54 protein-coding genes and 2 tRNA genes (2 of these 56 only partly in view) are annotated in these 57163 nt (G+C 57.8%); 21 read left to right on the top strand and 35 right to left on the bottom strand.

What is annotated here, in order from left to right:
- Both RTN40_RS03980 and RTN40_RS03975 read left to right on the top strand, forming a co-directional pair.
- A protein-coding gene (locus RTN40_RS03980; RefSeq protein ID WP_312227319.1) for a LysR family transcriptional regulator crosses the window boundary here: on the top strand, positions 1-582 show its 3' portion. Its footprint begins 348 nt before the window's first position; only the last 582 of its 930 coding nucleotides appear in the window; the start codon falls outside the window, past its left edge; it ends in the stop codon at positions 580-582.
- A 116-nt stretch (positions 583-698) separates the two neighbouring features.
- The gene (locus tag RTN40_RS03975) at positions 699-1868 is read left to right on the top strand and encodes an MFS transporter (protein ID WP_312227318.1); all 1170 of its coding nucleotides are present in this window, start codon (positions 699-701) and stop codon (positions 1866-1868) included.
- Between the two features lie 3 nt (positions 1869-1871).
- Here the strand turns inward: RTN40_RS03975 and RTN40_RS03970 are convergent, their stop codons facing one another.
- Positions 1872-2960 carry an oxidoreductase gene (locus tag RTN40_RS03970; RefSeq protein WP_312227317.1) on the bottom strand — a complete coding sequence of 363 codons (1089 nt, stop codon included), beginning with the start codon at positions 2958-2960 and terminating at the stop codon, positions 1872-1874.
- Positions 2961-3121: 161 nt separating this feature from the next.
- Between RTN40_RS03970 and RTN40_RS03965 the strand changes: the two genes are divergently transcribed.
- From RTN40_RS03965 to RTN40_RS03950, 4 genes are read left to right on the top strand one after another with little or no spacing between them, the layout of a single operon-like run.
- Positions 3122-4624 carry a sugar ABC transporter ATP-binding protein gene (locus tag RTN40_RS03965; RefSeq protein WP_312227316.1) on the top strand — a complete coding sequence of 501 codons (1503 nt, stop codon included), beginning with the start codon at positions 3122-3124 and terminating at the stop codon, positions 4622-4624.
- A complete protein-coding gene (locus RTN40_RS03960; RefSeq protein ID WP_312227315.1) occupies positions 4621-5616 on the top strand; it encodes an ABC transporter permease in 996 nt (331 codons plus the stop codon). Before RTN40_RS03965 ends, RTN40_RS03960 begins: the two co-directional genes overlap by 4 nt.
- A 25-nt stretch (positions 5617-5641) precedes the next feature.
- Positions 5642-6706, top strand: coding sequence for a sugar ABC transporter substrate-binding protein (locus RTN40_RS03955; RefSeq protein ID WP_312227314.1), 1065 nt, complete (start codon positions 5642-5644; stop codon positions 6704-6706).
- Complete coding sequence (locus RTN40_RS03950) at positions 6703-7944, top strand: LVIVD repeat-containing protein (protein WP_312227313.1); 1242 nt, start codon at positions 6703-6705, stop codon at positions 7942-7944. Before RTN40_RS03955 ends, RTN40_RS03950 begins: the two co-directional genes overlap by 4 nt.
- Positions 7945-7985: 41 nt before the next feature.
- Here RTN40_RS03950 and mtnK read toward each other — a convergent pair whose 3' ends face one another.
- A complete protein-coding gene (gene mtnK / locus RTN40_RS03945; protein ID WP_312227312.1) occupies positions 7986-9185 on the bottom strand; it encodes an S-methyl-5-thioribose kinase in 1200 nt (399 codons plus the stop codon).
- 105 nt (positions 9186-9290) lie between these two features.
- Between mtnK and mtnA the strand changes: the two genes are divergently transcribed.
- Positions 9291-10310 carry an S-methyl-5-thioribose-1-phosphate isomerase gene (mtnA, locus tag RTN40_RS03940; RefSeq protein WP_312227311.1) on the top strand — a complete coding sequence of 340 codons (1020 nt, stop codon included), beginning with the start codon at positions 9291-9293 and terminating at the stop codon, positions 10308-10310.
- A gap of 12 nt (positions 10311-10322) precedes the next feature.
- On the opposite strand, the gene RTN40_RS03935 is transcribed toward mtnA, so the two are convergent.
- From RTN40_RS03935 to RTN40_RS03925, 3 genes are read right to left on the bottom strand one after another with little or no spacing between them, the layout of a single operon-like run.
- A complete protein-coding gene (locus RTN40_RS03935; protein ID WP_312227310.1) occupies positions 10323-10865 on the bottom strand; it encodes an acireductone dioxygenase in 543 nt (180 codons plus the stop codon).
- Positions 10862-11551, bottom strand: coding sequence for an acireductone synthase (gene mtnC / locus RTN40_RS03930; RefSeq protein WP_312227309.1), 690 nt, complete (start codon positions 11549-11551; stop codon positions 10862-10864). Before mtnC ends, RTN40_RS03935 begins: the two co-directional genes overlap by 4 nt.
- Positions 11551-12162 (bottom strand): methylthioribulose 1-phosphate dehydratase, encoded by a 612-nt coding sequence (locus RTN40_RS03925; RefSeq protein ID WP_312227308.1) that lies wholly within the window; start codon positions 12160-12162, stop codon positions 11551-11553. The genes mtnC and RTN40_RS03925 overlap by 1 nt, the downstream gene beginning before the upstream one ends.
- A gap of 126 nt (positions 12163-12288) precedes the next feature.
- Between RTN40_RS03925 and RTN40_RS03920 the strand changes: the two genes are divergently transcribed.
- Positions 12289-13449 carry a pyridoxal phosphate-dependent aminotransferase gene (locus RTN40_RS03920; protein WP_312227307.1) on the top strand — a complete coding sequence of 387 codons (1161 nt, stop codon included), beginning with the start codon at positions 12289-12291 and terminating at the stop codon, positions 13447-13449.
- Between the two features lie 14 nt (positions 13450-13463).
- Here RTN40_RS03920 and citR read toward each other — a convergent pair whose 3' ends face one another.
- Complete coding sequence (citR, locus tag RTN40_RS03915; RefSeq protein WP_312227306.1) at positions 13464-14369, bottom strand: DNA-binding transcriptional repressor CitR; 906 nt, start codon at positions 14367-14369, stop codon at positions 13464-13466.
- Positions 14370-14673: 304 nt separating this feature from the next.
- On the opposite strand from citR, the gene ahpC reads away from it, so the two are divergent.
- From ahpC to RTN40_RS03895, 4 genes are all read left to right on the top strand, one after another.
- A complete protein-coding gene (gene ahpC, locus RTN40_RS03910; protein ID WP_312211507.1) occupies positions 14674-15237 on the top strand; it encodes an alkyl hydroperoxide reductase subunit C in 564 nt (187 codons plus the stop codon).
- A gap of 155 nt (positions 15238-15392) precedes the next feature.
- Positions 15393-16955 (top strand): alkyl hydroperoxide reductase subunit F, encoded by a 1563-nt coding sequence (ahpF, locus tag RTN40_RS03905; protein WP_312227305.1) that lies wholly within the window; start codon positions 15393-15395, stop codon positions 16953-16955.
- A gap of 205 nt (positions 16956-17160) precedes the next feature.
- Complete coding sequence (locus RTN40_RS03900) at positions 17161-18402, top strand: zinc-dependent alcohol dehydrogenase (protein WP_312227304.1); 1242 nt, start codon at positions 17161-17163, stop codon at positions 18400-18402.
- A gap of 86 nt (positions 18403-18488) precedes the next feature.
- The gene (locus RTN40_RS03895) at positions 18489-19319 is read left to right on the top strand and encodes an alpha/beta hydrolase (protein ID WP_312227303.1); all 831 of its coding nucleotides are present in this window, start codon (positions 18489-18491) and stop codon (positions 19317-19319) included.
- A 52-nt stretch (positions 19320-19371) separates the two neighbouring features.
- On the opposite strand, the gene rna is transcribed toward RTN40_RS03895, so the two are convergent.
- Positions 19372-20181: a ribonuclease I gene (gene rna / locus RTN40_RS03890; protein ID WP_312227302.1), complete on the bottom strand. Its 810-nt coding sequence runs from the start codon at positions 20179-20181 to the stop codon at positions 19372-19374.
- 88 nt (positions 20182-20269) lie between these two features.
- Positions 20270-21643 (bottom strand): anaerobic C4-dicarboxylate transporter DcuC, encoded by a 1374-nt coding sequence (gene dcuC / locus RTN40_RS03885; protein ID WP_312227301.1) that lies wholly within the window; start codon positions 21641-21643, stop codon positions 20270-20272.
- A gap of 268 nt (positions 21644-21911) precedes the next feature.
- Between dcuC and RTN40_RS03880 the strand changes: the two genes are divergently transcribed.
- The 5 genes from RTN40_RS03880 to cspE all read left to right on the top strand — a co-directional run bounded on the left by RTN40_RS03880 (position 21912) and on the right by cspE (position 28328).
- On the top strand, positions 21912-22265 hold the full coding sequence (locus RTN40_RS03880) for a DUF2946 domain-containing protein (protein WP_312227300.1): 354 nt from the start codon (positions 21912-21914) through the stop codon (positions 22263-22265).
- A gap of 53 nt (positions 22266-22318) precedes the next feature.
- A complete protein-coding gene (locus tag RTN40_RS03875; protein ID WP_312227299.1) occupies positions 22319-23569 on the top strand; it encodes a TolC family protein in 1251 nt (416 codons plus the stop codon).
- Entirely contained in the window at positions 23569-24852 is a 1284-nt protein-coding gene (locus tag RTN40_RS03870; protein WP_312227634.1) for an efflux RND transporter periplasmic adaptor subunit, read from the top strand. Before RTN40_RS03875 ends, RTN40_RS03870 begins: the two co-directional genes overlap by 1 nt.
- Entirely contained in the window at positions 24849-28010 is a 3162-nt protein-coding gene (locus RTN40_RS03865; protein WP_312227298.1) for an efflux RND transporter permease subunit, read from the top strand. The genes RTN40_RS03870 and RTN40_RS03865 overlap by 4 nt, the downstream gene beginning before the upstream one ends.
- Before the next feature lie 108 nt (positions 28011-28118).
- Positions 28119-28328, top strand: a complete 210-nt coding sequence (cspE, locus tag RTN40_RS03860) for a transcription antiterminator/RNA stability regulator CspE (protein WP_004100146.1) — start codon at positions 28119-28121, stop codon at positions 28326-28328.
- A 63-nt stretch (positions 28329-28391) separates the two neighbouring features.
- On the opposite strand, the gene crcB is transcribed toward cspE, so the two are convergent.
- Entirely contained in the window at positions 28392-28775 is a 384-nt protein-coding gene (gene crcB, locus RTN40_RS03855) for a fluoride efflux transporter CrcB (RefSeq protein WP_312227297.1), read from the bottom strand.
- Between the two features lie 66 nt (positions 28776-28841).
- On the opposite strand from crcB, the gene RTN40_RS03850 reads away from it, so the two are divergent.
- Both RTN40_RS03850 and tatE read left to right on the top strand, forming a co-directional pair.
- A complete protein-coding gene (locus RTN40_RS03850) occupies positions 28842-29630 on the top strand; it encodes a deaminated glutathione amidase (RefSeq protein ID WP_312227296.1) in 789 nt (262 codons plus the stop codon).
- A gap of 129 nt (positions 29631-29759) precedes the next feature.
- On the top strand, positions 29760-29963 hold the full coding sequence (gene tatE / locus RTN40_RS03845; protein ID WP_103819877.1) for a twin-arginine translocase subunit TatE: 204 nt from the start codon (positions 29760-29762) through the stop codon (positions 29961-29963).
- An 85-nt stretch (positions 29964-30048) separates the two neighbouring features.
- On the opposite strand, the gene lipA is transcribed toward tatE, so the two are convergent.
- From lipA to leuS, 15 genes are all read right to left on the bottom strand, one after another.
- Positions 30049-31014, bottom strand: coding sequence for a lipoyl synthase (gene lipA / locus RTN40_RS03840; protein WP_312227295.1), 966 nt, complete (start codon positions 31012-31014; stop codon positions 30049-30051).
- Between the two features lie 201 nt (positions 31015-31215).
- Positions 31216-32178 carry a YbeF family transcriptional regulator gene (locus tag RTN40_RS03835; protein ID WP_312227294.1) on the bottom strand — a complete coding sequence of 321 codons (963 nt, stop codon included), beginning with the start codon at positions 32176-32178 and terminating at the stop codon, positions 31216-31218.
- A gap of 296 nt (positions 32179-32474) precedes the next feature.
- Complete coding sequence (gene lipB / locus RTN40_RS03830; RefSeq protein WP_312227293.1) at positions 32475-33116, bottom strand: lipoyl(octanoyl) transferase LipB; 642 nt, start codon at positions 33114-33116, stop codon at positions 32475-32477.
- A 103-nt stretch (positions 33117-33219) separates the two neighbouring features.
- On the bottom strand, positions 33220-33483 hold the full coding sequence (gene ybeD, locus RTN40_RS03825) for a DUF493 family protein YbeD (RefSeq protein ID WP_042392026.1): 264 nt from the start codon (positions 33481-33483) through the stop codon (positions 33220-33222).
- A 115-nt stretch (positions 33484-33598) separates the two neighbouring features.
- Positions 33599-34810, bottom strand: coding sequence for a D-alanyl-D-alanine carboxypeptidase DacA (gene dacA / locus RTN40_RS03820; protein WP_312227292.1), 1212 nt, complete (start codon positions 34808-34810; stop codon positions 33599-33601).
- Between the two features lie 142 nt (positions 34811-34952).
- Entirely contained in the window at positions 34953-36113 is a 1161-nt protein-coding gene (gene rlpA, locus RTN40_RS03815; protein WP_312227291.1) for an endolytic peptidoglycan transglycosylase RlpA, read from the bottom strand.
- A gap of 10 nt (positions 36114-36123) precedes the next feature.
- On the bottom strand, positions 36124-37236 hold the full coding sequence (gene mrdB, locus RTN40_RS03810) for a peptidoglycan glycosyltransferase MrdB (protein ID WP_312227290.1): 1113 nt from the start codon (positions 37234-37236) through the stop codon (positions 36124-36126).
- A gap of 2 nt (positions 37237-37238) precedes the next feature.
- Complete coding sequence (gene mrdA, locus RTN40_RS03805; protein ID WP_312227289.1) at positions 37239-39140, bottom strand: peptidoglycan DD-transpeptidase MrdA; 1902 nt, start codon at positions 39138-39140, stop codon at positions 37239-37241.
- Between the two features lie 29 nt (positions 39141-39169).
- Positions 39170-39637: a 23S rRNA (pseudouridine(1915)-N(3))-methyltransferase RlmH gene (gene rlmH, locus RTN40_RS03800; RefSeq protein ID WP_003858701.1), complete on the bottom strand. Its 468-nt coding sequence runs from the start codon at positions 39635-39637 to the stop codon at positions 39170-39172.
- Positions 39638-39640: 3 nt separating this feature from the next.
- Complete coding sequence (gene rsfS, locus RTN40_RS03795) at positions 39641-39958, bottom strand: ribosome silencing factor (protein ID WP_312227288.1); 318 nt, start codon at positions 39956-39958, stop codon at positions 39641-39643.
- A 229-nt stretch (positions 39959-40187) separates the two neighbouring features.
- Positions 40188-40802: an adenosylcobalamin/alpha-ribazole phosphatase gene (locus RTN40_RS03790; protein ID WP_312227287.1), complete on the bottom strand. Its 615-nt coding sequence runs from the start codon at positions 40800-40802 to the stop codon at positions 40188-40190.
- A gap of 26 nt (positions 40803-40828) precedes the next feature.
- Positions 40829-41470: a nicotinate-nucleotide adenylyltransferase gene (gene nadD / locus RTN40_RS03785; RefSeq protein WP_312227286.1), complete on the bottom strand. Its 642-nt coding sequence runs from the start codon at positions 41468-41470 to the stop codon at positions 40829-40831.
- A 1-nt stretch (position 41471) separates the two neighbouring features.
- Positions 41472-42503, bottom strand: a complete 1032-nt coding sequence (gene holA, locus RTN40_RS03780) for a DNA polymerase III subunit delta (RefSeq protein WP_312227285.1) — start codon at positions 42501-42503, stop codon at positions 41472-41474.
- A complete protein-coding gene (lptE, locus tag RTN40_RS03775) occupies positions 42503-43072 on the bottom strand; it encodes an LPS assembly lipoprotein LptE (protein WP_312227284.1) in 570 nt (189 codons plus the stop codon). Before lptE ends, holA begins: the two co-directional genes overlap by 1 nt.
- 14 nt (positions 43073-43086) lie before the next feature.
- On the bottom strand, positions 43087-45669 hold the full coding sequence (gene leuS / locus RTN40_RS03770; protein WP_312227283.1) for a leucine--tRNA ligase: 2583 nt from the start codon (positions 45667-45669) through the stop codon (positions 43087-43089).
- A gap of 236 nt (positions 45670-45905) precedes the next feature.
- On the opposite strand from leuS, the gene RTN40_RS03765 reads away from it, so the two are divergent.
- The gene (locus RTN40_RS03765; protein ID WP_103819865.1) at positions 45906-46388 is read left to right on the top strand and encodes a zinc ribbon-containing protein; all 483 of its coding nucleotides are present in this window, start codon (positions 45906-45908) and stop codon (positions 46386-46388) included.
- 51 nt (positions 46389-46439) lie between these two features.
- On the opposite strand, the gene RTN40_RS03760 is transcribed toward RTN40_RS03765, so the two are convergent.
- The 9 genes from RTN40_RS03760 to miaB all read right to left on the bottom strand — a co-directional run bounded on the left by RTN40_RS03760 (position 46440) and on the right by miaB (position 55594).
- Positions 46440-47165, bottom strand: coding sequence for an amino acid ABC transporter ATP-binding protein (locus tag RTN40_RS03760; protein ID WP_312227282.1), 726 nt, complete (start codon positions 47163-47165; stop codon positions 46440-46442).
- A complete protein-coding gene (gltK, locus tag RTN40_RS03755; RefSeq protein WP_312227281.1) occupies positions 47165-47839 on the bottom strand; it encodes a glutamate/aspartate ABC transporter permease GltK in 675 nt (224 codons plus the stop codon). The genes RTN40_RS03760 and gltK overlap by 1 nt, the downstream gene beginning before the upstream one ends.
- A 2-nt stretch (positions 47840-47841) precedes the next feature.
- Positions 47842-48582, bottom strand: coding sequence for a glutamate/aspartate ABC transporter permease GltJ (gene gltJ, locus RTN40_RS03750; protein WP_312227280.1), 741 nt, complete (start codon positions 48580-48582; stop codon positions 47842-47844).
- A 172-nt stretch (positions 48583-48754) separates the two neighbouring features.
- Positions 48755-49660 (bottom strand): amino acid ABC transporter substrate-binding protein, encoded by a 906-nt coding sequence (locus RTN40_RS03745; RefSeq protein WP_312227279.1) that lies wholly within the window; start codon positions 49658-49660, stop codon positions 48755-48757.
- A 371-nt stretch (positions 49661-50031) separates the two neighbouring features.
- Entirely contained in the window at positions 50032-51573 is a 1542-nt protein-coding gene (gene lnt / locus RTN40_RS03740; protein ID WP_312227278.1) for an apolipoprotein N-acyltransferase, read from the bottom strand.
- Between the two features lie 22 nt (positions 51574-51595).
- The gene (gene corC, locus RTN40_RS03735; RefSeq protein WP_312227277.1) at positions 51596-52477 is read right to left on the bottom strand and encodes a CNNM family magnesium/cobalt transport protein CorC; all 882 of its coding nucleotides are present in this window, start codon (positions 52475-52477) and stop codon (positions 51596-51598) included.
- A gap of 80 nt (positions 52478-52557) precedes the next feature.
- Positions 52558-53025 carry an rRNA maturation RNase YbeY gene (gene ybeY / locus RTN40_RS03730; protein WP_312227276.1) on the bottom strand — a complete coding sequence of 156 codons (468 nt, stop codon included), beginning with the start codon at positions 53023-53025 and terminating at the stop codon, positions 52558-52560.
- Entirely contained in the window at positions 53022-54074 is a 1053-nt protein-coding gene (locus RTN40_RS03725; RefSeq protein WP_312227275.1) for a PhoH family protein, read from the bottom strand. The genes ybeY and RTN40_RS03725 overlap by 4 nt, the downstream gene beginning before the upstream one ends.
- 95 nt (positions 54075-54169) lie before the next feature.
- Positions 54170-55594 carry a tRNA (N6-isopentenyl adenosine(37)-C2)-methylthiotransferase MiaB gene (miaB, locus tag RTN40_RS03720; RefSeq protein WP_312227274.1) on the bottom strand — a complete coding sequence of 475 codons (1425 nt, stop codon included), beginning with the start codon at positions 55592-55594 and terminating at the stop codon, positions 54170-54172.
- 140 nt (positions 55595-55734) lie between these two features.
- Between miaB and ubiF the strand changes: the two genes are divergently transcribed.
- The gene (gene ubiF, locus RTN40_RS03715; protein WP_312227273.1) at positions 55735-56910 is read left to right on the top strand and encodes a 3-demethoxyubiquinol 3-hydroxylase; all 1176 of its coding nucleotides are present in this window, start codon (positions 55735-55737) and stop codon (positions 56908-56910) included.
- Positions 56911-56996: 86 nt separating this feature from the next.
- Here ubiF and RTN40_RS03710 read toward each other — a convergent pair.
- Positions 56997-57071, bottom strand: a tRNA-Gln gene (locus RTN40_RS03710).
- Positions 57072-57108: 37 nt separating this feature from the next.
- Positions 57109-57163, bottom strand: a tRNA-Gln gene (locus RTN40_RS03705); it runs 120 nt beyond the window's last position.

Here is a 57163-nt window from a genome sequence, read left to right as displayed (position 1 = left end):
TTGCTCGATATTGTTAAACAGTATCCGGCCTTGAAACTCAAGCTGACATTTAATGACAGGCTCATTGACCCGGTGCAGGAGGGAATAGACCTGGTGCTCCGTCTGGGAGAGCTACAAAGCACCGATGAGCTGATTGCCCGTCGTCTGAGCAGACAGCGTTTCGTTTTATGCGCCACGCCAGCTTATCTTGAGCAACAGGGTATGCCGGTAGATATAGACAGTCTCAAGCAGCACCGCTGCATTATGGGTTACCGTCGCGGGGCACCTCTTGCCTGGCGTTTCAAGCCTGAAGGCGATAAAGAGATTCGCTTCATAGCTGATTCCGCTCATGAGATAAGTGATGGCGATGCCATGCTTCAGGCTTGCCTGGCAGGCCTGGGCATCGCACAGTTTCCAGAATCAATGGTGACTGAATACCTCGAAAAAGGCGACCTTGTTCCTGTGATGTCTGAATACGCTCCCGATCCCGCAGATCTCAATATCGTCTGGCCAAAAGCGAAGCATCTTTTTCCTAAAATCCGGCTTATCGTTGATCGCCTGCTCGCTAAGGCCGAAGAGGGACATTTTGGTTCTTTAAGGTAGACATAGTTTCTACGCTCAGACGATTTTCGGGCTGTTTATCGCTTACTATTAAGCTTTTATCCTGTCTGTCTTTATTCCGGTTATAACAGCCGTTTAACACAGACAGGATATCTATTATGCCATTAGCACTTTGGGCCTTAGCGATAGGTGCATTCGGTATCGGCACCACCGAATTTATTATTGCTGGTTTACTTCCCGTCATCGCCACGGAATTTAGCGTAACTATCCCCGTCGCGGGTAACCTGGCCACTGCCTACGCTATGGGCGTGTTTGTCTGCGCCCCAGCCCTGATTATTCTTGGCTCCAGAGTTCCGCGAAAAGCGATGCTGGTCTCTCTTATGCTCCTTTTCGTCGCTGGCAACCTTGTCACCGCCTTTGCTCCCTCATTAAGCGTGGCGATTGTGGGGCGAATTATCACCTCCATGACGCATGGCGCATTCTTTGGCATCGGCTCTATTATTGCAGCCGATATGGTGGATCCTGCTAAACGCGTGCGGGCTATCGCTTTCATGTTTATGGGGTTAACAGTTGCCAATTTAATCGGCGTGCCTGCTGGCACATGGATAGGACAGCATCTCTCCTGGCGCGACGCTTTTATGGCGATCGCGGCGATTGGAGCCATTACGGTTATCAGTATCGGATGGCTTATCCCGCATCAGCCCCGTTCGCAGGAGCAGAACATTGCTCAAGAGTTCAACGCATTTCGCAACGTAAATGTACTGCTGGCGATGGGGATCACTATTTTCGGGCCGGGGGCGTTCTTTACCTCAATAACCTATATCGCCCCTATGATGACGGAACTGGCTGGCTATCACGAAAGTAGCCTGGCATGGTTGATGCTGCTTTTCGGCCTGGGGCTTTTTGTCGGAAACCAGCTGGGAGGCCGCTATGCCGATCGGGCCTTGATGCCCATGCTCTACGTTACCCTGGCCGCGCAGGCCATCGTCCTGGTCATTTTTAATTTCACCGCAGACAGCCAGATCATGTCAGCCATCTGTATCTTTCTTATGGCTGCATTCGGCTTTGCTACCGTCTCGCCTATCCAGAAACTTGTTATGGATAAAGCACGGGCAGCAGGTGCGCCGACGCTGGCGTCTGCCGTCAATATCGGTCTCTTTAATCTCGGCAATGCGCTGGGTGCCTGGCTTGGCGGCGCAGTTATAGCAGCAGGATTTGGCCTACAGTCACCTAACTGGGCAGGCGCTGTGCTGTCTGCTATCGCCTTGATTCTGGCCGTTTTATCCGGGTTAACCGATAAAACAGGCCATATGGTGGAGCAGCATTAAGCCTTACTGCGCCCAGGTCTCTACCTTTTCAAACGCCGCGCGCAGGGACTCCGGCGTTAGCGTCACCGGCAGGTAGTGAATCGACTCCACCGGACGCAGGGTGTGGGCAATAACCCGATCCAACTCGTCACGGTTGTGAATGTCCACCTCCAGCGCCGCCAGGGTAGTCGGCAGGCTGAAGCGCTGGAAGGCATTGATCAGCTGGGCCAGCACCGCGTCCTGGCCGAGCAGGGCGCTCTGCACCAGAATGCCGTAGGCCACCTTCGTGCCGTGCAGGAACTTATCGGTCTGCGGCAGCACCGTCAGGCCGTTGTGCACCGCGTGAGCTGCGGCGACGCGGGTATAGCGTTCACCCAGTCCGCCAACCATTCCACCCCCGGCAATAATCGCATCCACTACGTCACGGAACGCCTGGGTCAGCTCCCCACGCTGCTGGTCCGCCAGCGCGGTTTCACTGCTCTCCAGCAGCACGTCGCGGATCGCCAGCGCGCCGTTGATCCCCAGCCGCACGGTCAGCGGCAGGCTGGCCGGATCCGGGGCCAGCACCACCGCTTCGTACCACTTCGCCAGCGTATCGCCGATGCCCGCCAGCAGGTACTCCACCGGGGCGTCGAGAATAATCTGCGGCTCCACCAGCACCAGGAAGTTGGCGTCGTCGAAAATTTCAAAGTGCAGCGCCTGACCCGCGTCGTTATACCACACCGAGAGCGGCGTCCAGGCCGCACAGGTGGCGGCAATAGTTGGGATCGCCACCACCGGCAACCCTAAGCGGCGTGCCACGGCCTTCGCGGTATCCAGCAGCGCGCCGCCGCCGATGCCGATCACCACGCTGCGGTCGCTACCGGCGTCGTTCACCAGCGCGGTAACGTCGTGCTCGCTGCAGTGGCCCTTAAACAGCAGGTGCTTCACCCCAGGCGCGTTGACGCTCTCCGGCAGGTAGGGACGGGCGGCAGCGATGGCGCGCTCGCCAAAGATCAGAACCGCACGAGAGAGCTGCTCAGGCGTATAAAAATCGTTCAGTCGCGCCAGGCTGCCGTTGTGGGAGTAGTAGTTGGCCGGGCCGGGTACAACGCGGATATCGGTGTTGCTCATGTCTGTGTCCTTGTGCGGAATCGCTAACCCGATGTTATGTCTGGACATCCGGATGGCTAATAATATTTCGCTTTATCTTATGCCTTTTCTGCTGTTGCCAGTCAAGCGCGGCTATGAAAAATTCGTTAAATCAACCTATTAATCCCAGGAAACCCGCTTCAATGAGCGTTAACCATCTTGAGATGCGCGCGATTAGCCTCGCCTTTGCCGGCGTTAATGCCCTGACGCAGGTGAACTTCAGCCTGCGCGGCGGATCGGTACATGCGCTAACCGGGGCCAACGGTGCGGGGAAGTCAACGCTGATGGCGGTGCTGTGCGGCACCTGGGCAGATTATGAGGGTGAGATCGCCATTGATAACCAGCCGGTCTCGATCCGCTCCCCGCTGGATGCCAAACGCCTTGGCATTCATCTGGTACAGCAGGAAGTTGACGTGGCGCTGGTCCCCGGTCTCAGCATTGCGGAAAACATTATGCTCGATAAGCTGGCCGAGCCGGGCTATGCCTGGCGCTGGTCCACCGTGCGTCAGCATGCGCGGGATGCGCTGGCCCAGCTCGACGTCACCCTCGACGTTAGACGCGCTATCGACACCTGTACTCTTGCAGAGAAGCAGCAGATCCTGCTGGCCCGCGCGCTCTCCCATCGCTGCCGCTTTCTGATCCTTGATGAGCCGACCGCCCCGCTGGATCAGCACGAGAGCGAGCGCCTGTTTACTGTAGTCAGACGTTTGCAGCAGCAGGGGATTGGCGTGGTCTTTATCTCCCACCGTATTCACGAGCTGAAGGCCATCTGCGATACCCTGACGGTGCTGCGCGACGGCAGGCTGGTGGAGTCCGGCCCGATGGCCGCCCTGAGCGGGGAGGAGGTTGTGGAGAAGATGCTCGGCCATGAGCTGAACGATATCTATCCCCCGCGCCGTCCGCCTCACGGGGAGGAGACCCTGCTGCGCGTGGAAGGGCTGCATGACGAGAAGCTGCTGAAGGATATCTCCCTGCACCTGCGCAAAGGCGAAATACTTGGCATTGCCGGATTAGCGGGGGCGGGGAAAACCGAGCTTTGTAAGGCGCTGTTTGGCGCAGAGAAAAGCCGCGTCGCCCGTGGGGAGCTGAACGGCCAGCCGTGGCGGCCCCGGGATCCGGCGGATTCGGTCATTCGCGGCATGGCGTTGATCCCCGAGGAGCGACGTAAAGAGGGCATCTTTATTGACGAGCCGATCGCCATGAACCTGGCGGTTAGCGCGGACAACAGTTTCTCCCGCTGGAGCCTGTTCGGCCATCGTAAAGCCTGGCGCTGGGCGCAGACGGTGATTGAGCGTGTTGGCGTGCGCACCACCGGCCCGGGGCAGATCCTGCGTCGTCTCTCTGGCGGCAACCAGCAGAAGGTGGCGATAGGCAAATGGCTGCGCGGCAACGCCAGCGTGGTGATCTTCGACGAGCCAACCAAGGGCGTCGATGTGAAAGCCAAAACCGATCTCTTCCGCCTGATTGACGGCCTCGCCCGGGAGGGCAAGGGGATCGTCTACGCCTCCGGCGAGTTTGCCGAGCTGGTGGGACTCTGCGATCGCATCTGCGTCCTGTGGGATGGCCGCATCGTGGCGGAGATCGCCGGAGCAGAGGCCCGGGAAGAGACACTACTTTACTATTCGACCGGAGGAGCGGCGGCGTGAGCAAAGCCCTGTCAGTAAAAGCGGCGGCGTCGGGCCGTCAGCAGTTTTTCGATTTTCTCTATAAGTGGGGCATGCTGCTAACCGTGGTGCTGCTGGTGGCTATCTTTGGCCTCGCCTCGGATAACTTCCTCGACCCCTTCAACATCATCAATATCCTGCGATCGATCGCCATCGTCACGGTAATTGCCGTCGGCGTCTCGATTTCGCTGACCATCGGCGGGTTCGATCTCTCCGTTGGATCGACGGCGTCGCTGGCAAATGCGCTGGTGATCTCGCTCTTCGTCTGGCACGGCTTCGGCACCACCGAAGCGATCCTCGTGACCCTGGCGCTCTGTACCCTGGTCGGCCTGTTTAACGCCTTCCTGATCGTCGTGCTGCGCATTCCCGACATGCTCGCTACCCTCGGCAGCCTGTTTGTGATCCAGGGCGTGGCGATGACCTACAGCTACGGCGGATCGATCACTGAAAACATGCTGCTGCCGAGCGGCGAGATGGCCGAAGGGCTGATCCCGGCGGGCTTTAGTCTGCTTGGCCAGGTGCCGATCATTGTGATTGTGATGCTGGTGGTCACGGTGGTGGCCCAGCTTGGGCTGTCGCTGACCACCCACGGGCGGCGGATGTACGCCATCGGCGGCAACCCGGAGGCGGCGCGCCTCTCCGGTATTCGCACTACCCGCTACAAGGTGGCAGCCTACGTCATCGCCTCTCTGCTGGCGGGACTCGGCGGCATTCTACTGGCCTCGCGCATCGGCTCCTCTCAGGTGAACGCCGGGGGCGGCTACCTGATGGATGCGGTTGCGGCGGCATGGATTGGCTTCTCGCTGGCCGGATCCGGCAAGCCCAACGCGCTCGGCACGCTGGTGGGGGCGGTGATCCTCGGGGTGCTGTCAAACGGGCTGGTGATGCTCTCCGTGCCTTACTACGCAATGGACATTATTAAGGGCCTGGTGCTGGCCGGTGCTCTGGCGTTGACCTATTTCCAGCGTCGCTAATTTACTTTTATCAGGGGAAACAGAAATGAAAAAATTTGCACTCTCACTGCTGGCGCTGGGCCTGCTGAGTTCTGTTCCGGGCTACGCGGCAACGCCTGCTCCGGTTCCGGCCGCGCTGGCTAACCACAGCGGACCGGTACGCATTGCGCTGATCCGTAACCTGGGTTCGGACGATAACACTACCCAGTTTGTCTCCGGTGCGCTGACGGAGGGCAAAAAGCTCGGCTTTAAAGTCAGCACCTTCCTCAGCAACGGCGACGACGCCAAATTCCAGGACTTTGTTAACCAGGCTATCAGCCAGAAGTATGACGGTATCATTCTCTCCCAGGGCCGCGATCCTTACTCAACCGAGCTGGTGAAAAAAGCGGTAGACGCAGGCATTGCCGTATCGGTATTTGATACCGCCATCAATGGTGAGATCCCCGGCGTGACCGTCACCCAGCAGGATGACGCCTCGCTGACCAACCTCTCTTTTGGCGAGTTGGTGAAGGACTTCAACGGCAGGGCCAATATTATCAAGCTGTGGGTGGCCGGCTTCCCGCCAATGGAGCGCCGCCAGGCCGCCTACCAGACGCTGCTGAAGCAGAACCCGGGCATTAAAGAGCTGGAGTCCATCGGGGCGGTCTCTTCCGATGTGCAGGGCGATACGGCGAACAAAGTCGGCGCGGTGCTGGCGAAGTACCCGAAAGGGCAGATCGATGCGATCTGGGGCACCTGGGACGCTTTTAGCCAGGGCGCTTACAAGGCACTGAAAGAGAATGGCCGCACCGAGATCAAACTCTACAGCATTGATGTCTCCAACCAGGATCTGCAGCTGATGCGCGAATCTAACAGCCCGTGGAAGGTGAGCGTGGCGGTGGATCCGAAGCTGATTGGCGCGACCAACGTCCGTTTGATCGCCAACAAGCTTGCCGGGGAGCAGACCCCAGCCACCTACGACTTTAAAGCCGCGGCGATCCCGCAGGCGCTGCTGGCCGCCCAGCCGGGGGCGGTGAACGTCGCATCCCTGGGTAAAATCATTCCGGGCTGGGGCCAGACCGAAGACTTTATCGCCCCATGGTTTGCCACCCTGCAAGCGAAAAACAAATGAGTGCGCTGCCTACGCCTGACTATAGTCGCAATATGCGGCTGATTGGTCACTCGGATCAGGGCGGGCGGCCCGATGGGGTGCAGCTGATGGTGCACCGGGGCTTCGCCTATATCGGGCATATGGTCTCTCAGGGCTTTTCGATTGTTGACGTGCGCGACCCGAAAAATCCACGCCCCGCAGGCTATGTGCCTGCGCCGCCGGGAACCTGGAACGTCCATCTGCAGGCCCATGACGATCTGCTGCTGGTGATCAACGCCCGAGACCTCTTCGCCGACGCCCGTTTCGCTGACGAAAAGGTCTACTACACCCGCTCGGTGGGGGAGACGGTGAGCGACGTGCAGGACAGAGGCTGGAGCGCCGGACTGCGCGTGTTTGATATCTCCACGCCGGACCAGCCGAAAGAGATTGGCTTTCTGTCACTGGACGGCATCGGTATTCACCGCATCTGGTACGTGGGCGGCCGCTGGGCCTATGTCTCTGCTCTGATCGACGGCTTCAGCGACTACATCTTCCTGACCATTGACCTGGCCAATCCGCGTAAGCCCGAAGTGGCGGGGCGCTGGTGGCTGCCGGGGATGAACCAGGCGGCGGGGGAGACCCCGACGTGGCCGGAGGGCAAGCGTTACGCCCTGCACCACGCCATTATCGCCGGGGACACCGCCTACGGCAGCTGGCGCGACGGTGGGCTGACGCTGCTGGATGTGAAGGATCGCAGCGCGCCGAAGCTCATCAGCCACCGCAACTGGAGTCCGCCTTTTGGCGGTGGAACCCATACCGCGCTGCCGCTGCCGGACCGGGATCTGCTGGTGGTGCTGGACGAGGCGGTGCTGGATAACCAGCAGGACGGCGAGAAGCTGATCTGGCTGTTTGATATTCGCGACCCGGCTAATCCGGTCAGCATCTCTACCTTCCCACAGCCGGATGAGATCGACTACGTTGCGAAAGGGGCGCACTTTGGGCCGCACAACCTACATGAGAACCGGCCGGGGAGCTTTATCAGCTCGACGCTGATTTTTGCCACCTACCAAAACGCTGGGGTGCGGGCCTACGATATCTCTAACCCGTACCGTCCGGTAGAGACCGGGGCGCTGGTGCCTGCCGCGCCAGCGAAGATGATGGATACCCGCCCTGGCCGTCCGCAGGTGATCCAGTCCTGCGACGTGTTTGTCGATGCGCAGGGGATCATCTACAGCACCGACTATAACGGCGGATTATCTGTGATTGAGTATTTGGGATAAAGGTATTGCCCGGCGGCGCGGTGCTTGCCGGGCATTATGCATTAGCTGTACTGCCGAACCCGGGCAATCAATTCATCAACGTTATGGATACGGTCGGCAATAACGATCAGCGCTTTGCCTAAATGGATAGCGTGGCGCAGGCATTCGTGGCGCATCTCCTCATCGGCGATGGAGTCGATATCCGCCACGTGGGAGAGGCCGACGCTGCGGCGGATCAGCTCCGTGCCGCAGAAACCTATCGCATCGTGCCATACCTTCTGCAGGAACTGAGCAGCATAGCCTGGATGGGCCAGCGCTACGTCGCGAGTCTTCTCGGCGGCCAGCGCGAGGAATGTCTCCGCAAAGGTGCTCCACAGCTCCTGAATATCGTTCAGGCGCTGCTCGCGGGCGGCGGCGGCATCGCGGATGCCCAGATGCCCCGGCAGGCCGCAGTAGTTGAGCAGCAGGTTGCCGATAGCGGTGCCGACGTCAAAGCCAATCGGCCCCACGTAGCCAAACTCGGCGTCAATCGCCTTCAGGCTGCCTTCAGCCACGAAAATCGAGCCGCTGTGAATATCGCCGTGCAGCAGCGCTTCGGCATGAGAGAGGAAGCGCTGCTTGAGGGCAGCCACCGCCAGCAGCAGGGCGGTATCGTCGCGCAGGGCGACCACGTCGGCCTCAATCGCCGCCGGGTAGCTGTTGCGCTCGTGAACGCGGTACGGATCGTCAAAGAAGAGGTCTTCGGTGATGCCGCACATCTCCGGGTTGATAAACTGCGCTACCTGGGCCTTTTTCTGTGCCGGAGTAAGATAAAAATCGCTGGTGTGGAACAGGGTCTGGGCGAGGTACGCCGCCAGCTGGCGGGCGGCCTGCGGATAGTACGTGCCCTTGATCAGCTCCCCGCGCCAGATGCGGTGATCGGAGAGATCCTCCATCACCATCACCGACAGCTCGGGATCGAAATGGTGGATCTTCACCGTGTGCGCCGGGCAGTGCTGATAGTGCTCTACCAGGGTCTGCGCCTCCAGCCGGGCACGGTCCAGGGTCAGCGGCCAGGATTCGCCCACGCAGCGCACGTAGGGCAGGGCCTGCTTGACGACGATCCGGCTTACGCCTTCGGCGTCGAAAATTTTAAAGACCAGATTCAGGTTGCCGTCACCGACTTCATGCGCGTCAACCAGTTCGGATGCCTGCTCCAGACCAGCGAATTGCCGGGCATAGGCCACCGCGTCGGCGGCGTTGAAAGTTCGGTATTGCGACATTGCCGTTATCCTCAATTTTCTGGTTATAAAGCCATTCAGACGTCTATACATCTGTAAATCATCCTGACACAATACGATACATCAACGCAACAGGGATTTAACGCTATGCAGCCACTTCAGACCACCAGTCTGCGCGTCACCGATAATCAGCTTTTTATTCTCGATCAGCAGGCCCTGCCGCAGGAGAAACGCTGGCTGCCCGCTGACAGGGTAGAGACGCTGGTAGGCCATATTCACGCTCTGCGGGTACGCGGCGCGCCGCTGATTGGTCTCTCTGCCAGCCTGCTGCTGGCGCTGCTGGCCGAGCGGGGCGCGAGCAAAATCTCTTTGGCCCAGGCGCTGGAGACGCTGCGGGCGGCCCGTCCGACGGCGGTGAATCTGATGAACAACCTCGACCGCATGAAGCAGGCGTTGGCGGAGGTGGATTTTGTCCCGGCATTGGTGGCTGAGGCCGAGCGGCTGATAGCGGAAGATAAGCAGCTCTGCACTCGGATCGCCGAGGCGGGCAGCGCGCTGGTTGCCCCCGGCAGCCGCCTGCTGACGCACTGTAACACCGGTGGGCTGGCGACCGCTGGGGTAGGGACGGCGCTGGGGGTCATCTCCCAGGCCTTTACCGACGGTAAAGTGGTTAACGTCTGGGTAGGGGAGACGCGCCCGCTGCTGCAGGGGGGCCGTCTGACGGCCTGGGAGCTGGCGGAGCTGGGCATTCCCTGCCAGCTGATCACCGATTCGATGGCGGCCAGCCTGATGGCGCAGGGGCAGGTAGATGCAGTGTGGGTCGGCGCGGATCGCATTGCCGCTAACGGCGACGTGGCGAATAAGATCGGCACCTACTCGCTGGCGGTGCTGGCCCGCTATCACAACATCCCGTTTTACGTTGCTGCGCCGCAGACCACCCTGGATCCGCTCTGCCCGAACGGGGAAGCCATTCCTATCGAGCAGCGCGCGGCCAGCGAAGTGACCGGCGTGGCAGGCAGCTTTGGGGCGGTGCAGTGGGCACCGGAATCGACGCTGGTCTATAACCCGGCGTTTGACGTCACCCCCGCCGCGCTGATTAGCGGCTGGGTGCTGGATACCGGCGTCGTCACGCCGGACGAGGTAGCCGCGGGATGTTTTAAGTCGTAGCCCCGGTATAATTTACGGCAGGCGCGGATAGCCGTCGGCGATGGCGTCGCCGGTAAACTGCGCAACCCATCCCTCCGGGTTGTCGAAAATCCGAATGGCGGTAAAGTTCGGCTCGGACCCCATATCAAACCAGTGCGGCGTCCCGGCCGGAACCGAGATGAGATCGTTCTTCTCGCACAGCACCTGGTAGACCTCATCGCCAATATGCAGGCAGAACAGGCCCGCACCCTCGACGAAAAAGCGCACTTCGTCTTCGCCGTGGGTGTGCTCGTTAAGAAACTTCTCCCGCAGTGCCTCCTTATTAGGGTTATCGGCGCGCAGGCTGATGACATCCCAGCTCTGGTAGCCCTTCTCGGCAACCAGCTTATCAATGGCGTGCTGATAGGCGTCGATCACCGCTTGTGGGGCAGGATCGGTGCCGAGATTGCGGTCGGCCTGCCAGCGCTCAAAGCGCACGCCCTTCGCATTAAGCTGCTGCTGGATCTCTCCGGCGTCGGTGCTGTGCCACGTAGGCTGGCGGGTATCGGTTGCGGAATAGACAGTTAATGCGCTCATGAGGGGATCTGCTCCGGGTTGATGTCGTTAAAACTGTGCACCTGGTGATGCTGGCTGGCGGCGTCATCATCGCCACGGATCAGCTGCACGGTGCGCAAACCGGTCTCTGCGGCGGCGTCCAGCTCCTGATGGATGTCCGACAGGAAGAGGATCGACGCCGACGGCAGGGCCAGCTGCTCGGCAATGTTGCTGTAGGAGCTTGCTTCACGCTTAGCACCTATACGGGTATCAAAGTAGCCGCTAAACAGATGAGTAATATCACCTTCATCGCTGTAGCCAAATAACAGTTTTTGCGCCGCCACGGAGCCAGAGGAATAAACATAGAGATCAATGCCTTGTGCCTTCCACCTCTCCAGCGCAGGCAGCACGTCGGGATAGAGATGGCCGGTAAAGTCGCCGTTGACGTAGCCGTCGTGCCAGATGATCCCCTGCAATGCCTTCAGCGCCGTTGACTTACGGTCTTCATCCATAAAGCTGAACAGCGTCTCAATCAGCTCGGCGGAGGTGGCATCCGGTCGGGCGATCTCATCCCGTAGATTATCAAGAATGGATTTTACCGGCTCGGCATACTGCTGAGCGGTGACGAACGCCTCCAGCCGCTCGCGGGCGTAGGGGAACAGCACGTCGTGCACGAAGCGGATATCGCTGGTGGTGCCTTCAATATCGGTAACTATGGCGCGGATCATCATCTCTCCAGCAGTCGGCGCTGCATTTCACACTCAAATAAAAACGCCAGCCCCTCAAGGTGGCGGCGGGCTTCCGCTACGCTGCGTCCCCAACAGGTCAGACCGTGGCCGCGCAGCAGAAAGCCGTAGCGCAAGGGGTTCTGGCGGGCATATGCCTCAATGCGTTGGGCAAGGGCCGGGATATCCTGGTCGTTATCAAACAGGGCAATGGCGACCGTATCAAGATGGCTGGTCTGCCCGCTCAGGGATTTCTGCATCTCATAACCTTGCAGGTTCAGCGCTGAGGATTTCTCAATACGCGACAGGACCGTAGCGTTAACGGTATGCACGTGCAGCACGGCGTTAGCCTCCGGATAGAGACGATAGATTAGGGTATGCAGTCCGGTTTCAGCAGAGGGTTTACGTCCGGAGGGGGCGCGATCGGTGGCAATCTCCACCTGCAAGAAATCGTCCACCGTCAGGCTGCCCTTATCTTTGCCGGATTCGCTGAGCCAGCACCAGTCGGCGTTTTCCCGCACCGACATATTGCCGCCGGTGGCCGGTGCCCAGCCTTTTGCCCCTAGCCAGTGGCAGGCTTCAACCAGCGCCGGAAGTTGCAGAGGATATGTCATAACGCTCCTGAGTAGTGTGAGCAGAGGAATAACATTATTGTTTAGACGTCTAAGCGTCTTGATTGCCAAATACTAACATCGTGATATAGTGGCAGCAACATCAGTATTACACGCAGGCAGGCATCCATGAGCAATAACACACTGATCCCGCAGAGTAAACTGCCCAATCTTGGCACTACCATCTTTACCCAGATGAGTGCTCTGGCGCAGGCCCACCAGGCAATTAATCTCTCTCAGGGTTTTCCTGATTATGATGGTCCGCGCTATCTGCAGGAGCGTCTGGCATTTCACGTGGCCCAGGGGGCAAACCAGTATGCGCCAATGACCGGGGTGCAGGCGTTACGGGAAGCCATTGCCGATAAAACCGCCGCCCTGTATGGCTATCAGCCGGATGCTAATAGCGACATTACCGTGACCGCCGGTGCCACGGAGGCGCTCTACGCCGCCATTACCGCCCTGGTGCGCAGCGGGGATGAGGTGATCTGCTTCGATCCAAGCTACGACAGCTACGCCCCTGCGGTTGAGCTGGCGGGCGGAATAGTTAAGCGTATTGCGCTGCAGCCGCCGCACTTTCGCGTTGACTGGCAGGCCTTTGCCGCACTGCTGAGCAACAAGACCCGGCTGGTTATTCTCAATACGCCGCATAACCCATCAGCGACGGTGTGGCAGCGTGAGGACTTCGCCGCGCTGTGGCAGGCGATTGCCGAGCGTGAAATCTATGTGCTAAGCGATGAAGTTTACGAACACATCTGCTTTGACCCGGCAGGGCACGCCAGCGTGCTCGCTCACCCGGAGCTGCGTCAGCGGGCAGTTGCCGTCTCATCCTTTGGTAAAACCTACCATATGACCGGCTGGAAGGTAGGCTACTGCGTCGCCCCGGCGGCCATCAGTGCCGAGCTGCGGAAGGTGCATCAGTATCTGACCTTTGCGGTTAACACGCCGGCCCAGCTGGCGCTGGCGGATATGCTGCGGGCGGAGCCGGAGCACTATCAGCAGCTGCCCGCTTTTTACCAGGCAAAACGCGATTTGCTGATTGATGCCCTGAGCAAGAGTCGGCTGGAGATTCTGCCCTGCGAAGGAACCTATTTCCTGCTGGCAGACTACAGCGCCATCTCCGATCTGGATGACGTCAGCTTCTGTCAGTGGTTAACCAAAGAGGTGGGGGTGGCGGCTATTCCGCTGTCGGTATTCTGCGCCGATCCCTTCCCGCATAAGCTTATTCGTCTCTGCTTTGCCAAGCAGGAAGCGACGCTGCTGGCCGCCGCAGAGCGACTCTGTAAGCTTTGAACGCCGCGCCTCGACTAACGATCCGCCAGTTTTATCATATCGATCAGGCTGGCGAAGGCGCTGCCGTTTAGCGAGGCACGGTTATAAAGCATGAATATATCTAAAGCGGGCAGGGTGATATCGACATCTACTATTTTTAAATTCATTATTTTTTTATAGTGATTAAATGTAGGTAACGGCATCAGTCCAATAAGATCTGACTGGTTAATAATATTAATAATAGAAATGTATGAGTCGCTGCTGAAAAGAATATTGCGCTGCGGCAATACCGCCTCAATGTCTCTTTGCAACGCCAGCGCGCCTCTCTCCGGCGTGCTGTACAACGTAAACCCCTCAGCCAGTACATCAGTTATGTTTACCTTACCCGTTAAACGCGGGTGATCGGCGCTACATACCAACACCAGCGGTTCGCTGGAGAGCTTTTCGCAGACGATGGCCGGGTTAGCAATGGCAAACAGAGAGAGAATGAGATCGGCTTTGCGGTAGGTTAACAGCTCCTCTGCCGACTGCGGGGTAATAAAGATATCATGATGTTCAATAGTGTAGCTGGCCTGCCTGCGCAGCATGTTAACCAGCGCCATGCTCCCTTCGTTCATCAGCAGCTGTGGCGTATAGATAACAAACTTTTTACTCAGCTCGTTGCTGTTCATCATGTTGATGGTCTGCTCAAGCTGGTTAAGATTCTCTTCCAGATGGATATGCAGATTGATGGCGACCGTGGTCGGTGCCACGCCTTTCCCGCTGCGGACAAACAGCGGATCGTCGAGATGGGCGCGTAGACGCTGCAAAGACTGGCTCACTGCGGAGGGGGTAATAAAGAGCGCTTTAGCTGCTTTACTGATGCTCTGATGCTGATAAATACACTCAAATATAAGCAGCAAATTAAGGTCGAACTTTTTTAAATCATAGAGGTTAGCCATTTTTATCTCGCCGTACTGCTGCTTATTAATAACGATCTCAGGACGGGAAGAAATATACCATGAAAAGACCGGTATTAAACGATGTGTCCTAAAGTGTACTCATAACGGCGCAACCTATCACAGCCATAGATCAGACCTTACAGCGGTGCATTGCCCTTTGTTCAGGGGAGTGATGTAATCCCCGACGCCATTACGGCTTTTACGTTGTTAGATATCGCTGATTGATTTGATAAAGCAAACGCATTAGCCGTTGCCATCAAAATTCGGTACCTTATATCTCATCGAAACCACGGAGGAAGTATAGATGTCCTTAATCAATACCAAGATCAAACCTTTTAAAAACCAGGCGTTCAAAAACGGTGAATTCATCGAAGTGACCGAGAAAGATACCGAAGGCCGCTGGAGCGTCTTCTTCTTCTATCCGGCTGACTTCACCTTCGTTTGCCCGACCGAGCTGGGCGACGTAGCCGATCACTACGATGAGTTGCAGAAACTGGGCGTGGACGTGTACTCCGTCTCCACCGACACCCACTTCACCCACAAAGCGTGGCACAGCAGCTCTGAAACCATCGCTAAAATCAAATATGCGATGATCGGCGACCCGACTGGCGCACTGACCCGTAACTTCGAAAACATGCGTGAAGATGAAGGCCTGGCTGACCGTGGCACCTTCATCGTTGACCCGCAGGGTATCATTCAGGCGATCGAAGTGACTGCAGAAGGCATTGGCCGTGACGCATCTGACCTGCTGCGCAAAATCAAAGCGGCTCAGTACGTTGCTGCTCACCCAGGCGAAGTGTGCCCGGCTAAATGGAAAGAGGGTGAAGCGACCCTGGCTCCGTCCCTGGACCTGGTTGGCAAGATTTAAGTCTGAAAAGCCCGGCGGCGCTGCGCTTGCACGGGCCTATCTATCACGGGTGCGCTATGCACCCGTTTTTCCCTAACAACATGATTCAAGTTGCATTCAGGCAGCCCCATTGAGGCAGCTTGCATGATGATGTTTTTAACTCAGGAGTGACCCTAATGCTTGATACTACAATGAAAACCCAGCTTAAGGCTTATCTTGAGCGTCTGACCAAACCTGTTGAGCTGATTGCCACCCTGGACGACAGCGCTAAATCGGCAGAGATCAAGGAACTGCTGGCTGAAATCGCCGAGCTGTCTGACAAAGTCTCCTTCAAAGAGGACAATCAGCTGCCGGTGCGTAAACCCTCGTTCCTGATTACTAACCCAGGCTCTGACCAGGGGCCGCGTTTTGCCGGCTCTCCGCTGGGCCACGAATTTACCTCGCTGGTGCTGGCGCTGCTGTGGACCGGCGGTCATCCTTCCAAAGAAGCGAAAGAGATGCTTGAGCAGATCGCCGCGCTGGAAGGGGACTTTGAGTTCGAAACCTACTACTCGCTCTCCTGCCACAACTGCCCGGACGTGGTCCAGGCGCTGAACCTGATGTCCGTGCTTAACCCACGCATCAAGCATACGGCGATTGACGGCGGCGTGTTCCAGAACGAAATCACCGATCGTAACGTTATGGGCGTACCGGCAGTGTTCCTGAACGGCGTTGAGTTTGGTTCAGGTCGTATGACCTTGACCGAAATCGTCTCTAAAGTGGATACCGGTGCGGAAAAACGCGCGGCGGAAGAGCTGAACAAACGTGACGCTTACGATGTGCTGATTGTTGGCTCCGGCCCTGCGGGTGCAGCGGCAGCGGTCTACTCTGCGCGTAAAGGTATTCGTACCGGCCTGATGGGCGAGCGTTTCGGTGGCCAGGTGCTCGACACCGTGGATATTGAAAACTACATCTCCGTGCCGAAAACTGAAGGCCAGAAGCTGGCCGGTGCGCTTAAGGCTCACGTTGATGATTATAACGTTGACGTTATCGATACTCAGAGCGCGACCAGACTGACCCCGGCGGCAGAAGAGGGTGGCCTGCATCAGATCGAAACCGCGTCTGGCGCGGTGCTGAAAGCACGCAGCGTGATCATTGCCACCGGTGCCAAATGGCGCAACATGGGCGTGCCGGGTGAAGAGCAGTACCGTACCCGCGGTGTAACCTACTGCCCGCACTGCGACGGCCCGCTGTTCAAAGGTAAACGCGTCGCGGTCATCGGCGGCGGTAACTCCGGCGTTGAGGCGGCTATCGACCTGGCCGGTATTGTTGAACACGTTACGTTGCTTGAGTTTGCCCCAGAGATGAAAGCCGACAAGGTACTGCAGGATAAGGTTCGCAGCCTGAAAAACGTCGATATCATTCTCAACGCTCAGACTACCGAAGTGAAAGGCGACGGTACCAAACTGACCGGCCTTGAGTACCGTGCCCGCGTGAGCGGCGATGTGCATCATCTTGAGCTGGCAGGTATCTTCGTGCAGATCGGTCTGCTGCCGAACACTAACTGGCTGGAAGGCGCGGTTGAGCGGAACCGTATGGGTGAGATCATCATTGATGCGAAGTGCGAAACCAGCGTGAAAGGCGTGTTCGCGGCGGGCGACTGCACTACCGTGCCGTACAAACAGATCATTATCGCTACCGGGGAAGGTGCGAAAGCCTCTCTGAGCGCGTTCGACCATCTGATCCGCACGACAGTATAATAAGCAAGTAAGACACCTGCACTGTGAGCAGCGAGGCTACCTTCGGGTAGCCTCTTTTTTTATCACGTCTTTTTTTCCGCTAAGATTACTCTCAAAACCGCCGTCGATTCGCCTGACCGCCCAGATTAGCGCCTGGACTGACTAACCTTGATCCGTGCAAGCCTAATTTTCACTCTCCCGATCTGACGGGGTAGCGGAGGTCTGAATGAAAGCATTGACGTATCATGGTCCCCATAACGTTCGCGTCGAGAGCGTGCCGGATCCGATTATTGAACAGCAGGATGACATTATTCTGCGCATTACCGCGACCGCCATCTGCGGCTCCGACCTGCATCTGTACCACGGTAAAATCCCCAAAACCGAGCATGGCGATATCTTCGGCCACGAGTTTATGGGCGAAGTGGTCGAAGTGGGGCGCAATGTAAAAAATATCCAGAAAGGCGAGCGGGTGGTCATTCCCTTCGTGATTGCCTGCGGCAGCTGTTTCTTCTGTCAGCAGCATCAATACTCGGCCTGTGAAACCACCAACGTTGGCAGAGGCGCATCGCTGAATAAAAAGCAGATCCCACCGCCGGCCGCGCTGTTTGGCTATAGCCACCTCTACGGTGGCGTGCCGGGTGGCCAGGCAGAGTATGTCCGCGTGCCTAAGGGTGACGTTAACCCCTTCAAGGTGCCGCAGCTGCTCCCTGATGATAAAGTGCTGTTCCTCTCCGATATCCTGCCGACTGCCTGGCAGGCGGTAAAAAACGGCGAGGTCAAAAAAGGTTCACGGATCGCCATCTACGGGGCGGGTCCGGTAGGCCTGCTTAGCGCCGCCTGCGCCCGACTGCTGGGAGCCGAGCAGATCTTTATGGTCGACCACAATGACTACCGTCTGCGCTTTGCTGAAGAGCGTTATGGGGTGATCCCGATTAACTTCGATAAGCATGACGATCCTGCCGAGGTCATTATCGAAAACACCCCGGGCAATCGCGGTGTGGATGCGGTGATCGACGCGGTTGGCTTCGAGGCGAAAGGCAGCACCACCGAAACGGTTCTGACTAACCTCAAGCTGGAGGGGAGCAGCGGTAAGGTGCTGCGTCAGGCGATTGCCGCCGTGCGCCGGGGCGGGATTGTCAGCGTGCCGGGGGTTTATGCTGGCTTTATCCACGGCTTCCTGTTTGGTGACGCCTTCGATAAAGGCATCTCGTTCCGCATGGGCCAGACCCACGTTCACGCCTGGCTGCCGGAGCTGCTGCCGCTGGTTGAGCAGGGCCTGCTGAAGCCGGAGGAGATCGTTACCCACTATCTGCCGCTGGAAGATGCGGCCCGTGGCTATGAGATGTTTGATAAACGCCAGGATGACTGCCGCAAAATTATTCTGGTGCCCGGGGCGCAAAGTCCGGAAGCAGCGAGAGCCAGCGTAACGGCCCTGAGCAACGGTAATATCAACCTGCCGCCGGCTTAATACCTCCTATACTTCCTCCAGGCCTTCGTTACTTACCGGTAATGAAGGCCTTACTGTTTCTAACGCGCCCGTTAACAGGAGATCCCATGAGCGATTACGATAAACTCACGCTAAAAGATGGTAGTTATCTCTATTTCAAAGACTGGGGCAGCGGACAGCCGATTGTGTTTAGCCACGGCTGGCCACTTACCGCCGATGCGTTTGAAGATCAGATGCTTTTTCTGGCTTCCAAAGGATACCGCGTCATTGCCCATGACCGCCGTGCCCATGGCCGCTCGGCCCAGCCCTGGGACGGGCATAATATGGATCAGTATGCGGACGATCTCGCCGAGCTGACCGCGCACCTCGATCTGCAAGGCGCTATACACGTCGGACACTCTACCGGTGGGGGAGAAGTAGCGCGCTATATTGGCCGTCATGGAACCGAGCGCGTCGCTAAAGCGGTACTGATTAGCGCAGTCACGCCGATCATGCTCAAAACGGATTTTAACCCCGACGGCGTGCCGCTGGAGGTTTTTGACGGTATTCGTGCCGGCGTGCTCAACGATCGCGGAGCTTTTTTCTATGAGCTAAGCGCCGCGTTTTACGGTTACAACCGCGTCGATACCAGCGAATCGGAGCAGGTGCGCCAGAGCTTTGTTGCTCAGGGAATGCAGGGATCGATTAAAGGTCTTTACGACTGTATTGCGGCGTTTTCAGAAACCGATCTACGTGAAGATTTAATAAAAATGACTATTCCAACGCTGGTGATCCACGGCGATGACGATCAAATTGTGCCGTTTAAGACCTGCGGCAAAGTTGCTGCGGAGATCCTACCCGATGCCCGGCTGATCGTCTACGAAGGGGGTTCCCACGGCATTTGTACTACGCACAAGCACCAGATTTCTGACGATCTGCTCGCCTTCATCCAGTCCTGATTGCTCATACAGGCTACCCGCTGCTTAACGCGCAGAGGGTAGCTTTTCTCCGCTAATAGCCAACTTCATCCAGAATAAACTCGTTGCCACAGTTTCCGGGGTGCGGCTGGGCAATAAATGACGTGGCAGAGAGCGGCGCATTAATCGCATTCGCCTTCAGAGTGATCTGCACCTCCGTCAGGTAGGCCGGGTTGCCGTTACAGGTCAGCTTCACGGCCTTCACGTTGGCAACGCCGTATGTTCGGGCAAAGGCGGCATCAAAATCGCTGCGGCTGACGCGCTCGCCATAGTTAGCAGCAATAAACTTACCTAAGGCGCTCTGCTTGATCTCGCTGGCCATGCGCACCATCACACCAAAGTAAGCATCTGGATCGAAGCCAAAGCAGACCCCGTGCTTGGCATATTCATAGCGCTCGAGACAGGAGTTTGCGCCGGCTCCCGGCATCACGCTATTCAGCTTTGCCGCACTCTCCAGCGACAGCCCGGTCTCAGCGCTGGCACACTTCTGACTGGCACGCGCCTCGGGCATGTTGGGTATCGGCCGGGTAGCACAGCCGTAGCGCATCCAGCGGCGATCGTCTACGCCGCGTGCGGCGATAGACTTAGGCAAGCCGGGCCACAGGCCGTGCACGGTCAGAAAGTCGTCTTTGTTATCACTCTCTTTTTGCAGGCGGCACTCGTCCGGCTCGCGCTGGCGGCGATCGTGCTGGCTCTGGCAGAACCCGGTCTGCCACGAGAGCGCCAGCACGTAGCGATCAAAATCACCATATTGCGTGGCGCTGAGGGGCGCAGCAGACGCGGCGGCGGTCCAGAGCATGGCCGTTGCTGCGGCAAGCAGCGTTACGAACTCCTTTCTGAACATTTCAATTCCTGATGAATATATTTAAATAGTTCCAGAAAGTTATTAAAGCATAAAAAGAGCGCCGGACAGGCGCTTTTTCGTGTGGTGCTTAGGGCAGGGCCGTGCCGGGAACCAGGATCTCCGTAGCGACAATCACCACGATTAACCCCACCAGAACCGGTACTGAAGTGCGTTTTACCACTTCGAAGGGCGATATTTTTGCCATCCCGGCAACGGCAACCACTACGCCGGAGACGGGAGATATTGTGCGCCCAAGGTTAGAGGCTTGCAGCATGGGAATCGACAAATAGGCCGGATTAATGCCCGCCTCGCCGGCCAGCTTCGGGATCATCTCTACAAAGGCGTAGAACGGCGCGTTGCCCGAGCCGGTGGTCATCGCCGCCAGCATGGTCAGCGTCACCAGTACCAGCATCAGAATAATACTTGCCGAACCAAAGGAGGTGGCGATGGAGATGAGGCTTTCAATGAAGCCGATGGTGCTCAACCCCTGGGCAAAGACCCCGGCGGCCACCAGCAGGATCACTACCCCGGCAAAGGCGTCCGCCATACCACGATAAGCCACCTCCAGCCCGGAGAAAACCCGCTGGGTATTGAACCCGCGTACAAACTCCAGCACCGCCGCCAGCAGTATGCAGATCACCAGAATAGTGATGATATGCAGCTCCGGTCCCCACTTGCCGTCAAAGATCAGCACGCCGACGATGGGCGTAAAGGGCAGAATGGCGTAAAACGCGGGCGCGCTGGTAGTAATATCGCTCACGTCCAGCATCTCTGTAGAGATACTCTCTTTTCTGTCCAGCCAGCGCTGCCAGAAAAAGTGAGCAATCGCCATCGCAATAATCGCGGCGATGGAGATAGGCAGGGTGGTTTTGAAGGCGAAGTCGATCAGCGGCATTTCTGCCGCCTTGGCCGCCAGCACTACGTCCCCCGAAGTAGGGGAGAGGATAATCGCCGCCGGTGAGGCGCAGATGGCCGCCGCCGCACCGCGGCTGATGCCGACGTTGACCATCACCGGGAAGAGGGTTGCCATCAGCAGCACGCCAAGCCCGGTGGCCGAGGAGACCGCCAGCGACATCAGGCAGGCCACAAAGTAGGCGGCGATCATTAGAATGTAGGGCGAATTGATATAGCGCAGCGGCTTAGAGGCCAGCTTGACCACCATATCGTTCGCGCCGATATGGGTCATATAGGCGGCAAACCCGCACAGCATCATGATCATCATGCCGAGGTCGCCGCCGCGGCTCATCAGCAGGATCTTGATATATTCGACAATATCGGTGGCGCTGTAGCCGGTACTGGTGGCACTCGACGGCAGGATTTTATGGCCCATCAGCGCGCTGGCGATCAGCAGTATCAGGCCGCCGACAAAGAGTACGCCGGTCGCCGAGTAGCCTTTGATGATGTAGCGCGCAACGCCAACAATCACCACCACGCCCATCAGGAGTTCAATAAAGGTCAACATGGTTCCCTCTCATCATTAAGGCATGCAATGTGCCCAACGGAAGCGAACCGGTAGCTGACTAAAATCAATAAATTGCTAAGTAACGCGGATTATCTGACGAATTGGCTACCTGGGTAGAACTTCTGCATATGACTAAGTGAAATCGCTTAAAAAAATCTTTAAGTATTAATTAATCGCTGCGTATACTCGGCAATCTCACCCTCTTTATGTGGTTTTTATGTACGCACCCTGGCTTCGGCGGCTACGCTTTCTCAAACGGCATCTTCTGATGTTGTTGATGGCGTTTGGCTGGCTGCTGTTCCAGAGCCAGGTGGCGATTGCTTCTCACGACTGCACGCTGGATATGCAGGGCGAAAGCGCCATGATCCAGCATGTAGATCATATGCAGATGCCGGAGACCCCAGAGGCCCATGCGCTCCAGGCACCGCTGTGTGATAAGCACTGCGTGCCGGATGCGATGCAGAAAGAGTCCGGACACGGATCGCTGGCGGCCTTGCCGGTGGATATCACCCTTGCCATTAATCTGCCCGCCTGTGCTGATACGCCTCCCACCGAATGGTCGCTCACCCCACCCGCAGCAGGGCCGCCGGCAACGATCCGCTATTGCCGGTTCCGGGAGTAGATACCTGTTAATCCGTTGAATTTACCCAATTAACGATTAACAGAGGTTCTACTATGTTCTCTTTTACATCCAGTACGCTCTCGGGCGTGCTGTTTATGCTGTTCGTCTCCGTCGCACAGGCGGAGCCGTATACCCTCACGCAAACCCTTGCCGCCGCCCAGCGCTACTCCGCTGAACTCTCCGCCAGCCGTAACGAGGCGCAGGCGCTTAACGCCATGGCGGAATCGGCTCGCGAACTGCCCGATCCAAAGCTGAAGTTTGGCCTTGAAAACCTGCCGGTGCAGGGTAGCAACGATCGTCGTTTTACCCGGGAAGGGATGACCATGCAGCGCGTCGGCGTCATGCAGCAGTACGTCAGCGCGGATAAGCGCGAGCGGAAAGCGCAAACCCTGCTGGCAGAGTCGCAAAGCGTCAACGCGAAGGGCCAGGCGATCCGCGCCGCTCTGCAGCGGGACACCGCCCAGGCCTGGCTGGATCTGGCGATTTCCTCCCGCAGCCTGGAGGCGGCCCGGCAGTTGCTGGCTGAAACCAGCCGCCAGCAGAGCGTGCAAAAAGCCAGCGTTGGCGCGGGCAGCGCTGCTCCGGAGAGCGTGCTGGCGCTGCGCATCACCGAAAGCGCGATGCGGGACAACGTCACTCTTGCCGAACGCGACGTGCAGATCGCGCAAACCCGCCTGTACGAACTTACCGGGGAGACGATTACCGCCGCTGCCGGGAAGATGCCCCCTTACCAGCGTCTTCCGGCAGCGGAGGATGCGCTTGAGGAGAGCGTTGCCCTGCATCCGGAAGTATTGGCCGCCACGCGCGAGGCCAATACCGCCAAGGCCCGCTCCGCTGAATCTGCCATCGCGGCAATCCCGGACGTTGAAGTAGAGGTCTACTACGGACGGCGCTCCGAAGGCAATGACGATCTCGCCGGGGTGATGTTTACTGTCGATCTGCCGCTGTTTCAGTCGCACAGGCAGGATAAAGATCACGCTGCCGATCTCTCGCGCACGATGCAGGCCAACGATCGTCTGGCACTGACCGAGCGTCAGCACATAGCTCAGGTGCGCACCCTGGTGGCCGACTATCGTGCGGCGCAGCTCCGCTGGTCGCGCCAGCTGCACGACGTGCTGCCCCTGCTCAGAGAGCGCCTGTCGCTGCTGGCGGCGCAGTATCGCGCCGGACAGTCCGATCTGACATCGCTGCTGGAGGCCCGCCGTAGCGTGCTGGATAGCGAGCTGGCCGCCACTCAGGCGGAAAAAGAGATGGCCCGGACGTGGGCCGCGATCCACTGGCTGATCCCCGAGGGGCAGGCATGATGAAAAAATCAGTGATTTTATTAGCCCTTGTCGCCATGCTGGCCGCCGGGGCGGGCTATTTTGCCGGTTATCACGAGCAGGCCCCCGCAGTGGAGCAGTCGCCCGCACGCAAAGTACTCTACTGGTACGATCCCATGGTGCCCGACCAGCGATTCGATAAGCCGGGCAAATCTCCCTTTATGGATATGGATCTGATGCCGCGCTACGCCGATGACGCGCCGGAAGAGACCGGCGTAGCGGTGAGTGCCAGGCAGCAGCAAAACCTCGGGATGACCACTGCCAGAGCGCAGATGCGCGCCCTTGCCCCGACGCTCTCTGCGTTTGCCACGGTGACCACCGACGAGCGCAGCATTCAGATCGTACCGGCCCCCGCCGCGGGGGTAGTTGAATCTCTCTACGTCCGCGCTCCCCAGCAGTGGGTAAAAGCGGGCGAACCGCTGGCCCGCCTGTGGATCCCGGAGTGGATCGCAGCGCAGCAGGAGTATCTGGCCGTGCGCCAGCTGGGCGACGCCGCCCTGACCCAGGCCGCCCGGGCGCGGCTGGCCCTGCAGTTTATGCCTGAATCCGTTGTGCGCGAGCTGGAGCGCAGCGGCAAGCCGCAGACGCGCCTGACCCTGCGCGCAACGCGCGACGGCTACGTGGTGAAGCTTGATGCGCGGGAGGGGGCGAGAGTTGAGGCGACGCAGCCGCTGTTTGAGCTGGCGAGCCTCGATCCGGTCTGGCTGGTGGTCGACTATCCGCCTGGCGATATGCAGATCCTGAGCGTAGGCAGCGAGATTATCGCGACTGCCGAAAGCCTGCCCGGCGAGACGTTTCATGGCCGGGTGAGCGAGCTGCTGCCGCAGCTGGAGACCACCACCCGCACCCTGAAGGCGCGCGTCGTGTTGGATAACCCGCAGCAGAGGCTGAAGCCCGGCATGTTCCTGACGGTGACGCTACCGGAGAGTGCCGCCGGTGCGTCGGTGCTGGCAGTTCCGGAGGAGGCGGTGATTGATACCGGCACCCAGACCCGTGTGCTACAGGCAACTGGCGAAGGTCACTTCAGGGCGGTCAACGTGACGACCGGCATGACTTCTGCGGGCTGGACGCAGATACTTTCCGGCGTGAAGGCAGGCGACAGCGTAGTGACCTCCGGCCAGTTCCTGATTGATTCCGAAGCCAGCCTGCGCAGCGCCCTGCCACAGGCGCAGCCCACGGCAGAAACGCCGTCGGTGGCCACCCCGGCGATGGAGCATCAGCATGACCATAACCATGCCATGCACGGCGGGGAGGTGATGCCATGATCGCCGCCGTGATCCGCGCCTCGCTGCGCAACCGTCTGCTGATCCTGCTTGCTGCCGCAGTTATCGCGGCCTGGGGACTCTGGTCGCTTCAACGCGCTCCGCTGGATGCGCTGCCCGATCTCTCTGACGTGCAGGTGATCGTTCGTGCCAGCTATCCGGGCAAAGCGCCACAGATTATTGAGGATCAGGTAACCTATCCGCTCACCACGACCATGCTCTCGGTACCGGGTGCGAAAACGGTGCGCGGCTTTTCGATGTTCGGCGATGCGTATGTCTACATCCTGTTTGAAGACGGGACCGATCTCTACTGGGCGCGCTCCCGGGTACTGGAGTATTTAAGCCAGATTCAGGGGCAGCTGCCTGCCGGAGTTAACGTTGGGTTGGGACCAGACGCCACTGGCGTTGGCTGGATCTATGAATACGCTTTGGTCGATCGCAGCGGTAAGCACAGCCTTGCCGATCTGCGGGCGCTGCAGGACTGGACGCTGAAGTTTGAGCTGAAAACCGTGCCCAACGTGGCGGAGGTGGCCAGCGTCGGCGGCATGGTACGTCAGTATCAAATCATTCCCGATCCGGCGCGAATGCGGGCGCTGAATATCACTCATCAGCAGATAATTGATGCGGTTCAGGCGGCGAACCAGGAGAGCGGCGGCGCGTTGCTGGAGATGGGGGAAGCCGAATATATGGTGCGTACGACAGGCTACCTTAAGAACCTTAATGAGTTTCGCCAAATTGTTATCGACAGCCGCAGCGGCGTGCCGGTGCTGCTGGGGGACGTCGCTACCCTCCGTAACGGACCGGAGATCCGTCGCGGCGTCGCCGAGTATAACGGCGAGGGCGAGGTAGCCGGGGGCATTATCATAATGCGCTACGGTAAAAACGCCCTTGAGACCCTGCACGCGGTGAAGGACAAGCTGCGCGATCTCCAGCGCAACCTGCCGGAGGGGGTGGAGATTGTCCCGGTCTATGACCGCTCAGCGCTGATTGAGCGCGCCGTGGAGACGCTAAGTCATAAGCTGGTGGAGGAGTTCATTGTCGTCGCACTGATCTGCACCCTGTTCCTGTTTCATTTTCGATCCGCGCTGGTGGCCATCGTCTCGCTGCCGCTGGGTATTCTCGGGGCGTTTATCATCATGCACTACCAGGGGATCAACGCCAACATCATGTCCCTGGGAGGCATCGCCATTGCCATCGGCGCGATGGTTGACGCCGCCATCGTGATGATCGAAAACATGCATAAGGTGCTGGAGCAGTGGCGACACGAGCATCCGGGGCGTCAGCCCGAGGGGGGAGAGTACTGGCGTATCGCTGAGCAGGCGGCGGTGGAGGTGGGTCCGGCGCTCTTCTGTAGCCTGCTGATCATCACCCTGTCGTTTATTCCGGTCTTCTCGCTTGAGGCGCAGGAGGGGCGGATGTTTTCGCCCCTCGCCTTCACTAAAACCTGGTCGATGGCGGTGGCGGCGGGGCTGGGGATCACCCTGGTGCCGGTGCTGATGGGGCTGTTTATTCGTGGGCGTATTCCTGACGAGCAGGACAATCCGCTCAACCGCTGGCTAACCCGCGCCTACGCGCCGCTGCTGGACAAGGTGCTGGCGTGGCCAAAAATGACCCTGGCGCTGGCCTTTCTGCTGCTGCTGGCGACGCTCTGGCCGTTGAGCCGCCTCGGTAGCGAATTTATGCCGCCGATGGACGAGGGCGATCTGCTCTATATGCCCTCCACGCTGCCGGGAATTTCCGCCCGTGAGGCGGCGAAGCTGCTTCAGCAGACCGATCGCCTGATCAAAAGCGTGCCGGAGGTGGCGAGCGTCATGGGCAAAGCGGGAAGGGCGGAGACGGCTACCGATCCCGCGCCGCTCACCATGATTGAAACCACCATACGCTTCAAGCCGCGCGACCAGTGGCGGGCGGGCATGACGCCGACAAAGCTGGTGGAGGAGCTGGACAGGACCGTCAGCGTGCCGGGGATTGCTAACGTCTGGGTGCCGCCGATCCGCAACCGGCTGGATATGCTGGCGACCGGGATCAAAAGCCCGGTGGGGATTAAGGTGAACGGTAATGCAATTGCCGATATCGAGAGGGTGGCGCAGCAGATTGAGCAGGTGGTGAAAAGCGTGCCTGGCGTGACCTCTGCGCTGGCGGAGCGGCTGGCGGGCGGACGCTATATCGATATTAACATCAATCGCCAGCAGGCGGCGCGCTATGGCGTGTCGGTGAAGGCGCTACAGTCGCTGGTCTCAACGCTGGTGGGCGGGGAGAACGTCGGTGAAGTGTTGGCCGGGCGCGAGCGTTACCCGATCAATATTCGCTATCCCCGCGATCTGCGTGACAGCGTTGGGAAGCTGCGTATGCTGCCGGTGGTAACAGAAAACGGCAGCCAGGTGGCCTTGGGCGAGCTGGCGGAGATTGTGGTTAACGAGGGACCGCCGATGCTGAAAAGCGAAAACGCCCGCCTGTCGAACTGGATTTACGTCGATCTGCGCGGGCGCGATCTGAAGTCTGCCGTGGCGGAGATGCAGCAGCGGGTGGCGGAGCAGGTTACGCTGCCGCAGGGGGTAACGCTCTCCTGGTCCGGACAGTTTGAGTACCTTGAACGGGCAACGGCGACGTTAAAAACGGTGCTACCGGTGACGCTGGCGATTATTTTTATACTGCTCTATCTCACCTTTAAGCGGGTAACCGATGCGCTACTGATTATGGGCACGCTGCCGTTTGCGCTGATTGGCGGCGTCTGGCTGCTCTGGCTATTGGGGTATAACCTGTCGGTGGCGGGGGCGGTGGGGTTTATTGCCCTCGCGGGAGTGGCCGCCGAGTTTGGCGTGATCATGGTGCTCTATCTTAACCAGGCGCTAGGCCGGCACGGCGTCTATGCAGGTAATGCCGAGAATGGCCTGTTGATGCAGGCCATTCATGAGGGGGCGGTGCTGCGCGTACGGCCAAAGGTGATGACCGTTGCTACCATCATGGCGGGGCTGCTGCCGATCATGTGGGGTGATGGAACCGGAGCAGAAGTGATGCGGCGAATTGCCGCTCCAATGATAGGCGGAATGATCACGGCGCCCCTGCTGTCGATGTTTGTCATCCCGGCGCTCTATTTTTTAATCCATCGCACTTCCTCGCTGAAAAAACAGCAAATATTGCAGCTGGATAAAAAAAGATAGCGACATTTATCACTTTTTAACGAATATCAACTGGACAAAAGTCATGACAATTGTTGTACTGATACCCGACACAGCATTTGTGTCGTTTTTCATGTAAAGGTAATTTTGATGTCTAAGATTAAAGGTAACGTTAAGTGGTTTAATGAGTCCAAAGGATTCGGTTTCATTACTCCGGAAGATGGCAGCAAAGACGTGTTCGTACACTTCTCTGCAATCCAGAGCAATGGTTTCAAAACTCTGGCTGAAGGTCAGCGCGTAGAGTTTGAAATCACTAACGGTGCCAAAGGCCCTTCTGCTGCTAACGTAATGCCTATCTAAGTTAGCGATAAGACAGAACTCTAAAACCCGCTGAAAAGCGGGTTTTTTTTCGTCTGATGAACGCTACTGCGCACTGGCCGTAGAGACTAGCCAGAAGGCCAGCGCCGTCATCGCAAAGGAGCCAAGCAGGTTCACCGCAACGTTCAGCAGCGCCCAGCCCGCACGGCCATCCTGCAGCAGAAATACCACCTCAGCGGAAAACGTGGAGAAGGTCGTCAGGCCACCGCAAAACCCGGTGGTAATGAGCAGCTTCCACAGCGGATCGATATGGGTCATTCGGTTAAACCACGCCAGCCCCATCCCGATGATAAACGCTCCTGCCAGGTTTGCCGTCAACGTACCAATGGGGATCGCGTGGTGTAACGGATTAAGCTTCATACCGAGAAACCAGCGCAGCACGCTGCCGGTCCCGCCGCCGATAAAAACCGCAAAAAACAGTTGTATCACTGTCGATTCCTGCTATTTGATGTGTCAGGTCGCTAAGTTTAACGCAACGGGGAGAGGGGTGAGAAGATGATTGTGGCAGCGGGACAGTTTGTGGTGACGGCGAGCTGGGAGGAGAATGCCCGGACCTGCGTCGCGCTGATGACGCAGGCGGCAAAGCGGGGGGCCGCGCTGCTGGTGCTGCCCGAGGCGCTACTGGCTCGCAGCGACAGCGATCCGGGCCTGTCGGTGGCCTCGGCGCAGCCGCTGGACGGCGGCTTTCTGACGCAGCTGCTGGCGGAGAGCCGAAAAAACGCCATGACTACGGTGTTGACCCTTCACGTGCCGTCCAGTCAGGGCAGGGCGGTGAATACCCTGGTGGTACTGCGGGCAGGGCAGATCGTTGCCCGCTATGCCAAGCTGCATCTCTACGACGCCTTCAGCATCCTTGAGTCGAGCCGGGTGGATGCAGGCAGCGCCATTCCACCGTTGATTGAGGTTGCGGGCATAAAGGTGGGGCTGATGACCTGCTACGATCTGCGCTTTCCCGAGCTGGCCCTCAGCCTGGCCCTGCAGGGCGCAGAGCTGCTGGTGCTGCCCGCTGCCTGGGTGCGCGGGCCGTTAAAGGAGCAGCACTGGGCGACGCTGCTGGCGGCGCGGGCGCTGGATACCACCTGCTATATGGTGGCCGCTGGCGAGTGCGGCAATAAAAACATTGGTCAGAGTCGCGTTGTCGATCCGCTGGGGGTGACCATAGCGGCAGCGGCGCAGGAGCCGCAGCTGATCTGCGCCGAAGTGAGCGCTGCACGGGTGCAGGAGGCGCGGGGGAAGCTACCGGTGCTGCGTCATCGTCGCTTTGCGCCACCGCAGCTCTTGTGATGTTTTTTTAAACAACACTTGATTCACCTTGTTACAGATTGCTATTGTGTGCGCGCGCCGAATATCCGTTAATAGTGTCAGGTTTCAACGGCGCATTTCGCAGCCTGTTTTTTAGTAAAGAAGGTATTTATGGGTGAGATTAGTATTACTAAGCTGCTGGTAGTTGCCGCACTGGTTGTTTTGCTGTTTGGGACGAAGAAATTGCGTACCCTCGGCGGTGACCTTGGCGCAGCCATTAAAGGCTTTAAGAAAGCGATGAACGACGATGACACCAGCGCGAAAAAGAGCGTTGACGGTGACATCCCGGCAGAGAAGCTCTCTCACAAAGAGTAATGGCAATGCCGAATGGCTTGCGATAAAAAAAACCGGCGCACAGGCCGGTTTTTTTATCGCAATAGTGTAAGTAGTTATTGCAGCACTATTTTACTTCGATCCCTTTCGCCTGCAGATCGGCATGGTAAGAGGAGCGAACAAACGGGCCACAGGCCGCGTGGGTAAAGCCCATCGCCAGCGCTTCGGCTTTCATCTCGTCAAACTCTTCCGGGCTAACGTAGCGCTGCACCGGCAGATGGTGACGGCTTGGCTGCAGATACTGGCCGAGCGTCAGCATGGTCACGCCGTGGCGGCGCAGGTCGCGCATCACATCAACGATCTCGTCGTTGGTCTCGCCCAGACCGACCATCAGGCCTGATTTCGTTGGGATATCCGGGTGAGCCTCTTTAAAGCGCTCCAGCAGCTTCAGGGACCAGTTATAGTCCGCGCCTGGACGTACTTTGCGATAGATACGCGGCACGTTCTCCAGGTTGTGGTTAAAGACGTCTGGCGGCGTGGCGGAGAGGATATCCAACGCACGATCCATACGACCACGGAAGTCGGGCACCAGGGTCTCAATGCGAATGCTTGGGCTTTTCTCGCGGATAGCGGTGATGCAGTCGGCAAAGTGCTGAGCGCCGCCGTCGCGCAGATCGTCGCGGTCAACGGAGGTGATAACGACATAGCGCAGGGCCATGTCGGCAATAGTTTGCGCCAGCTTCAGCGGCTCGTTGGCATCAGGAGCAACCGGGCGGCCGTGGGCAACGTCACAGAACGGGCAGCGGCGGGTACAGATGGCACCCAGGATCATAAAGGTCGCCGTACCGTGATTGAAACACTCCGCCAGGTTAGGGCAGGACGCCTCTTCACAGACGGAATGCAGGCCGTTTTTGCGCATGGCTGCTTTAATACCCTGGATGCGGGAGGAGTCTGCCGGCAGTTTGATCTTCATCCACTCCGGTTTTCTTAACAGGGCTTCGCGCTCTGTTACCACGTTTTTAACCGGGATAAGGGCCATTTTATCGGCATCGCGGTATTTAACACCGCGTTCCATCACAATGGGTTTACTCATAGCGTGCGTGTTCCAGTTGCGAATAACGAAGGGAGCATTTCAATTCAAGGGAATGTTGTATTTCTCAACTATTTTTGAATTAGCTGGCCGGCAGTATATCATCTATAGAGGCGATAAAGCAGCCTGCCAGCCCGGCAAATTGTAAAATAGTTGTTGTTTTGTGCCCTATGTCCAGACATCGTTGGGCATCAGGCCAGGATGCTATTTCCCCTCAAAGGCTTTACGAATCACGCTAATGACGTTCTCCAGCACCGGATCGCGCAGGCTTAACTTGTTGTAATAGAGCGAAACCTCTACGGATGCATTGTGCAGCGGTGGGAAATCGATTTCCGTCAGAGGCCAACAAGAGTTAAAGAAGCTGAACAAACGTGACGGCATTAGGCCCAGCATATCGCTGTGGCTAATAAGCGCCGCAATTGTGAACATATTGTAACTGCTAAAGCTCACCGGCTGCTCCGGGAACAGCTCCCGCACCTTCTGCCGCATGGTGCCCATACTTTGTCCCTCCAGCATGAGCAGCGTATGTTCATACTGGCTTAGCGTCTCTTCGGTCAGCGGCTGCTGCAGGCAGGGGTGATCTTTCCGGCAAATGAGGATCAGCCGATCGGTATAGAGCGTATGGTGATTTAGGGTACGGGTTCCCTGAACATGCGTATCGATGATCAAATCCGTCTGGAACTGACCCAGCTGATTTTCAGCATCAACGATGGGTATATTGCGGATCAGCAGGTGCGGGTGGGCCTCTTTAATGGCTTTATAAATGGGGGGGATTAAGAGCGTGCCTAACGAAGGTGGCGTGCCTATCGTAATGGTACGCTGTTTATCGTAGCTGCCGGTAAGATCCAGCGCACCCAAAATAGACTCCAGCCCAAGACTCACATACTCGTGCAGATGCGTAGCATACGCCGTAGGCGTTACGCCCTGGCCTTTCCGGATAAACAACGGATCGGGAAAGATGGCACGCAGTTTTTGAATAGACTGGCTAATTGCTGAAGGCGTCAGGTTAAGCACCTTCGCCGCATTAACGATGCCTTTGTGAACATACACGGCCTCAAAGATCGTCAACAGGTTGAGATCGATATTGCGCAGCGTACGGAAGATCTGGGGTCTATCCTCTTCGCGACGCTCGGCTATTCGTTTATCCGACAGACCGTTATCATCCACGCTCAAACTCCATATTCATTCACATTATGAATGATAGTTGAAATTATATTCTTGTGTAATTAATGTACCCACATCCTGCGTGGATACGCGCATTCCGTTGTATTTCAACAAGTTAATAATAGCGCAGATGGTTTTATCACCTGCTAAAAGGTTAGCTACCGACGCAGCTGATGCAGCATTACCTAAATTCCCCTTTAGTAACAGGGGGATGAAAGACAGGATCGGTCTTTTTATTCAGAGGGTCAATGAGATTTTTAGACCGCCGGCAAAATAATTACCGGCGGATATAGGATATATTATTGGCTAATATATTGATGAGGCGGATTATTTAGCAGTTTTAGTAAGTTTGCGATAAGTCTCGGTGCCAGCGTGGCGGGGGTGGCGGCCTCGATCCACTCGCTGACCTGGGCCATCTCCATTCCCGCATAGCCGCAGGGGTTGATCCGGCGGAACGGCGTAAGATCCATGGCAATGTTGAGCGCCAGGCCATGAAATGAACAGCCTTTACGGATCCGCAGGCCCAGCGAGCAGATCTTCTTCTCGCCGACGTAGACCCCTGGTGCATCCGCGCGCGGATGAGCATCAATATCCAGCTCGGCCAGCGTATGGACCACGGTTTGCTCAAGCACGGTTACCAGCTCGCGTACGCCCAGCTTGCGGCGTTTAAGATCCAACAGCACATACATAACCTGCTGGCCAGGACCATGATAGGTCACCTGACCACCACGATCGCTCTGAATAACGGGAATATCGCCGGGCATCAGCAAATGCTCTGCTTTACCGGCCTGCCCCTGGGTAAACACCGGCTCGTGCTCAACCAGCCATACCTCATCGGGCGTGGTGGCGTCACGGTTATCAGTAAAGGTGTGCATCGCCTCGGAAACAGGCGCGTAAGGTTGTAAGCCCAGATGGCGGATAAGGATCGTATCCTGAAGCAAAACAGCATCTCCGGGGGAGAACAAAAGGTAGGGGGAGTATACCACAGGGAGGGTGTTACCCGGCCAGCGCCGGGCAACGCGTCAGCGGATCACCGCATGACGATCACAGAACCATACGAACGATTTCAATATTGCCAAGCTCTTCGTACAGCGTTTCAACCTGCTCAATGTGCGTAGCGGTAATGGTGATAGAGACCGAGTGGTAGTTGCCTTTGCTGCTCGGTTTTACCTGCGGAGAGTAATCACCTGGCGCATGGCGCTGCACCACTTCCACCACCTGATCAACCAGCTCAGGCTTCGCCAGACCCATCACTTTGTAGGTAAAGGGGGTCGGGAATTCAAGCAGTTCGTTAAGTTTGGTTTTCATGTCAGCTCCGGGTAATAAAAGAACAACTCCCGCCAGAGGGCGGGAGTGTAAACGATGCATATTAAACGATGCATAGTATATGGGGATGAAGATCCCACTTTCAAGCGTCTATTTTTTAACCAAACCAGTGGTGGAACATCAGCTTGATATAGTCGATGATTTTGCCGAAGAAATTCCCTTCCGGGATCTCCTGCAGGACCACTAACGGACGCTGCTCAATGGTTTTGCCATCAAGCTGGAAGTTGATGGTACCTACCACCTGATTTTTCGCCAGCGGTGCGTGCAGTTCGCTGTTGCTCAGCACATAGCTGGCCTTCAGATCCTTCATGCGGCCGCGGGGAATGGTCAGGTAGACGTCTTTATCTACCCCCAGCGAGGCGCGATCGCTGTCGCCAAACCAGGCTGGCTCAGAGGCAAACTCTTTGCCTGCTTTGATTGGGTTAACGGTTTCAAAGAAACGGAAGCCCCAGGTCAGCAGCTTTTTACTTTCGGCTTCACGACCTTTAAAGGTGCGGCCGCCCAGCACGGCGGAGATGAGACGCATCTGGCCTTCAGTTGCCGAGGCCACCAGGTTATAGCCCGCCTTATCGGTGTGGCCGGTTTTAATACCGTCAACGTTCAGGCTGTTGTCCCACAGCAGGCCGTTGCGGTTGGTCTGGCGAATACCGTTGAAGGTGAACTCTTTCTCTTTGTAGATGGTGTACTCGTTGGGTACGTCGCGGATCAACGCCTGGCCGATCAGCGCCATATCACGCGCGGAGCTGAACTGGCCGTCGGCATCGAGACCGTGCACCGTCTGGAAGTGGGAGTTCTTCAGCCCCAGCGCGTTGACATAGCTGTTCATCAGGCCGACAAAGGCGTCCTGGCTACCGGCGACGTAGTCGGCCATGGCCACGCAGGCGTCGTTACCGGATTGCAGGTTAATACCACGGATCAACTGGGAAACCGGCACCTGCATGCCCGGCTTCAGGAACATCAACGATGAACCTTTAAAGACCGGGTTGCCCGTAGCCCAGGCATCGTTGCCGATGGTGACCAGGTCCGTCTCTTTGAACTTGCCCGCTTTCATCGCCTGGCCGATGACGTAGCTGGTCATCATTTTGGTCAGGCTGGCCGGATCGCGGCGCGCGTCGGCGTTCTGTTCCGCCAGCACTTTGCCAGAGTTGTAGTCGATCAGGATATACGACTCTGCGTCAATTTGCGGAACGCCCGGGATCATGGTTTTGATGTTCAGATCATCAGCATGGGCAGCGGAAAGCGTGGCGGCGGCCAGCGCGGTGGTGAGCGCCAGGCGCTTCACGAGACGAACGGAAAAGGTGGTCTTCATGGTCAGAACAACGACATCCGTGATGAAATTAAAAAAAGTGCCTTACTATAGCAAAAGCTATACAGGCAGGCATCTGACTTTCAGCATGACTTTGTGACTGAAATTGACACAAATTGACAAAGTCAGACGCCGTAGGGAGCGCTTACTGAGCGCGGGTAATAAACGATTGCAGCTGCGCTTCGCTCTGCAGACGCTGCTGAAGCGCGCTGGCGTCGGTTTTGCTGCTAAACGGTCCGAGCTGGATACGCCAGACCGCACCGTTCTGCGTCACGCGTCCCGGCACGTCGAACTGCTGGACCAGACGCTGCTGATACTGCTCGGCACGCGCTTTATCGCTGACCGCGCCAACCTGTACCACGTAGCCACCGGCGGTGGCCGCTGCGGCAGGGGCAGGGGCAGCGACAGGGGCGCTGCCCTGCACGGAACCGGGTGCGGTAACCGGCGCAGCGACTGCAGGTGCCGCAACTACGGGTGCCGCAACTGCAGGTGCCGCGACCGCAGCTGGCTGCGGCTGCACGGGTGGCTCGTTGCCCTCCAGCACGCCGGATGGCAGCGTCGTTGGTGCACCGAGGAAGCCGCTGCCGCCAACCGGTGCGCCGGTTGCGCCGTCGCTTTGCAGCGTATCGTTACTGATAGGGCGAACATCGCCAGCAGGCTGCGCGGGCTGTGGCGCGGAAGAGGCGCTGCCCATGCCGCCGCTCAGATCCGGACGTTCTGGCAGGGCGTAGGTCTGCTGGGCAATCGTCGTACAGACCGTACCTGGGCCGGACATCGAGCCGTCCTGCGAGACGATAATCGGATCGATACGCACTTTGGTGTTGTTAGAGTTGTTCAGTCTGTCAGCTGCGGCGCGGGAGAGGGAGATCACCCGGTCATTACCGTAGGGACCACGATCGTTGATACGCACCACTACCATCCGGCCATTAGACAAGTTGGTAATACGCGCATAGCTGGGGATCGGCAGGGTCGGGTGCGCCGCGGTCAGCTGCATCGGGTCGAAAGTTTCCCCGGAGGCGGTCAGGTTGCTGCCCGGTTCTGCATCGTAGATGGCGGCAAGACCGGCCTGAGTGAAGCGCGAGGTGTCTTGCACAATCTTGTAGGACTTGCCATCACGCTCGTAGTCCTGGTTGACCGACGGGTTCAGCGGTTCGTAGCGAGGCTCAGCCCCGCCGATCTCCACCGTCGGGCCGTTACAGACCGCAGGCTGCGGCGCAGCGGCAGTAGGCTGCTGGCTCTCCTCGGTACTTGAACACGCTGTCAATAATCCTGCTGCTACGCAAACTGCAAGGCAAAGCTTTCGCATTGCGGACCTCTTATACGCTTTTCGACAACATTTTTCTGTGGGTATGGATCGACATCACGATACCAAACCCGGCCATGAGCACAATCAGGGCGGAGCCACCGTAGCTTACTAACGGTAGGGGTACCCCCACTACCGGTAAGATACCGCTCACCATACCGATATTTACGAACACATAAACGAATAAAATCAGCATTAAGCCACCGGCCATCACGCGACCAAAGGTGGTCTGCGCATGGGCGGCGATCCACAGGCCGCGCATAATCAGCAGCAGGTAGAGCGCGAGCAGGATCAGGATGCCCACCAGACCCAGCTCTTCACCGAGTACGGCAAAGATAAAGTCGGTGTGACGCTCGGGCAGAAACTCGAGCTGTGACTGGGTGCCATGCAGCCAGCCCTTGCCGCGCAGGCCACCGGAGCCAATCGCAATTTTAGACTGAATAATATGATAGCCTGCTCCCAGCGGATCGGTTTCTGGATCGAGCAGCATCATGACCCGCTGACGCTGATAGTCATGCATCAGGAAGAACCAGAGGATCGGGATAAACGCCGCCAGCAGCAGAGCGGCAATACCAATTAGCCGCCAGCTCAGGCCGGACAGGAAAAGCACGAACAGGCCGGAAAGGGCGATAAGAATCGAGGTGCCGAGGTCCGGCTGGGCGGCAACCAGCAACGTAGGCATGAAGATCAGCACTAACGCAATACCGGTATTTTTCAGCGACGGCGGACAGACGTCGCGGTTAATAAAGCGCGCGACCATCAGCGGTACGGCGATTTTAGCGATCTCTGAGGGCTGGAAACGTACGATGCCTAAATCAAGCCAGCGCTGTGCCCCTTTGGAGATCGCGCCAAAGGCGTCAACCGCCACCAGCAGGATCACGCAGAAGATATAGAGATAGGGTGCCCACCCTTCATAAACACGGGGGGGGATCTGCGCCATCACTACCATCACCACCAGGCCCATAGCGATCTGACCGATTTTGCGCTCGGTCATGCCGACATCCTGGCCGCTGGCGCTCCAGATCACGATAGCGCTATAGAACAGCAGCGCGAGGATGATCAGCAGCAGCGCCGGATCGATATGGATTTTATCCCAGAACGATTTTTTGTTCGGATTATCCGTCATGGTTATTGGTCCTCAGCCGCCGCAGCCGACGGATTCTCCGCCGGCAGGTCGGTGTTGTTATCGCCCAGCATAATGTGGTCGAGGATCTGGCGCATGATGGTCCCGACCGCCGGGCCGGCACCGCCGTTTTCCAGAATGATCGCTACCGCTACCTGGGGTTTGTCATAGGGGGCAAATGCCGTCATCAGCTTGTGATCGCGCAGACGTTCCGCAATTTTGTGCGCGTTATAGGTCTCGTTGGCCTTCAGGCCAAACACCTGTGCCGTACCGGATTTAGCCGCCACCTTATAGGGTGCGTTGGCAAAGTATTTGTGCCCGGTGCCGTTGGCGCGGTTAGCCACGCCGTACATGCCGTCTTTAGCAATCTCCCAGTAGCCGGAGTGGATGTCGCCCACCGGCGGCTGCTCAGGCTGCTTCCACGGTACCTGCTGGCCATTCTCCGCCGTACTCATTAGCAGGTGCGGTACTTTGACGATGCCATCGTTAATCAGGATCATCATCGCCTTGCTCATCTGGATCGGCGTCGCCGTCCAATAGCCCTGGCCGATGCCTACCGGGATAGTATCGCCCTGGTACCACGGCTTCTTAAAGCGTTTCAGCTTCCACTCGCGGGTCGGCATGTTCCCGGAGCGCTCCTCCGAAAGGTCGATACCGGTGTAGTGACCATAGCCAAACTTACCCATCCACTCGCTAAGCCGATCGATACCCATGTCGTAAGCGACCTGGTAGAAGAAGGTATCGGCGGACTCTTCCAGCGATTTAGTAACGTTCAGATGGCCGTGGCCCCACTTTTTCCAGTCGCGGTAGCGCTTCTCGGAGCCGGGGAGCTGCCACCAGCCGGGGTCGAACAGGCTGGTATTGCGGGTAATTACCCCTGCGCTCAGGGCCGATACGGCAACGTAAGGCTTAACGGTGGACGCCGGGGGATAGACGCCCTGAGTCGCACGGTTGATCAGTGGCGTGTTGGGATCGTGCAGCAGGCCGTTGTAATCCTTGCTGGAGATACCATCCACAAACAGGTTCGGGTTATAGCTTGGCATAGAGACCAGCGACAGGATGCCGCCGGTACGCGGATCGGTCACCACCACCGCCGCACGGCTCCCCTCAAGCAGGGTTTCGATGTAGGTCTGTAGCTTAAGATCCAGCGTCAGGTAGATGTCATGTCCGGCCTGCGGCGGCACCTCTTTCAGCTGGCGGATCACGCGGCCACGGTTATTCACCTCAACCTCTTCATAGCCAGTCTGGCCGTGCAGCACGTTCTCGTAGTAGCGCTCAATCCCCAGCTTGCCGATATCGTGCGTCGCCGCATAGTTAGCGAGGATGCCCTCTTTGTCGAGGCGCTCGACGTCTTTATCGTTGATCTTTGAGACGTAGCCGATAACGTGGGTAAGAGCAGAGCCATAGGGATAGAAGCGGCGCTTATAGCCCTTTACTTCCACGCCCGGGAAGCGGTACTGGTTTACCGCAAAGCGCGCCACCTGAACTTCCGTCAGGTTGGATTTTACCGGGATCGAGGTAAAGCGGTGCGAGCGGGCGCGCTCTTTTTTGAAGTTAGCAATGTCATCATCGTTGAGATCGACCACGTCCCGCAGCGCTTCCAGCGTCTGCTGCACGTTATCCACCTTCTCGGGCATCATCTCAACCTGGTAGATGGTCCGGTTGAGCGCCAGCGGAATACCGTTGCGGTCATAAATGATCCCGCGGCTGGGGGCAATCGGCACCAGCTTGATGCGGTTTTCGTTGGAGCGCGTCTGGTAGTCGGTGTGACGGACAATCTGCAGATTATAGAGGTTGGCGACAAGCACGCCGCTGAGCAGCAGGATCCCTGTAAAGGCGACAATCGCCCGGCGCACAAACAGCGCGGACTCAGCCGTATAGTCGCGAAAAGAGTTCTGTAATTTCATCCGCTGCGTAATCTACCTAAGGCTCTTCGTTACTCACGATGATAGGGATGGTTGGTCGTAATGCTCCATGCGCGATAGAGGCTTTCTGCCACCAGAACCCGGACCAGCGGGTGGGGAAGCGTTAACGCAGAGAGTGACCAACTTTGTTCTGCTGCCGCTTTGCAGGCGGGGGATAGCCCTTCCGGGCCGCCGATCAGCAGGCTGACGTCTCGCCCGTCCTGCTTCCAGCGCTCCAGCTCGTGCGCCAGCTGCGGCGTATCCCAGGGTTTGCCTGGAATATCGAGGGTGACGATGCGGTTTTTACCTGCCGCAGCGAGCATAAGCTCACCCTCTTTATCAAGGATGCGTTTGATATCGGCATTTTTGCCGCGCTTGCCGGCAGGGATCTCTACCAGCTCAAACGGCATATCTTTCGGGAATCGACGCAGATATTCAGTAAAGCCGGTTTGTACCCAGTCGGGCATCTTCGTGCCGACGGCGACCAGTTGCAGCTTCACCCATTAGCCCCAGAGTTTTTCCAGCTCGTAGAGGCGACGGCTCTCTTCCTGCATAACGTGGACAATGACATCGCCCAGATCGACCACGACCCAGTCGGCGACGTTTTCACCCTCGACACCAAACGGGATCAGGCCAGCCGCGCGGGACGCCTGAACCACATGGTCAGCGATGGAGACAACGTGACGCGTAGAAGTACCGGTGCAGATGATCATGCAGTCGGTGATGCTTGATTTACCCTTAACATCTAAGGTGACGATGTCCTGACCTTTCAGGTCGTCAATTTTGTCGATAACAAAATCCTGGAGTGCTTTACCCTGCAAGTGTTCCCCCTGGGTGGATGCAAATAACGATATTCAATAGATAGTCAGCCAGTATACCTGAAGCCCGGCCTTTTCGGGACCAAAGTCGCCTATATGTCTCTGAAAGTGGGCTATCATCCCACCCTCCGCACAAGATTGCATCGCCATTTTTGTAAAACAATTTCTATGGAACTGCTGCGGAGGGAAAAGTCTGGCAGCGGAGGATAGCAGTCTGGGGGGGCGTGTCAAGTTAGCGATCCTCTGGCACCCATCCAGCGCGGCTGTTCAGCACGCTTAATGTAGCAAAGCCGTCGTAGATATCGATCGCACTCCATGCCCCTTGGGCGACGCGAAAGTGCCACAGCGACGAGGCGGGCATTTTCAGCAGGGTAGCAATCAACACGCTGAGTACCCCCTGATGGCTGACGATCAGCACGTTTTCATGAGTATCCCACTCAGAAAGGCGGGCAATAAACTGCTGGACTCGGGCGGTAAAGTCTTGAAACCCTTCACCGTTAGTGGGGATAGTGGTTTGCCAGTCGCTGCACCAGGCGGCGTAGCGTTGGGCATCCTCAAGGGTAAGATCGCGATGGTGGCGCATCTCCCAGTCACCGAAAAACATTTCGTTGAGCAGCGCTGAGGTGTGGACGGGAACCTCACGGGCATCCAGAACCAGCCGGGCAGTATGCTGCGCCCGCTCAAGCGCGCTGCAAATCGCCACGTCAAACGGGACGTCCGCCAGCAGCGTACGCAACGTTTGCGCCTGACCAATACCGCGCGGCGTAAGCGGGGTGGGGGAGTGTCCGCTGTAAAGCCCGGCCACGTTGGCCTCTGTCTCCCCGTGCCGGACAAGCCAAAGACGCATAGCGCATTCTCCTTATAGGGTATGGATTAGCGGTACAGCCCCTGCGCCATAATGTAGTCCAGTACGGCGGGCGGGAGCAGATCGTCACAGGGCTGATTCTGCCGCAGTCGCTGACGAATTTGCGTGGCGGAGATAGCAAACCACGGAGTCTGGGCGAGGAAAATTTTTCCGGCGGGCAGAGTATGCAGCTCGCGGGGATCGGTGGTGAGATGCGCCTCCAGCCAGCGCTGGTGCACCTCGTCATGCATCTCCAGCGCGTAGCCGGGTCGGCGGCAGACAATCAGATGGCAGTAGCTGAGAATAGTGTCGTAGCGGTACCAGGTTGGGAAGCTGAGCAGCGAGTCCTGACCAATAATAAAGGCCAGCGGGCGGACAGGGCCGCTCTCCTGACGCCATGCCTCCAGCGTTTCTGCTGAGTACGATGGCGTGTCGCGCTGCAGCTCCCGCTCGTCAAGGGTAAATAGCGGACGGTCGGCAATAGCCAGTGCCAGCATGGTCTTACGCTGCTGGCTGGTGGCCTCCGGCTGCGGACGGTGGGGCGGCACGTTATTTGGCATGACGATCACCTGCGTCAGGTTAATCGCCTCTGCCAGCGCCTCTACCGGTAGAAGGTGGCCGTAGTGAACGGGATCGAAGGTCCCACCAAACAAGGCTTGCAGCTGATCCATCTCATCCCTCTATAAACACGTCTGCCAGCGTCTTATGACAGAGTAGCAGAGAGATCCCCTCCAGCTCGGCCCAGACCGACTGGCCGTAGTCCTGCTTAACGGTTAGCTCGGTGCGACTCAGGAGATGTACCGCCTGGCGAAGCTGTGCATGGCTAAGGCGGTTTAGCGCCTCGGTGGTGACGGCACGGCGGTTCTGCCATACCCGGTGCTTATCAAAGAGGGCACGCAGCGAGGTCTGTGCCATCTGGCGCTTTAAGTTTAACAGCAGCAGCAGCTCACGCTGTAGGGTACGCAGCAGGATCACCGGCTCGCTGGCCTCAAGCTTCAGCTGCTGCAAAATATGCAGGGCGCGTTTGCTCTTGCCCGCCAGCAGGGCATCAACCCAGTGGAAAGGGGTAAAGTGTGCGGCATCGTTCACCGCCTGCTCAACGCGTGGCAGGGTGAGTTTGCCATCGGGCCAGAGCAGCGAGAGCCGATCCAGCGCCTGCGCTAGCGCCAGCAGGTTGCCCTCATAGCAGTAGCAGAGCAGCTGGTTAGCGGCATCATCAAGTTGCAGATGATGTTGCTTTGCCCGGTTGGCGACCCAGCGTGGAAGCTGCGCCTGTTCCGGCGTCTGGCAGGTGACCTGCACGGCACGGTTGGCCAGGGCGGTAAACCAGGCGGCGTTCTCCTGCGCTTTGGTGAGCTTATTGCCACGTACGATCAGCAGCAGATCGTCATGCAGCAGCCCTGTCAGGGTAGCAAGCTGTTCGTTGATAGCCGCATTCGGCCCGTTGTCCGGCAGCTGGAGCAGCAGCGTCTGGCGGCTGGCGAACAGGCTCATGGCCTGGCAGAGAGAGAAGAGTGCAGTCCAGTCGGTGCTGGCATCGAGAGCAACGGTGTGGTGTTCATCAAAGCCCTCTGCGGCGGCGGCCTGGCGCACCGCATCCTGGCTCTCCTGAAGCAGCAACGGATCGTTGCCCAGCAGCAGATAGGCCGCGCGCAGCCCTTCATTGAGCTGCGCGCGGAGCTGTTCAGGGTACAGCTTTAACATCAGTTACCCAGCGTGGTTGAGACACGGGAAGAGGTCGTGGCCGCTTTGGCTTCCGCTATCTTCTCCTGCTTCTCTGCCGTTTGCACGCTTGGCAGCTGACGGATCAGCTGCTCAGCAGCTTTATCGTACATCTCTGTAATGATCATATCCTGCTCGGCATCTTTCGCCAGCGCAGTCTGTGGGTTATCAAAGAATGAACGATAAACCTTGGTATGCAGCGGGTAGATCCCCTGGCCTGGGATCAGCACCGTAGCCTGGACGCTCATTACCATCTGATACTCAGCCGTACGGCCATCGCGGAAGATAGAGGCCGTGTCCTGGCTAATAGCTGATGAACCCAGACGCAGGGAGGGCACATCCTGACGCACGGAGCTTTTCTCTACCAGCGTGACGCCGTTCAGACGCAGCTGTGAGCGTACCGCGCGGCTTAGCGGACCGTTCGGATCTGGCGAGTCGAAAATCATGGTTTTCATCTCGTCAGGGATCGCGGAACTGTTACGCAGGTGCCAGCCACATCCGGCGGTGGCAAGCACCGCCAATGACAACAAGAGTGTTGTTAGAAATCGCACGCTTCCTCCCGCGCTTAGCCAACGACCAGATTAAGCAGTTTACCTGCAACGTAAATCACTTTACGCACGGTAACGCCATCAAGATATTTTGCCACCAGAGGCTCCTGGCCGGCACGCTCGCGCACCTGCTCTTCGCTGGCGTCTACCGGCACGGTGATTTTACCACGTACCTTACCGTTCACCTGCACAACAACCAGGGTGGTGTTCTCCACCATCGCCTGCTCATCAGCCACCGGCCACGGTGCGTTGTCAATATCGCCTTCCCCTTTCAGCTCCTGCCAGAGTGTAAAGCAGGCATGCGGGGTGAACGGGTTCAGCATACGCACTACCGCCAGCAGCGCTTCCTGCATCAGGGCGCGATCCTGCTCGCCTTCCAGCGGCGCTTTCGCCAGCTTGTTCATCAGCTCCATGATCGCCGCAATGGCGGTGTTGAAGGTCTGACGACGACCGATATCATCGGTTACTTTGGCAATGGTTTTATGCACGTCACGGCGCAGCGCCTGCTGATCTTCGCTCAGCGCGGCAACGTCCAGCGCCGGAGCATCGCCCTGGGAGGTGTGCTCGTAGACCAGTTTCCAGACGCGCTTCAGGAAGCGGTTTGCCCCTTCAACGCCGGACTCCTGCCACTCGAGGGTCATATCCGCCGGCGAGGCGAACATCATAAACAGACGCACGGTATCCGCGCCGTAGCGCTCTACCATCTCCTGCGGATCGATGCCGTTGTTTTTCGACTTGGACATCTTGCTCATGCCGGTATAGACCAGCTCATGACCCGCCGCGTCTTGCGCTTTCACGATGCGGCCTTTTTCATCACGCTCGACGATCGCCTCTTTCGGGGAGACCCAGTTACGCTCGCCGTTTACGCCCACGTAGTAGAAGGCGTCTGCCAGCACCATGCCCTGGCAGAGCAGCTGCCTGGCTGGCTCGTCAGAGTTCACCATGCCCGCGTCGCGCATCAGCTTGTGGAAGAAGCGGAAGTAGAGCAGGTGCATGATGGCGTGTTCGATCCCGCCGATATAGATATCAACCGGCAGCCAGTAGTTGGCGGCGTTCGGATCCAGCATGCCCTCGTTGTACTGCGGGCAGGTATAGCGCGCATAGTACCAGGAGGACTCCATAAAGGTGTCAAAGGTGTCGGTTTCACGCAGCGCTGGCTGGCCGTTGACGGTGGTTTTTGCCCACTCGGGATCGGCTTTGATCGGGCTGGTAATACCATCCATCACCACGTCTTCCGGCAGAATAACCGGCAGCTGGTCTTCCGGAGTTGGCAGCACGGTGCCGTCTTCCAGGGTCACCATCGGGATGGGTGCACCCCAGTAGCGCTGGCGGGAGACGCCCCAGTCGCGCAGGCGGTAGTTAACCTTACGCTCACCGACGCCGTTAGCGGCCAGCTTGTCGGCAATGGCGTTAAACGCCGCCTCAAAGTTCAGGCCGTCAAACTCACCAGAGTTAAACAGCACGCCTTTTTCCGTCAGCGCCTGGGCGCTAAGGTCCGGCTCGGTGCCGTCGGCCGCGAGGATAACCGGCTTGATATCTAAGCCATATTTAGTCGCAAACTCGTAGTCGCGCTGGTCGTGGCCCGGGACGGCCATCACTGCGCCGGTGCCGTACTCCATCAGCACAAAGTTCGCTGCCCAGACCGGAATCGCTTCGCCGGTCAGCGGGTGAATAGCACGTACGCCGGTATCGACGCCTTTCTTCTCCATGGTCGCCATGTCTGCTTCGGCAACCTTGGTATTGCGGCATTCGGCGATAAAGTCGCCCAGCGCCGGGTTATAGGCTGCCGCCTGAGTGCTCAGCGGGTGGCCCGCGGCAACCGCCAGGTAGGTGACGCCCATAAAGGTGTCAGGACGGGTGGTGTAGACGGTCAGCTTGTCGTCGCTGTTCTCGACGTCGAAGGTGATCTCAACGCCTTCAGAGCGGCCGATCCAGTTGCGCTGCATGGTTTTAACGGTGTCCGGCCACTGATCCATATGATCCAGATCGTTCAGCAGCTCGTCAGCGTAGGCGGTGATTTTGATAAACCACTGCGGGATCTCTTTACGCTCAACCTTGGTGTCGCAGCGCCAGCAGCAGCCGTCGATCACCTGCTCGTTAGCCAGCACGGTCTGGTCATTCGGGCACCAGTTCACCGCCGAGGTCTTCTTATAGACCAGGCCTTTTTTATACAGCTCGGTAAAGAACTTCTGCTCCCAGCGGTAGTATTCCGGGGTGCAGGTTGCCAGCTCGCGGCTCCAGTCGTAGCCAAAACCCAGCATTTTGAGCTGGTTTTTCATGTAGTTGATATTGTCGTAGGTCCACGGGGCAGGCGCGGTATTGTTCTTCACCGCCGCACCTTCCGCAGGCAGGCCGAACGCATCCCAGCCGATAGGCTGCAGCACGTTTTTGCCCAGCATACGCTGATAGCGGGAGATCACATCGCCGATAGTGTAGTTACGCACGTGGCCCATGTGTAGCCGGCCAGAAGGATAGGGAAGCATAGAGAGGCAGTAGTACTTCTCTTTGCTCTCATCTTCGGTAACTTCAAATGTGCGCTTCTCTTCCCAGTGAAGCTGGACTTTGGATTCTATCTCTTCCGGGCGGTATTGCTCTTGCATGGCAGCCAGTGGTCCTGTTTTCAATACAGCTACAAGCGTAGCATTAAGATGTGGTGTGTAAGATCCGCATAGCATAGCCCAAACGCCAGTCTCAAAACAGCCTTTCGCGCTGACGGCGGTGAAAAGGGCCGACAGGCATCATTGCACGAATTTACACAGCCTGTGTCGCGGGTAGCAAAGCGGTGGGAAAATAAGGTCTATTATTAGAAGACGTTACCCAGCCCGGAGGCGAAAGGATGAACAAGGTTGCTCAATATTATCGTGAACAGGTTGCGACGCTGACCGAGCGCTTGCGCAGTGGCGATCGGGATATCGATGCGCTGGTGGAGCAGGCGCGACTGCGTGTGACCCAGACGGGCGAGTTAACGCCAACGGAGGTCGAAGAGCTGACGCGCGCCCTGCGTCGCGATCTCGAAGAGTTTGCCCGCAGCTACAACGAGAGCCAGGGCGAGGTCACCGACAGCGTATTTATGCGGGTGATTAAAGAGAGCCTGTGGCAGGAGCTGGCGGACATTACCGATAAAACCCAGCTGGAGTGGCGCGAGGTGTTTCAGGATCTGAACCACCACGGGGTCTACCATAGCGGTGAAGTGGTGGGGCTAGGCAACCTGGTGTGTGAGAAGTGCCACTATCACCTGGCGGTCTACACCCCGGATGCGCTGCCGCTCTGCCCGAAGTGCGGCCATGACCAGTTCCAGCGTCGGCCATTTGAGCCATAATGGAGAGTGGGTAGGCCGGGCAAACCCAGTGTCGCCCGGCAATTACCCCAATTAGTGCAGGATCTTCGCGAGGAAGTCTTTCGCGCGTTCGGATTTCGGATTGGCGAAGAAATCCTCTTTGGCGGAATCCTCGACGATCTTGCCTTCGTCCATAAAGATCACCCTTGTCGCTACTTTGCGCGCAAAGCCCATCTCGTGGGTGACTACCATCATGGTCATCCCCTCCTGCGCCAGCTCTACCATCACGTCCAGCACCTCATTGATCATCTCGGGATCGAGTGCAGAGGTCGGTTCGTCAAACAGCATCGCCACCGGATCCATACACAGAGCGCGGGCAATCGCCACACGCTGCTGCTGTCCGCCCGAAAGCTGGGCCGGGAACTTATCGGCGTGGGCGGTAAGACCTACTCGCTCCAGCAGCTTGAGACCTTTCTCCCGCGCCGCCGCCTTGTTGCGCTTCAGCACCTTTACCTGCGCCAGGGTCAGGTTTTCGATAATCGACAGGTGCGGAAACAGCTCAAAGTGCTGAAACACCATGCCGACGTGGGAACGTAGCTCGGCAAGGTTGGTTTTCTTATCGGTCACCTTGGTGCCGTTGACGATAATGTCACCCTGCTGCACCGGCTCGAGGCCGTTGACGGTTTTAATCAGCGTGGACTTACCGGAGCCGGACGGCCCGCAGACCACCACCACTTCACCTTTTTTTACTTCCGTGGAGCAGTCGGTCAGCACCTGAAAGTGACCATACCATTTTGAAACGTTTTTCAGGGAAATCATTAAACTGTCCTTTTCTTCAGATAGCTGACCAACAGTGAAGCACTGAGACTAATTGCAAAATAGACCACGCCGGCAAAGAGGATCATCTCCACCTGAGTACCATCACGCTCACCGATGGTGGAGGCGGTACGGAAGAAGTCAGCGAGGCTAAGCACGTACACCAGCGAGGTATCCTGGAACAGAACGATCCCCTGGGTGAGCAGCAGCGGCACCATCGCCCGGAAGGCCTGCGGCAGGATGATAAGCTTCATCGACTGCCAGTGGGTCATTCCGAGAGCCAGCGCCGCACTCGACTGCCCACGCGAGATGCTCTGGATACCGGCGCGGATAATCTCGGAGTAGTAGGCGGCTTCAAACATCGAGAAAGCCACCATCGCTGAGATCAGGCGGATATCGGTGGTCGGCGACAGGCCGAGCACGTTTTGCAGCAGCCCCGGCACAATCAGGTAGAACCACAGCAGCACCATTACCAGCGGGATAGAGCGGAACACGTTGACGTAGGCGGTGGCAAACCAGGCGAACGGCTTAAAGCTCGACAGGCGCAGCACCGCCAGAATGGTGCCCCAGATGATGCCGACCAGCACCGCAGTAATGGTAATTTTCAGCGTGATGACCAGCCCGTCCAGCAGGTAGGGCATCGCCGGGAGAATGGAACTCCAGTCAAATTCATACATCGTTATTTGCTCCCCATATTGCCTGGCAGGCGAACTTTGCGTTCCACCAGATTCATTACCAGCATAATGAAGGCGTTAATCAGCACGTAGGCGAGGGTGATCGCAGTAAAGGATTCCCAGGCGTGGGCGGAGTAGTCCAGCAGCTTGCCCGCCTGCGCGGCCATATCCACCAGCCCGATGGTTGAGGCGATGGCTGAGTTTTTCACCAGGTTCATCATCTCAGAGGTCATCGGCGGCACAATCACGCGATAGGCGTTAGGCAGCAGCACGTAGCGGTAGGTCTGCGGCAGCGTTAGCCCCATCGCCAGGCCCGCGTTCTTTTGCCCGCGTGGCAGCGACTGAATGGCCGCTCGCACCTGCTCACAGACGCGCGCTGCGGTAAACAGACCCAGACAGATCATCGACGAGAGGAAGAACTGAATATTGGGGTCAAGCTCTGCTTTAAACCACATGCCGAGATCTTCCGGCAGCAGCTCTGGCACAACTAAATACCAGGTAAAGAACTGCACGATCAGCGGAACGTTACGGAACAGCTCAACGTAAATAGTCCCGATCCCGGACAGGAAACGGTTGGGCACGGTGCGGAGAATACCAAACAGCGAGCCGACCAGAAATGCGATGATCCAGGCGGTGATTGACAGCGCGACCGTGACCTGAAAACCGCTCCACAGCCAGCCTAAATAGGTGGTGTTGCCGAACGGGGCCTGTTGCAGAAAAATACCCCAGTTCCAGTCTATTGACATACATGTACCTCAGAAAAAAAAGGGTAGCAGCGCTACCCTCGAAGATTGGTGAGAAGCTTTACGCACCTTTTTATGCGTAAGCGTCGCGCCAGATGGGGGAACGACCCTCCAGCGTCTAGTCTGTCCGTGCTTCCCGTCAATCGAGAGGGCGAAAGTCGCCCTGTGTTTCTAGTTAGTTAAGTGCTTTATCGTTCGGCGTTTTGAACAGAGCCTGCATCTCGTCAGAAAGCTCGAAGTTCATGTTCAGGTTTTTCGGCGGAATTGGGTTCTTGAACCACTTATCAAACCACTTCGCCGCTTCGCCGGAGGTCTGCGCCTGGGCGATGGTGTCATCCATCAGCTTTTTGAACTGCGGATCGTCTTTACGCAGCATACAGCCGTAGGCTTCTTCAGACTGCGGCTTGCCAACGATCTCCCAGTTGTCCGGCTTCTTCGCTTTCGCACGTTCGCCAGCCAGCAGGGCGTCATCCATCATAAAGGCCACCGCACGACCGCTCTCCAGGGTACGGAAGGAGTCACCGTGATCTTTCGCGCTGATGATGCGCATATCCATCTTCTGCTCGTCGTTCAGCTTGTGCAGCAGCACCTCAGAGGTGGTACCGGAGGTGACCACCACCGCTTTGCCTTTCAGGTCCGGGAAGTCCTTAATGTCGCCGCCTTTTTTCGCCAGCAGGCGGGTGCCGACGACGAAGATAGTGTTAGAGAAAGCGGCCTGCTTCTGGCGCTCCAGGTTGTTGGTGGTGGAGCCACACTCGAAATCAAAGGTGCCGTTCTGCAGCAGCGGGATACGGTTCTGTGAGGTGATCGGGATCAGTTTGACCTGCAGATCGGGTTTGTTCAGCTGTTTTTTAACGGCTTCAACGATCGCGTTGGAGTAGTCCTGTGAGTAGCCGACAACTTTCTGCTGGTTGTCATAGTAAGAGAACGGGACGGAAGACTCACGGTGGCCGACTACGATCACGCCGTTTTTGGCAATTTTATCGAGCGTGCTGCCGGCTGCCGGTGCATCTTCGGCATGTGCCAGACCGGCGCTCATTCCCACTAACAGCATTGCCGCGGTCAGTTTACGTAATTGCATATCCAACTCCTTCATCGTCAGCGCCAGGGACGCATTGATACCCAGTGTGTGTGTTTGTGTTGTTATATCCTGCAGCACAAGCATGCAGTGTTATGCGTGTTTGTTAACATTTAGTGTGGCTTGGTGTAAACATTTTGCTGCTTTATTGTTTCGTTTTGCGAAGCGCACCGCACCATTTCGAGGCAGAAAACGCCGTCTGCACCTTTTTAGTGCTTCAGGTGTTCACTGCTGGTGCATCGTTATGGCGCATCGGCAAAGATCCGCAGCTGCCTGATATTATTAAGCAATTGCTGTGCCAGGTTGGGATGTGCAGAAGGGGTTATGAAGGAGTAGGCCCGGCAAGCGAAGTGCCGCCGGGCAATGAGAAAAGATTATTTAACGCGACGCTGACGCAGGCTCATAATTACTGCGCCAAAGCCGAACAGCGCGGTAAGGATCCACAGCGGCCAGCTGCCGGTACGGGCGTACGGCGTCAGGCCGGTGGTCGGCGTCACGTTGGTTGTGAGCACCTGACGGGTGAACTGCGGCAGCATGGCCTGAATCTCACCCTGCGGACCGATCACGGCGGTAATGCCGTTATTGGTGCTGCGCAGTAGCGGACGCGCCAGCTCCAGGGAGCGCATCCGCGCCATCTGGAAGTGCTGCCACGGACCGATGGACTTACCGAACCACGCATCGTTAGAGATGGTCAGCAGGAAGTCGGTATTGGGCCGGAAGTTATCCCGCACCTGCTCGCCAAGGATGATCTCGTAGCAGATGGCCGGGGTAAGCTCAAACCCATGGGCCGACAGCTGGGGCTGCACGTAGGGACCGCGACTGAACGAGGACATCGGCAGATCGAAGAACGGGGCTAGCGGGCGCAGAATAGACTCCAGCGGCACGAACTCGCCAAACGGCACCAGATGGTTTTTGTTGTAGCGATTCGTGGAGTTGTAGCTGTACGCGCTCTCTTTGCCCAGGGTAATGATGGTGTTATAGGTGTCGTAGCGGTTCTGTTTGTTCAGACGTGCGTCAACGATGCCGGTGATCAGCGTCGTATCCCTCGCCCGCAGCAGATCGTTCATCGTGCTCAAGAAGCGCTGCTGGTTGATCTCCAGATCCGGAATGGCTGACTCCGGCCAGATAATCAGCTGCGACTTGCCCATCTCCCGCTCGGTAGCATCGAGATAGATATTCAGCGTATTCTCCAGCTGCCCCTCTTCCCACTTCAGGGACTGGGGAATATTGCCCTGCACCAGAGAGACCTGGGTAGTGCGCTCCGTCACTGGGGTAAACCACTGGATGTAGCGCAGCGGGAAGGGGAGGGCAAAGAGCACCACCGCTACCGCCAGGGTACGCCAGCTGCGATGAACCGCCGCCAGCACCAGCAGGCCGCTGACCACCATCAGCAGGAAGTTGATCGCCTCAACGCCCATCACCGGCGCCAGCCCCTTCAGCGGGCCGTCAATCTGGCTGTAGCCAAACTGCAACCACGGGAAGCCGGTCAGCACCCAGCCGCGCAGGAACTCGGTAAGCTGCCAGACCACCGGCGCGGCGATAGCCACGCGGATAGCGCTGGTACGCGGCCAGAGACGGGAGAGGATCCCGGCGAACAGGCCGGTATAGAGCGACAGATAGGCTGCCAGCAGCACCACGAGGAAGACGTTTACCGGTCCTGGCATACCGCCAAACTGGGCGATACTGACGTAGACCCAGTTGATGCCAGTACCAAAGAGACCGAATCCCCATGCATAGCCGATGGCTGCCGCCTGAAGCGGACGGCGGTTAAGCGTCAGCCCCTGCAGGCCGATAAGGGAGATAAGCGCGGCTGGCCAGAAGTCATAAGGAGAAAAAGCCAGCGTTCCGCTGGCTCCCAATAACAGCGCCAGCAGCAGACGTACGCGCTGACGCTCAAGCAGTGAGGCAAATACCATTTACATTACTCGTCCAGGTGGATTACTCGTCCAGTTTAGGCTGCGCTGCGTCTTCTGGCATTTTTACGTGAACCTGAATAATACGACGGCTATCGGCCATGGCGACCTTAAACTGGTAACCATCGATATCGATAGCTTCGCCCCGTGCTGGCAGGTGGCCAAAGGCCTGCATTACCAGACCGCCGATGGTATCGACCTCTTCATCGCTGAAGTGGGTCCCAAAGGACTCATTGAAGTCTTCAATGGAGGCCAGGGCGCGCACCGTCCAGGTGTGACGGCTAAGCTGGCGGAAATCGATATCTTCCTCTTCGTCGTACTCATCTTCAATTTCGCCGACGATAAGTTCAAGAATATCTTCGATGGTCACGAGGCCCGAGACGCCGCCAAACTCATCAATAACGATCGCCATATGGTAGCGCTGTGAGCGGAACTCTTTCAGCATCCGGTCAACCCGTTTGCTCTCCGGGACAACCACCGCCGGACGGAGCACTTTTTCCATGCTGAAGGCTTCGGCATCGCTGCGCATAAAGGGCAGCAGATCCTTGGCCATCAAAATCCCTTCGATGTGGTCTTTATCTTCGCTGATCACCGGGAAGCGGGAGTGGGCAGACTCGATAATCACATCGAGGCACTCATCCAGCGTCTGGTTACGTTTCAGGGTGATCATCTGCGAGCGAGGGATCATGATGTCGCGAACGCGCTGGTCGGCAATATCCATTACCCCTTCCAGCATGTCGCGCGTATCTTCATCGATCAGCTCGTTTTGCCCGGAGTCGCGGATAAGCGCCAGAAGTTCGTCACGGTTCTTTGGTTCGCCGTGAAAGAGCTGGCTCAGTAAGAGGGAGAAGAATCCCTTTTTGCTGCTGTTAAGAGGGTCGCTACTGTGTGAATTGTCGTCGCTCATGGCGTCGTATGGGTTCTCATGTTAATAAATGTGTTGTCCGGCGCGTAAACTCAGCGCCAGACGGCTCAGAAGTAGCCAGGCTACTCCTTCTCGGCAATGTACGGATCCTCATAGCCCAGAGCAAGCATTATCTCTGTTTCCAGGCTCTCCATCTCTTCGGCCTCGTCATCTTCAATATGATCGTAGCCCAGCAGGTGCAGACTGCCATGCACCACCATATGCGCCCAGTGCGCCTCCAGCGGCTTTTCCTGCTCTTTCGCCTCCTGCTCTACCACCTGGCGGCAGATAATCAGGTCACCAAGCAGCGGCAGCTCGATACCCGGCGGCGCTTCAAACGGGAACGAGAGTACGTTGGTCGGCTTGTCCTTGCCGCGATAGGTCAGATTAAGCTCGTGGCTCTCCGCCTCATCCACGAGGCGGATAGTCACTTCGGACTCCTCCTGAAACTGCGGGATAACCGCGTTCAGCCAGCCCTGGAACTGTGCTTCATCTGGCAGGCCGCTCGCGTCATCACACGCCAGCTGTAAATCGAGGATTACCGAACTCATTTCTGCTCATGCTCCTGCTGCTGGGCTTCGCGCTTACGCTCGGCGGCCAGCTCGGCTTTACGTTTCTGCTCTGTCTCTTCCCACGCCTCATAGGCGGTCACGATGCGGGCTACCACCGGGTGGCGTACCACGTCCTCGCTGTGGAAGAAGTTAAAGCTAATCTCATCGACCTCTGCCAGCACTTCAATAGCGTGGCGCAGGCCGGACTTGGTGCTGCGCGGCAGGTCAACCTGGGTGATATCCCCGGTGATCACTGCTTTCGAGTTAAAGCCAATACGCGTCAGGAACATCTTCATCTGTTCGATGGTGGTGTTCTGGCTCTCATCGAGAATGATAAAGGCGTCGTTCAGCGTGCGGCCGCGCATGTAGGCCAGCGGCGCAACTTCAATCACGTTACGCTCCATCAGCTTCTCAACCTTCTCAAAGCCCAGCATCTCAAACAGCGCGTCGTACAGGGGACGCAGATACGGGTCAACCTTCTGGCTCAGATCGCCAGGCAGAAAGCCGAGCTTCTCACCGGCTTCCACCGCCGGACGGGTCAGCAGAATACGGCGGATCTCCTGGCGCTCCAGGGCATCGACCGCGGCGGCGACGGCGAGGTAGGTTTTCCCTGTCCCGGCCGGCCCAATGCCGAAGGTGATGTCGTGATCGAGAATATTGGCGATGTACTGCGCCTGGTTTGGCGTACGCGGTTTGATGACTCCGCGCTTGGTTTTGATAGTGACCGCTTTACCATACTCCGGCACGCTCTCGGCGCTCTGCTCCAGCACACGGGCTTCTTTGATCGCCAGATGGATCTGTTCGGGTTCAATATCCTGAGTTTGGCCGCGCATCGGGGCGGTATCAACATAGAGGCTGCGCAGGATATCTGCGGCGGCATTCACGCTGATCGTACGTCCGGTGAGTTTGAAGTGGTTATCGCGGCGGTTAATTTCGATGCCCAATCGACGTTCAAGCTGTTTGATGTTGTCGTCAAACGGGCCGCATAAACTCAGCAGACGGGCATTGTCAGCTGGTTCAAGGGTGATTTCACGGGTTTCAGTATTCAATCGATTCCTCTTTTACCTGACTGGCCGGATGGAATAGGGATATGGGGGCGATGAGCGGAAAAAACAAGGCCTGCCGGAGGGGCAGGCCGGGGGGATCAGGGCTGGAAGAGACCGACGCCCAGTTCGTTCTCTTTACGGGTGCGGGCAATGACCGATTCCGGCGTTTCGGTTACGCGCAGGCCCATCTCCGCTTCGGTGCGCACGACTTTACCGCGCAATGAATTAGTATAGACATCGGTGATTTCGACGTCCACGAACTTGCCGATCATCTCCGGGGTGCCCTCGAAGTTCACCACACGGTTGTTCTCGGTACGACCGGACAGCTCCATAATGCTCTTACGGGAGGTGCCCTCCACCAGAATACGCTGGGTGGTGCCGATCATTCTGCGGCTCCAGGCCATCGCTTGCTGGTTGATGCGCTCCTGCAGGATGTAGAGGCGCTGCTTCTTATCCTCTTCCGGCACGTCATCGACCATATCAGCGGCCGGTGTGCCTGGACGGGCAGAGAAGATAAAGCTATAGCTCACATCGAAGTTGACCTCGGCGATCAGCTTCATGGTCTGCTCGAAGTCCTGGGTAGTTTCACCCGGGAAGCCGACGATAAAGTCGGAGCTGATCTGGATATCCGGACGCGCCGCACGCAGCTTACGGATAATCGCTTTGTACTCCAGCGCGGTATGGGTCCGGCCCATCAGGTTCAGAACGCGATCCGCGCCGCTCTGTACCGGCAGGTGCAGGAAGCTCACCAGCTCCGGCGTATCGCGGTAGACCTCGATGATATCGTCGGTGAACTCAATCGGGTGGCTGGTGGTAAAGCGGATGCGATCGATACCGTCGATGGCGGCCACCAGGCGCAGCAGTTCAGCAAACGATCCGGTCGTGCCGTCGTAGTTCTCTCCGCGCCAGGCATTCACGTTCTGGCCGAGCAGGTTAACTTCGCGCACGCCCTGCGCCGCCAGCTGGGCGATCTCAAACAGAATATCGTCACAGGGACGGCTGACCTCTTCACCACGGGTGTAGGGCACCACGCAGTAGGTACAGTATTTATTGCAGCCTTCCATGATAGAGACGAAGGCGGTCGGGCCGTCGGCACGCGGCTCCGGTAGGCGGTCAAACTTTTCGATCTCCGGGAAGCTGATGTCAACGATCGGGCTGCGGTTGCCGCGCACGGAGTTGATCATCTCCGGCAGGCGGTGCAGAGTCTGCGGCCCAAAAACAATATCGACGCAGCGGGCGCGCTGACGAATAAGATCGCCCTCCTGAGAGGCGACGCAGCCGCCGACGCCAATGATGAGATCCGGATTCTTCTCTTTTAAGAGCTTCCAGCGCCCAAGCAGATGGAACACCTTCTCCTGAGCCTTCTCGCGGATAGAGCAGGTATTGAGCAGCAGCAAGTCTGCCTCTTCCGCCACGTCGGTCAGCTGATAGCCATGGGTGGCATCCAGCAGGTCGGCCATCTTGGATGAATCGTACTCGTTCATCTGACAGCCCCAGGTTTTAATATGGAGTTTTTTGGTCATCGACTTGCTCTATTAAACGCGAGGATTTCAGGCCGCGTATTGTAATGCTTTGGTCGGGCGCTGACCATAGTTCATCTCCCGACCCCATAAAATCGAAAATCCTGTAAACTTAAGGGAATTATCAATAAGGACAATTGACCATGGTAAATCAACCAACTGAGGTCGCCGTCGTTGGCGGCGGTATGGTCGGCGGCGCGCTGGCGCTTGGCCTGGCGCAGCATGGTTTTGCGGTAACGGTCATCGAGCAGGCCGCCCCCCCAGAGTTTGACGCCAGTATAGCGCCAGACGTACGCATTTCTGCGATAAGCACCGCATCTGTGGCACTGCTGCGCGGGCTGGGCGTCTGGGACAGCGTGCTGGCGATGCGCTGCCACCCGTGGCGTCGGCTGGAGACCTGGGAGTGGGAGAACGCCCACGTGGTCTTTGACGCCAGCGATCTTAAGCTGCCTCAGCTGGGCTATATGGTTGAGAATAACGTGCTGCAACGCGCGCTGTGGGATGCGCTTGCGACCCATCCGCAGGTGACGCTACGCGCCCCGGCGATGCTCAAGGCAATGCACAATCACGGTCATCAGCATGAGCTGGTATTTGACAATGACGAGACGCTGCTGGCAAAGCTGGTGATTGGCGCAGACGGTGCAAACTCGCAGGTGCGGCAGTGGGCGGGGATTGGCATTCACGCCTGGCAGTACCAGCAGTCCTGTATGCTCATCACCGTGGAGTGTGAAAAGGATCCGGGCGACAGCACCTGGCAGCAGTTCACCCCGCACGGACCGCACGCCTTCCTGCCGCTGTTCGATCGCTGGGCGTCGCTGGTGTGGTACGACACCCCGGCGCGCATTCGCCAGCTGCGCACCCTGACGATGCCGCAGCTGCAACGTGAAATCGAGAAGTTCTTCCCGGCGCGGCTGGGCAAGGTAACGCCGATTGCTGCCGGTGCCTTCCCACTGACCCGCCGCCACGCTTTGCAGTATGTGCAGCCGGGGCTGGCGCTGGTGGGTGACGCTGCCCACACGATCCACCCGCTGGCGGGGCAGGGGGTTAACCTTGGCTATCGCGACGTAGATGCGCTGCTGGAGGTGTTGACGACTGCGCGCAGCCAGGGCGAGGAGTGGGCCAGCCAGCGCGTGCTTAAGCGCTACCAGACGCGGCGGATGGCGGATAACTACATTATGCAGAGCGGCATGGATCTCTTCTATGCCGGATTCAGCAATAACCTCGGTCCGCTACGCGTGCTGCGCAACATGGGGCTGATGGCCGCCCAGCGCGCCGGGATGCTGAAAACCCAGGCGCTGAAGTATGCGCTAGGCCTGTAACGATGATGCCGGGGCAACCCGGCACAGCAATCTGGTAAAAGCACAAAAACAAAAAAGCCCGCCGAAGCGAGCTTTTTTGTTTTATGTGGCTGGGGTACGAGGATTCGAACCTCGGAATGCTGGAATCAGAATCCAGTGCCTTACCGCTTGGCGATACCCCAACAGGGTGCGTTCACTTACGCAAACGTCTTTTGAAATTGGCTGGGGTACGAGGATTCGAACCTCGGAATGCTGGAATCAGAATCCAGTGCCT

It is taken from the genome of Pseudescherichia sp. (assembly GCF_031987975.1).
Taxonomy (GTDB): Bacteria; Pseudomonadota; Gammaproteobacteria; order Enterobacterales; family Enterobacteriaceae; genus Pseudescherichia.
This window is presented reverse-complemented; position numbering and strand designations above follow the sequence as displayed.

Bases quoted from the DNA above. Each gene is read 5' to 3' on its own strand.
- RTN40_RS03975 (WP_312227318.1), top strand. From the start codon at position 699: ATGCCATTAGCACTTTGGGCCTTAGCGATAGGTGCATTCGGTATCGGC.
- RTN40_RS03970 (WP_312227317.1), bottom strand. From the start codon at position 2,960: ATGAGCAACACCGATATCCGCGTTGTACCCGGCCCGGCCAACTACTAC.
- RTN40_RS03965 (WP_312227316.1), top strand. From the start codon at position 3,122: ATGAGCGTTAACCATCTTGAGATGCGCGCGATTAGCCTCGCCTTTGCC.
- RTN40_RS03955 (WP_312227314.1), top strand. From the start codon at position 5,642: ATGAAAAAATTTGCACTCTCACTGCTGGCGCTGGGCCTGCTGAGTTCT.
- RTN40_RS03950 (WP_312227313.1), top strand. From the start codon at position 6,703: ATGAGTGCGCTGCCTACGCCTGACTATAGTCGCAATATGCGGCTGATT.
- mtnK (WP_312227312.1), bottom strand. From the start codon at position 9,185: ATGTCGCAATACCGAACTTTCAACGCCGCCGACGCGGTGGCCTATGCC.
- mtnA (WP_312227311.1), top strand. From the start codon at position 9,291: ATGCAGCCACTTCAGACCACCAGTCTGCGCGTCACCGATAATCAGCTT.
- RTN40_RS03935 (WP_312227310.1), bottom strand. From the start codon at position 10,865: ATGAGCGCATTAACTGTCTATTCCGCAACCGATACCCGCCAGCCTACG.
- mtnC (WP_312227309.1), bottom strand. From the start codon at position 11,551: ATGATCCGCGCCATAGTTACCGATATTGAAGGCACCACCAGCGATATC.
- RTN40_RS03925 (WP_312227308.1), bottom strand. From the start codon at position 12,162: ATGACATATCCTCTGCAACTTCCGGCGCTGGTTGAAGCCTGCCACTGG.
- RTN40_RS03920 (WP_312227307.1), top strand. From the start codon at position 12,289: ATGAGCAATAACACACTGATCCCGCAGAGTAAACTGCCCAATCTTGGC.
- citR (WP_312227306.1), bottom strand. From the start codon at position 14,369: ATGGCTAACCTCTATGATTTAAAAAAGTTCGACCTTAATTTGCTGCTT.
- ahpC (WP_312211507.1), top strand. From the start codon at position 14,674: ATGTCCTTAATCAATACCAAGATCAAACCTTTTAAAAACCAGGCGTTC.
- ahpF (WP_312227305.1), top strand. From the start codon at position 15,393: ATGCTTGATACTACAATGAAAACCCAGCTTAAGGCTTATCTTGAGCGT.
- RTN40_RS03900 (WP_312227304.1), top strand. From the start codon at position 17,161: ATGAAAGCATTGACGTATCATGGTCCCCATAACGTTCGCGTCGAGAGC.
- RTN40_RS03895 (WP_312227303.1), top strand. From the start codon at position 18,489: ATGAGCGATTACGATAAACTCACGCTAAAAGATGGTAGTTATCTCTAT.
- rna (WP_312227302.1), bottom strand. From the start codon at position 20,181: ATGTTCAGAAAGGAGTTCGTAACGCTGCTTGCCGCAGCAACGGCCATG.
- dcuC (WP_312227301.1), bottom strand. From the start codon at position 21,643: ATGTTGACCTTTATTGAACTCCTGATGGGCGTGGTGGTGATTGTTGGC.
- RTN40_RS03880 (WP_312227300.1), top strand. From the start codon at position 21,912: ATGTTGTTGATGGCGTTTGGCTGGCTGCTGTTCCAGAGCCAGGTGGCG.
- RTN40_RS03875 (WP_312227299.1), top strand. From the start codon at position 22,319: ATGTTCTCTTTTACATCCAGTACGCTCTCGGGCGTGCTGTTTATGCTG.
- RTN40_RS03870 (WP_312227634.1), top strand. From the start codon at position 23,569: ATGAAAAAATCAGTGATTTTATTAGCCCTTGTCGCCATGCTGGCCGCC.
- RTN40_RS03865 (WP_312227298.1), top strand. From the start codon at position 24,849: ATGATCGCCGCCGTGATCCGCGCCTCGCTGCGCAACCGTCTGCTGATC.
- cspE (WP_004100146.1), top strand. From the start codon at position 28,119: ATGTCTAAGATTAAAGGTAACGTTAAGTGGTTTAATGAGTCCAAAGGA.
- RTN40_RS03850 (WP_312227296.1), top strand. From the start codon at position 28,842: ATGATTGTGGCAGCGGGACAGTTTGTGGTGACGGCGAGCTGGGAGGAG.
- tatE (WP_103819877.1), top strand. From the start codon at position 29,760: ATGGGTGAGATTAGTATTACTAAGCTGCTGGTAGTTGCCGCACTGGTT.
- lipA (WP_312227295.1), bottom strand. From the start codon at position 31,014: ATGAGTAAACCCATTGTGATGGAACGCGGTGTTAAATACCGCGATGCC.
- ybeD (WP_042392026.1), bottom strand. From the start codon at position 33,483: ATGAAAACCAAACTTAACGAACTGCTTGAATTCCCGACCCCCTTTACC.
- dacA (WP_312227292.1), bottom strand. From the start codon at position 34,810: ATGAAGACCACCTTTTCCGTTCGTCTCGTGAAGCGCCTGGCGCTCACC.
- rlpA (WP_312227291.1), bottom strand. From the start codon at position 36,113: ATGCGAAAGCTTTGCCTTGCAGTTTGCGTAGCAGCAGGATTATTGACA.
- mrdB (WP_312227290.1), bottom strand. From the start codon at position 37,236: ATGACGGATAATCCGAACAAAAAATCGTTCTGGGATAAAATCCATATC.
- mrdA (WP_312227289.1), bottom strand. From the start codon at position 39,140: ATGAAATTACAGAACTCTTTTCGCGACTATACGGCTGAGTCCGCGCTG.
- RTN40_RS03790 (WP_312227287.1), bottom strand. From the start codon at position 40,802: ATGCGTCTTTGGCTTGTCCGGCACGGGGAGACAGAGGCCAACGTGGCC.
- nadD (WP_312227286.1), bottom strand. From the start codon at position 41,470: ATGGATCAGCTGCAAGCCTTGTTTGGTGGGACCTTCGATCCCGTTCAC.
- holA (WP_312227285.1), bottom strand. From the start codon at position 42,503: ATGTTAAAGCTGTACCCTGAACAGCTCCGCGCGCAGCTCAATGAAGGG.
- leuS (WP_312227283.1), bottom strand. From the start codon at position 45,669: ATGCAAGAGCAATACCGCCCGGAAGAGATAGAATCCAAAGTCCAGCTT.
- RTN40_RS03765 (WP_103819865.1), top strand. From the start codon at position 45,906: ATGAACAAGGTTGCTCAATATTATCGTGAACAGGTTGCGACGCTGACC.
- RTN40_RS03760 (WP_312227282.1), bottom strand. From the start codon at position 47,165: ATGATTTCCCTGAAAAACGTTTCAAAATGGTATGGTCACTTTCAGGTG.
- gltK (WP_312227281.1), bottom strand. From the start codon at position 47,839: ATGTATGAATTTGACTGGAGTTCCATTCTCCCGGCGATGCCCTACCTG.
- gltJ (WP_312227280.1), bottom strand. From the start codon at position 48,582: ATGTCAATAGACTGGAACTGGGGTATTTTTCTGCAACAGGCCCCGTTC.
- RTN40_RS03745 (WP_312227279.1), bottom strand. From the start codon at position 49,660: ATGCAATTACGTAAACTGACCGCGGCAATGCTGTTAGTGGGAATGAGC.
- lnt (WP_312227278.1), bottom strand. From the start codon at position 51,573: ATGGTATTTGCCTCACTGCTTGAGCGTCAGCGCGTACGTCTGCTGCTG.
- corC (WP_312227277.1), bottom strand. From the start codon at position 52,477: ATGAGCGACGACAATTCACACAGTAGCGACCCTCTTAACAGCAGCAAA.
- ybeY (WP_312227276.1), bottom strand. From the start codon at position 53,025: ATGAGTTCGGTAATCCTCGATTTACAGCTGGCGTGTGATGACGCGAGC.
- miaB (WP_312227274.1), bottom strand. From the start codon at position 55,594: ATGACCAAAAAACTCCATATTAAAACCTGGGGCTGTCAGATGAACGAG.
- ubiF (WP_312227273.1), top strand. From the start codon at position 55,735: ATGGTAAATCAACCAACTGAGGTCGCCGTCGTTGGCGGCGGTATGGTC.